The following is a 57,344-nucleotide window of genomic DNA, read 5'->3' on the forward strand; positions in this document are numbered from 1 at the left end:
CCCGAACGGTCAGTGGGCTGCGTTGCTGCGGGCAGCGGCGCAACGGTTTCGCCGTTAATCAGTCGCGCCTGTGCCTGCCAGTCTTGTTCAAAGATAGCGCTAATCTGAGTAACCACGCGGGGATCGTCGATCAATAACCCCGTTTCGTGAATGTGTTCCAACGCCCGCCAGTCAAGATTTTGGCTGCCCATGTAGGCCTGTTTGCCATCAACCAGCAGGTATTTAGCATGCACAATACCGCCGTTCAGACGTTCAAAAGGAATCACGCGCAGTTCCAGATTCGGAATCGTTTTGAGCTGTTCCAGCGTGTCCGGCGTAGAAATTCTTAGCCCTTTTTCTTCAAGCAGCAGGCGGATTCGCACGCCGCGCGCTCCGGCGGCACGCAGGTGCTGTAAGACGTTATCAAAGCGCGTTCCTGCCTGATTGGCGATATAGAACTGGCCCAGTTCAATGGTGTGCTGCGCGTGATCAAACAGCGAGATCCACACCGCGTCGCTGGGGCGTAAATCGGGGGCGGTCAGCGTGGTTTCCACCGGGGCGTCATACACTAATTCATAGCCGGGAGTGCGATCGCGATTCGCGCTGCCGTCAGCATCAGCATGGGCTGATGCACTGACAATAAACAATACGCCTCCTGTTAGCAGCGTGTTGATGCAATGCTTCCAACGTTGCCCCGGAGATGTGAAACCACAACGCTTAAGCATAGCGTTTCTCCGCCATTGCTTTTTCTGTCATGGCACTGTCTGTCATGGAATGGTGCGTCACGACGGGGCCTGCTTTCTGTTGGCGAGTATGCGGCATTCCGGCGCGAATCAGCAGGACTTTCAGCATTTCGTTGATGTGTTCCATCCGGCTTTGCAGAAAATTATTCCCCAGTAGACAAACCAGCGCGATGGCGATCCCCAGTCCGGTGGCGTACAGCGCGGTTCCCATGCCAGCGGAAACCTGGCTCGGGTCGGAAATCCCTGCGGCGGACAGCACTTTGAAGGTTTCGATGATCCCCATGATGGTGCCGAGCAGCCCCAGTAACGGCGCTGCGGTGACGACGGTTTCCAGAATCCATAATCCGCGCGACAGTTGCGGCTTGCTTTGCAGATATTGTGCGTCGATCAGGTCGTTAAGCGCATCGCGATTTTCTGTCTGATGTGACTGCGCCAGAACCGGCATGACTACCGTAATGGGCAGGCTGGGACGTTGCGTCAGCGCATCCGGCAGATCGTGCTCGTGGCGAATCTCTGCCGTGAGGGCGCGATCCAGACGCTTGGCCTGCCGACGCGTATAGGAAAAATAGAGACTGCGTTCGATGATGATCATCAGGGCGATCACCAGCGAGGCGTACATGACGTAGAAAATAATCTCGTGCAGCATATCGGCGTTCATGGCCGGATCCCTCTGTTGCCTTATTAGGCGTTGTTTGTGATTGATGACGACATGCGTCGGGCGGGTGTAATGGGTAGATCGTAAAGACGCTGCAAGTACATCCTTGTAAGCTCGAGCCGCGCCATCCCTGGCGCGGACGCTTTACTCTTCTATCCCATTACCCCCGTTTTGCTCTGTATTTAGACTATTAACAGATTAGAACGTGGCTTCCAGTGAGGCGTTGAAGGTGCGTTCTTCCCCGACGTTGTAGAACGGTGTGCCTGCCGATACGCCGTTATACGATCGTGAGTTGAAGCTCACGGAGCGCGCAGAGTCGAGATACGCTTTGTCGAACAGGTTGCTGACGCCAAAGCGTAGGGTGGCGCTTTTCACGATCTTCTTATCCACTGGCAGATAGACACCGGCGCTGAGATCGAAAACGGTACGTCCGCCGATCTTCTCGTCATTGGTCATGTCGCCGTAGAACGAGCCAACATAGCGGCTGTTCACGCCGGCATAGTAGAGGCCGTCGTCATAACCCAATCCGAGGTTGAGCATATTTTTCGGCGCATTGGCGACCTGCTTGCCCGTGGTGGGGAGCTGGCTGCCGCCGGTGGCGAGATTGTTTTTCTGCTCAGTATCGGTATAGGTGTAAGCCGCGAAGTAGTTGAAGTTGTGTGGCAGCTTGCCGCTCCACTCCAGTTCCAGCCCTTTGTTTTCCACTTTCCCGGCGTTGATCATTTCGTACTCGCCATCGGCGTTACGGCTGGAGATCTGGCGATCGGTAAAGCGGATAAAGAACAGTGAGGCGCTCAGCAACATGTCCTCATCCTGGAAGCGCCAGCCGAGTTCCTGATTCCAGCTCAGCTCAGGCTTGGTATTGATGGAATCGCCAACGTTATACAAGACGTAGTTAGGCGGGGTACGCATGTTACGCGTGATGTTATAGAACACCTGATTTTCGGTATTGATGCGGTAAGCCGCGTTAAAGCTAGGCAGGAATTCGTGGTATTTCTTGTTCTTTTTCTCTGCGACGTTATACAGGCTGCCGAGGTTAGTCCCGTCACGCTCTACGTGCTGATAGGCCAGACCGCCGGTGAACGTCCATTCTGGGGAGAAGAACCAGGTGTCCTGAATCCAGATTTTATGTGCTGGCGTGACGGTAAACTGGTTACGGCCTTGAACCACGTTCCCGTTCGCGTCGGTGACCTGATTCGCATCGCCGGGTTTGCCGGAGATATTAACCGGAGTGCCGTCGCTCTTAATCGGAATGAAAGGCTGCGTTTGGCGCTGGCGGGCACGCTCGAACCAGTAGCCGATATCCAGACTATGCTCGTCGTTAAGATCCCATTTCAGCTTAGTCGTGATACCAGGCCGCCAGGTTTCCGTCCACGATGGGCGGTAGTAAGTGTTGGAGGTCAGATTGCTGAGATCGTAGTTACCCGCGCGATCTGACGTGGCGGATAACACGCTGGCGCTTCCGCTGCCGAAGCTGCCGCCGTTCGTTGAGAAATAGTAGGGTTGTAAGGTCAGTGCCAGGTTATCGCGCAACTGCAATTTCTGGGTGAACGTAACATTCAGCGTTTCGAAGTTATTGCGGTTAATTTTGTAGTATTGAGAAATCTGTCCACGGCTGTTGTAAACCGGCGTCGTGGCGTAATCCATCTTACGCCCGTTTTGCTCAAACTGTCGTTTGCTCAGCGTCGAATAGTTGATGGTATCTTGCTGATTGTATTTCACAATCAGGCTGCTGCTGTGGCCGTTCTCATGTTCATACAGGCCGTTCCACTCGACTTTATCGGCGCGGGAATAGCCTGCCCCGCGCCATTTGTCTGAATCGGTATACGAGTAGGAAAGCCAACTGCTGAAGCCGTTGTGTTTACCGGTTTCCAGACGGGCGAAGGTCTTGCTGAGATTGTTACTGCCGAACGTCTGCTTAACGAAACCACCAAAATCTTTGGCGGGACGGTGGGAAACCAGCCCGATGTTGCCGCCGCTGGCACCAATGTGTGGGCCATCCATTTCTGATGAACCTTGGGTGACAAATATTTGCTCCAGGTTTTCCGGGTCGCCCATGCCGTTCGGGTACACGGCGTAGTCGCCGGAGTCATTAACGGGGATGCCGTCGGATGACAGGCCGACCTGATCCGCACTCATGCCGCGCATGGTATAGCTGACGCCGCTTAAGCCGCTGGCGTCGTTGCTGCTGACGTTCAGTCCCGCCGTGTATTTTAGTTTATCAATGGCGTTGCCTGCGGCGGGCATCTTATCCAGCGCGTCTTTTGTCACGGTCGAGCGCGATTTGGCACTGTCTTCCTGAACCATTAATCCTGCGCCGAGCGGTTGTCCCTGTACGTTGATCGTGCCGACATTTGTCGTTTCCTCCGCCAGCGCGGAGCTTGCCAATAATGCGCCGACGACGGACAAACATACCCCAGAAAGTTTGAACGATTTCATTTAATAATCCTAGTATTATCAGTAGCTTGCTTATCAACGTGTTGTTGACGTTATTTTTGCTGATTTACTCTCTTGCTCAGGCGCGAAATGCTACTGCGCCTGATAATCGAACGTGGCTAAAAAGCGTTTTGTGCTTTGTCCTGCAAAGGCATCGGCAGGGAAGGCCCGAACCTGTTTGATACTCTGTAAGCTGGTCTGCGCCGCGCGGTTAAGCAGCATGCTGGGCGCTTTGTTATTGATCCCTGAGCTGATGACTCGCCCTGTGCGATCCACTTCCAGCCAGACTTCAACGCGACCTTCGGGACGTTCAAGCGATGCCTGTCGCCCTGTTGGGTAGCGTTTGGTTTGTTCAAGCTGCGCGCGTAGCGCCTGCGCATAGCTATTTTCCAACGCGGCGACATTCACCGACGGCGCAGAGGGGAGCGCTTTTACCGGGGCTTCTGGGCGTAGCGCGGTCGATTTGGGCTGTGCGGGCATCGGTTTAGGTTTGGTCTCTGCCCTAGGTTTAACCTCGGGTTTAGGCTTCGGCTTTACTTCCGGTTTGGGGGGCGTAATCGGCGGCGCTTCTACGATCGGATCGGGTTCATTAACCGGAATCGGCTCGGGTTCAGGTTGTGGCACCGATTCTGGTTCTGGCTCAGGGATCGGCTCGGGCTGGGGAATCGCCTCCGGTTCAGCCAGCGTGAGCGCCATGACGGTTTCATCGTATTGCTGCTGAACTTTCAGCGGCGGTTGTTGGCTGGCGAAGAACAGGCAGGCAGCAAACACCGGTAACGGCAACCAACTGATGGCGTGGCGTGAGCGATAGAGCAGATACATGTCACGATTTCCGGGTTGCGATAGAAATGGACGAAAAGCCCCCTTGACGCAGGGTATCCATGACAGCGACCAGGCGCTCAACCTCGACGCTTTTATCGCTGTTTATAATGATGGTGGTTTGCTGATCTTGCTGCTGTTGTTGCAGCGTATTGATGAGTTCGCTCAGTACTATTGGCTGCCCGTCCAGCTCAAGATGGTTCTGTGCGGCAAGCGTGATGATCGCTTTTTTCTGTGGTTTGAGTTGCTGTGCGCTGCCTGCGGTGGGGAGCTGCGTTTTCAGGCCTAGCGCAGGAATAACGTTCATGCTGATCAGGACGAAGAAGACCAACAGGAACATCATTACATCGATCATGGGAACCAAATCGATGTGGGCTTTCTGCTTTTTAGGTTCGTTCCAGTTTCTCATTACTCATTTCCCTACAAGCGCGAATGTTTGAACAGAGCAATTCGCGTGGCGCCGAAACAAAGCAGCCAATATAGGTAGAGTTTGTTTAAGTTTTTTTACATTTATGTGATTAATTTTTCAAAGTGATGCGTATTTATGGTGATTTTTTGTCAAGAAATAAGTTTTTTTGATGTTTTTACCTCATTTTTTGACGACCATGAGTGAACACCCATGAAAGGAAAAATGGATTTGGCGGGATTAACAGCAAAAATGAGTGGCCAGTAGAATGACTGGCCGGATCGTTATCCTTCGGGGGTGAGTTACCCTTTTCCGCGTGGTTTCCTGAAGGTGAAAAAGAGTTGCAGCGTATTACATAACACCAGAAAAGCGGTGACGGCGAACACCCAGCGGAACCCCATCAGGGCGGAGACGCCAGAACCCATCAGTGGCCCCAGCACGTTGCCTAAATACATGAATGACTGGTTATAGCCGAAGATGCGGCCTGTCACCTGCTGGCTGCTGTACTTGACCAGTAGCGCCTGTACGGTTGGCATGAGTGCGCCATCGGCAAAGCCTAGCAGAAAGCGGAGAATGCCAAGCTGTGTCGGGCTTTGTACCATCGCCATAATTAAGAACAGCAGCACGCTGATCGCCAGCGCGGCGATCAGCACGCGGTGTGCGCCGATGCGGTCACCTAAACGACCAAGGCGTGGTGCCGATAGCAGGGCAGACACGCCGGGAATTGCCGCAATCACGCCGCTGATAAACGCAATATTGTCCGTACCGGGAGCCAGATCGCGGATGAATAAGGTGAGAATAGGGCTGATGGAGCCGTTTGCCATCTGGATCATCATCGTTGTAATGAACAGGCAGATGATAAGTGCCGGATAAGGCAGCGAAGCAAAGACGGCTTTCCCGCTTAGCCTGTTTTCTTTGGTGACCTTAACCACGCTCTCTTTGATCGCGAAAAGCGTAATCAGAAAGCTGGTAAACAACAGGCCGCCAGTGATGAAAAAGACGATGCGCAGCCCGATATAGTCGGCCATAAAGCCACCGAATAAGGGACCAAGGATGACGCCGGCGATCTGTCCTGTCGATAGCATCCCCAGCGCCCAGCCGCTTTTTTCACGCGGAACCTGTGAGGCGATCAGTGCCATCGCGTTGGGAATGTAGCCGGAGGTCAGTCCCATTAACGAACGCAGGATGAACAACTGCCACACGTTGGTCGCTAACCCTTGCAGCGACATGACGATCGCCATGCCGAGTGCGGCGCGCAGCAACATGAGCTTTCGCCCTTTGCGGTCGGCGAGGCTTCCCCATAGTGGTGCCACGGCGGCAGAGATGAGAAAAGACGAGCTGAAGATCAAACCAGACCACAGGCTCAGCGACTCGTGTGAATTAACGCCAAGCTGCTCAATGTACAGTGGCAAGAAGGGCAGTATCTGGCTCATAGCCAGCCCGGTGAAAAAGCATCCCAGCCAGGCAGAGAAGAGGTTAAGTTTCCAGGTTTCCATGTGGGCGGAAGGGGCCTTCATCAGCGAATAACCAATGGCGAAACGGTAGCAACCGTGCGTAAAAAGTGGGCTAACTGCTAGCGCTCAATTAATAACGGAAAGTGATTAAAATTTCTTTTTTCATCATGAGCATAGCATAGCCCGCTGCGTATTGGTCACTGAGGGTAATGATTCGCAACAAAAGATAATCAGCATGGGTCGAGAGTGGGTTAGGAGATAGTGCTGGTAAATTTTATTATGTGACTTGCATCACAAAAAAGGTGATTTTGTTCAACGGGAGTTGTACAATTCATCGACATAAAGCAGGGCTTGCCATTAAGACAAGCTATCGCTAAAAAGTCATACCATCGCGTAATTAAAACAACGAGTGAAGTAAAACCAAGATGAAAAAAGTGCGTAACCTCTTTAAAAAAATGCTGACGGCTTACCTGAATACCTATAAAAACGTACCGCCTGGTGCGCTGTTCTAAGAATCTGTGCTATGCATCACATAAAACAGGCCGCCAACATGGCGGCCTGTTTATTTATGGGGAGCCCGATGGGGTTCTGAGCGCATCCCATACCTTTTCGTCGTTATGCTATTTCGTGCTGTAGACTGGGACTGCCGTTACTTCTGGCACGGCGTCGGTCAGGTAAGCACCGGCTGCGCTGCTTCTGACTTCATTCTCATCAATAAAGCCATAGAACACGCCCTGCGACGCGGAAACGCCGCGAATTTCTGCATCTCCACGCATTTGTGCGTTGCCTGACAGCACAATACCGCGTTCATACGCGCCTGGCCCCATAAAGACCGTATGCAGCCGTGCGTTATCACGCACGATGGTATTACCCTGCATTACCGTCAGGCCACTGACAACGGCACGACCTTCCACCGTTCCGTTCAGAATCGTGGCACGATCTTCAATTCTGGCGTTATCCCTTACCGTACCACCGATGACGCGAGCATAAGGCCCGACGTAGGCGGTAGGGGCGACATTCGCGGAGTTAGACACCCAGCCGCCGCCATTTGGATGGCGAGAGCCGTTAGCGGTTGGATTCGGTGCTCCGGGTTGGCTGCCTTCCGGCCAAACGCCAGTGAAATCAGCCATCCACGGATAACGGTAAAGGGAGTAGTAAGCCTGATCCCACTTGATCTTCTGCATTTGCGATGGCGTACCCATGACCACCATGTAAATACCGCGATCGTCCTGACGGATAGTGAAGTTTTTCAACGTGGCGGACGCGCCGCGCTGCAATTCGCTGTAGCGTGAAACGCCGTCCGATCCGATAGCGACAATCCCCCAGCGCCAGTCGGAATTCGGCTGAGGCATGGTTGCCGGATCGTTCTTCAGCCCAGGGAAGCGGGTAATGGCCGATTTGCTCTGTACTATACCACTGAATTTAACGGTGATTTTCGTCGCACCGCTCTCTGGGATCAGTTTGACAATGTTGTAGCCTAACTGCTGCGGAGCCTGATCGAACGGAACGGAGAAGCGCCTAAGGTTGGCGTTGGCACCGACAACCGGCTCAAGCGCGGTGGTTCGCAGCAGGCGGTCAGCGTTACTTTGGTTGGGTTGTACCGCGCCATAGCTGCCGTAGGTTGAACGATAAAAACGACCACGGTCGAAACCGTCTGGATCGATGTAATCCCAGTTGACGTTGTGCATTGCCCAGTCGCCGAAGACATCGTTGAATTCAGACTGGCTCCAGCCCATATTGGTACGCAGAACGGACAGCGGATCGGCGGTAGACTGGCCACTTTCGCCTCCTTTCGGCGCTTTTGACCATATATCATTGATGATGCCATAGCCAAAGCGGTCCTTCAGATATTCCATGAACTGCCAGTTGCAGTAACGGTTACGTGTTGAACCCAGATAAATATGCGAGTAGTTGACCTGCATTTCCGAGCAGTGTGCCGACGTACCGCGGAATTCATCCAGTTGGTGCGTCATCCAGTTCGCGTGGGATTCCCAAATCCAGCCAACGTAGTTATCGCCCGTACTCTGGAAGCCGCCGGTTTGCCCTTGCAGCGCATGGGTAAATTCGTGCGCTAGCCCCCAGTTATCTTTCAGTGAAGCGGAACCGATCCACATTCCCATGCTGCCATCACCCGCAATACCGCCGTTGAGCCCAAAAGTGGGATCGATGTGAATATTGGCTTTATATTTTACGGTTTGCTTGCAGTAAGGCTCGGGGTACTGAATTTGGTTAATGAACTTATCCCAAATTTTTTCCAGTTTCTGCCCAGCGGCAACGGCATCATTACGATTAACGTCGTTATTATTCCAACGGAAGGCAAAGTGCTCTGTCTGGTATTTCACGGAAGGCATATCAGTGATGGAACTATTTACCTGCCAGTTACCTGCGACGCAAGCTTCAGCGGCGTTTGCCGTATTGACCATCAATGCGCTACTTAAAACGAGTAGACAGTTCAGCGGCGTGAGAAGTGTTTTTATTTTTGGCATAAATCCTTTTCCTAGCATGAATATTGCTTATCAGCCTTATTATTTTTCGAGAATTAATTTCTCGTCGATATATAAGACCCTATCCCAAGGCCATCATGGCCTATATCCGTCATCCTTCAAGCTGCTTGTGCGTTGCCCTTAAGGGTCAACGCTTGCGGTTTGTCACGCAACTCAAATTATTTAGGGTATATTTTACTTAAGTGAAAAATATCGGCCTCTATTAAAGAGGCCGATATGGATTATAGATTAATTTTATCGCATAACCTATTTCATTTTAAATTTTTCTTATGATCGAGTTTCTTAAAATAAATAGCGTTATTGGTGTGGCGCTTTATTACCCAATAAATCAGGCTGGCGGCCAGTAGCGAATTAAAGGCAGGAATACCCCACTCAAACGCTAATCCGACGATGGCACCGACAATGCTGGAAATAATAGCCGGCCAGCCAATCAACGGCGTTTGTGCGCTGTCGGGTAGTTGACCTTCGGCACGACTGGTGTCGAGCAGCGTTCTGTGAGTGCGTAAAATATAATAATCAATCAGCATCACGCCGATTATCGGTGGGAATAGCACGCCCAGCAGCGTCAGGAAATCGATAAAGCGGTCCAGAATACCGGCTACGGATAGCGCGGTACCGATGAGGCCAATCACCAGCGTTATTGAGACATAACGTAGTTTTTTTCCCGTGACACCTTCTATCGCGTTGGCGATACCTAAAGAGGAAGAGTAAAGATTGATATCATTCACTCTCAATGTCGAAAATATCACGGCAATCAGCCCGAGCCCACCCGCTGCCTGGGACATGATCGTCACGACGTCTGAGGTATTGAGTGCGCGGGCAATAATGATGGCGAGGCCATTCACCATAAATTCCCCGACGATAATCGATAACATCGTCATCCAGAAAACGTGTTTTCCTTTTTGGGAATAACGTGTCATGTCTGGGGTAATTAAGCTAGCGACAATACAACCGCCTACCACCATCGTCGCGCCAGTGCTAATGGAAATGACTTCGCCATTGGGAGCTGAGGCAAGCAGTTCAGCAATATTGTGGCCGGAGAGCGTCATGATCGAAATATAGCCGACAACAAGAATAAACATCGGTACGGCAATTTTGGCGGTGAAGCGTAATGCTCTGAATCCGAAGGCAACCAGCAGTGTCAGCGCAATGCCGGAAAGGGCAGCAGACCAGCCAAAGCCGAGCTTGTTCTCCATCGCGAAGTTGAGTGCTTTGGCGAATACGGCATTCTGGACACCGAACCAGCCGATGAGGCTAATGGCGATAACCAGCCCAATCAGGACGGAACCAATACGGCCGAAACCGCACCAGCGCGCAAGAAGACTACCGGACATGCCTTCCTTCATTCCCGCGTAGCCTAATCCCACCGTCACTACGCCAAAAATGGTGCTGCCAATAAAGATAGCGATAAATGCCTGGCTTAGCGTCATTGAATGGCCGAGCACTGCGCCTAGCATAAATTGGTCTAGCGCAGTTAACATACCGATATGTACTAACGCTACATTTAAAAAAGGCAGTCGAACATTTAACGGAACGCGACTGACCGGATAATCATCTATTTTTTCCATGTGGATATACTCTCTTATATAAATTGAATGCCTTTTGTGATGAGTGTGCGGGGAACGTAGCCGTCTACGCCAAGATTTCGGCAAAATGCTTCAAATTGCTGTAGAGAGTGCGTGTCAGTTTTTTGGTACATGTTATAGACCCTGTTCTCTATTGTTTTCGGCGTAACGTTCATTTTCTTTGCAATTTCTTTATTTGAAAAACGCTGCAATATCAGAAAGATAATATCTAACTCTGACTGCGTGAAAATACTGGTTGTTAACTCGGTTTGTAACGTGGTCGGCTTCTTTTGGTCTATATAGATGAGCGGAGACCGCGTATCCAGAGGTCTGGCATTCCACATCGTACCAATGCAACGCTTATTTTCATCAAAAATAGGGATCTTTTCACTGACGAAGGGCGTCAGCACTTTCTTTCCATACCAATAGTGTGTTTCGATGACCGTGACTCTCTGCTCACTATTTTCTGTTAGTCTGTCGTGTTCTTTTAAATCGTCAGAAAGCTCCACCCAACTGGCAGGAAATTCATCATCGAGTCGTCCTTCAATATCAAAACTCATTGGCGTATTGGTATAAAGGTAAGCGGCTTTATTCATGTAAACATGGCGTGATGATAAGTCTTTAATACCCCATGGTTCATTTAAACATTCCATCATAATAATCAGATTACGAATATAATCAGTCATGTTTGTTTGTGATGATGGCATCCTGCCCTCCTTAATAAGTTGGGATTAATTCAACGGATCAATTTAGCTAAGTAATGTCGAGTATGCTTGTGCGCATATCCCGGCAGATTTCCATATTCTTTATAGCCCAATTTTTCGTAAAACCCCTTGGCCTGAAAGTCGAATGTATCCACGTAAGCCAGATGACAACCACGCTTTAATGCTTCTTTTTCAGCAGATTGCATGAGTTGGCGGCCAAATCCACTTTTACGATATTTCTCGCTGACCCAAAGGTATTGAACTTCTAATGCACCCCACCAGGTTCTGGCTACCAATCCAGCAATAATCGTGTCTGTTTCATCTTTAACGTTTAAGAATAGCGGACGGATATCGACCGCATCATATTTTTCATTGTGTTTCCAAAGACTTCTAATCACAAAGTCTTCTTCATTTTGATCGGGCGTTTCGGTGATATTCAAATTCATTTTATTATTAGCTACCTTATTATAAGCGTATTGGATTGTTTATCATAAACCTTCACATTTAGCATAAGTATTTTTTTAACGCAAGGGTGTTTTTCACCCATTCTTATACCTGCCCATTGCGCTATTATAACAACATAAAATGACAAAAAAGAATGTCATGATTATGTAATGTAAATGTCGATAAGTTAAGTGAATGATGTCCTTCACCAGGGGGATTTTTTAACGCTAAACTCGTCATGTTTCAAGTGAAATTTTTGTTGGCGGCAATGATGTGACATATAAGAATTTATCCCGACATGGCTATTTTATTTGCCATTTTTGTTGGGCTTTCTGTGTCCAAACTGGCTGCATCAATAATGCTTGCTGGGATGAATTCTACGTCACTAAAAATAGTTTATAAGTGTTTTTTTCTGTATTGAAGAGGGGAGTCACCAATCCCTTTTTTGAATGAACTGATAAAATAAGTACTGTCTGAAAAACCGACCAAAACACCTATCTCATTAATAGATAATTCACTTCTTAATAATAACTCGCATGATTTTCTTAGCCGATAGGTTGTGATGTATTCTGTTATTTTTTCACCGGTTTCAAAGTGAAAACGGCGTGATATGTAGCCTTTCGATTTCTTTAAATCTGAAGCAATGTTGTCCAGGCTAAATTTTTTCATGTAGTTCTCATCCACCCATAACATCACCTGACTGGAAATTCGGTATTCATCTTCTTGAATGCCCTGCTCAGACCCAGGGAGCATACTGAATAGGGAAAGTAATAATGTTGCCACATTCTCCTCATTCAGATCACATCTTTCAGCCAGCGCATAGTAATGCGTAAATAACGTGTCAAGCCAAGTATGTAATTCAATCAGGTCGGCAACAAAGGTTTCACTCCCGCGCGCTGATAGCCGCTGAAGTTGTTGCTGATGGCGTGGAAATGCATCGTATGCATGCAACAACGCTTTCTGATCAACATGAATGATTGTCCGCCGATAAATACTGGCAGCACTTTCTTCCACCATAATTTTGTGCAGAGTAAACGGAGGAAAGATAAAAAATCTGCCGGGACGCATGGTGTAATGTCGATTGTCTGCCATCACCACGCCGTACCCTTCCTCCACGTACAAAATCTCAAGACACTGGTGCCAGTGATGGTAGCGTACCGGATTCGCGTTCAGTCGGTTGAACGAGATGATGCTGTCCTTCAGGGATATCAGTTCAAGCCTATCTGAAATCGTGTTCGGGTTCATTGTGCAATATTCTTAAATTTTAGCGGTCGCTACGCTATTAATAAAACGTTTTTTTAAATTTTCAATACCCCTATTCATTTTCCATGTCGCGGATGTGACATTGATAACATTTTGACTCTTCCTCTCTTCTTATTCTGAGCGCCTCAACGCGTTCTGCCAGTAAATATGATACCGCATCATCTTCTGTATAAGCAGGGCACTGAAAATCAGGGATAACATTATGAGTTATGGGCAAATAAAATTAAATCCGTTGTCTTCCCGACGCGATGTGATTCATATGCTTACTGCCATTCTGGAGCCATTGAACACACATTTTTCACCGGGAGATGCAGGGTTTTCTCTCGGAAACACCTGCGCACATTACGGGGCAGAAATTGCCCGGATGGAGGGCCTGTCGAGGGCATTATGGGGGGTGTTCCCTCTCATGGCTTCAGGTGAGGAAGAGCACTTCAGTGACCGCTATATTGAGGCGATTAAGTTAGGGACGAATCCTGACTCTCCCGCGTATTGGGGGGCTACAGGCTCGTATGACCAGCGACTTGTTGAGATGGCGGTGTACGGTCTGGGGCTTGCCTTGCTTCAGAATCAACTGACAGATAAATTCAGTGAAAAAGAACTGACAAATTTTTATCACTGGTTAAATCAGATTTCTTCGGCCGTAATGCCTGATAGTAACTGGAACTATTTTGCCATCATGGTTCAGTTAGGTTTCAAACGTGCCGGTTTGCCATGGGATGAGAATGTTATCCGTCAACGGTTCGATATGATGGAAGCCTATTATCTGGGGGGAGGATGGTATTCCGATGGCGTGGGGCGTCCACGTGATTATTATATTTCCATGGCATTTCATTTTTATGGATTGGTTTATGCCACGCTTAATGGTGAGGATGACCCACAGCGAGCGGCTGTTTTAAAGGAAAGGGCGCGTCTCTTTGCTCATGACTTTATTTATATGTCTGCCGCAGAAGGGCAATCTATTCCTTTTGGGCGGAGCCTGACTTACCGATTTGCCACTATCGCTTTCTGGTGTGCCGCCGCATTTTCAGACCTTGATGTTTTTTCTCCTGGTCAGATTAAAGGGATTATTTTCAGAAATTTACGATGGTGGCAGAATCAACCTATATTTGATCGTGAGGGAATACTGACTCTCGGTTATGCCTATCCCAATCTTGCATTCTGTGAGGATTACAATTCTCCTGGATCGCCGTACTGGGCTTTAAAGATCTTTCTTATTTTGGCTATTCCAGAAAACCACCCGTTCTGGCAAGCCGCGGAACAACCTCTTCCCAGCCTGGAAGAAAAGCATATTATCCCTGAGGCGTCACAGATCGTGGTTCATCCAGATAACTCTGCGCATATTTATATGCTGACGTCTGGACAACTTGAGCTAAATAACTACGTCAATACCGAAGCAAAATATACAAAATTTGCCTATTCCGGTGAATTTGGTTTCACCATAGAACGAGGACGTTATGGCATTAAACATGCGGCCTGTGATTCGATGCTGCTTTTATGTGATAACGACGAGTACTGGCGTGGGCGGCGTGAATGTGAACACGTATCGATCCAGCCGGATTATATCTGGTCGCGTTGGTCACCGTGGCACGACGTTCATATTGATACATGGCTCATCCCCTGCGGTGAATGGCATATCCGTATACACCGAATTGACAGCAAAAGAGACCTGAAAACGGTGGAAGGGGGTTTTGCTGTCATGAATGAAGTTGCTGTTTTTGTCCCTGAAAATGACAGGGAAAGCCTGCTTCGCGCCAGAAACGGCACGAGCAGTCTCTATGATTTATCTTCGTTTTATCCCAGGGAAACAGGGTATGTCGTCACTCCACCAAATAGCAGCATCATGTTTGCCGAGTGTGCGGCTATCCCTACGTTGTCAGGGACGGTATCGCAGGGAATAAGCTGGTTGTGCTGCGCGGTTGCCGCAGCCAGTGAAACGACGTGGAAGTATTCAGACAAACCACAAGTCAATATTCAGAACGATGCAATTTATATCAGCCATCCTCGTTCTGAAACAGACATTATTATCAGCATCTGATCTTGCAGCGATTTTCTGCATATTATCGAGGCGTTTATGAAAAATATAACATCTGAAAACAGGTATGAATATTATAAAATCAGTTCGTTTATTTTTATGTATTTCTTTACCTGGTCTGCAAGTATCGGACTGTTGGCTATTTGGCTGGGTCAAAAAACACATCTTAGTGGTACTGTTATCGGTACTGTTTTTGCGGTGAATGGTATTTTTTCAGTAATATTGAAGCCTATTTATGGATATATTCTTGATAAATTAGGGATGAATAAATACCTGCTTTATTTTGTTGTCGCGATGTCAGCATTTATGGCTCCGTTCTTTATTTATGTCTATCAGCCATTGCTGCTGACCAACACGATGTTAGGGATTATTGTCGGGGCGATTTATCTTAGTTTTGCCTGGTATGCTGGCGTAGCCGCATGTGAATCGTATACCGATCGCTACAGTCGTCTTAATGGTATGGAATTCGGACAGATTAGGATGTGGGGGTCGTTAGGTTGGGCGGTGGCATCCTCTTTTTCTGGCATTCTGTTCAACTTATCACCGTCATATAATTTTATGCTGGGTAGTATCACGTCAGTGGTGATGCTGATTGTACTGTTCAGCCTTAAGGTAGATACCTCGACTTCACACGCCAGCGACGTTCTTTCGAAAGAAAAAATCCAGCCAGCAGATGTTTACGCGTTGCTGAAAACACGCAAGTTCTGGGCATTCTGTATGTATATCGCCGGTGTAGCCTGGATGATGTTTATTGCAGAACAGCAGTTTTCCCGTTACTTCGTAACCTTCTTTGATGATGTACATCAGGGAAATGCCGTGTTTGGTTACCTCGGCACCGTGCAGTCCGGTATGGAATTCATCATGTATATGATTATTCCTGCTTTCGTTAATTATATTGGCGCTAAAAAAGGTTTGCTGATCGTTGGTTTGGTGGTTGGTGCCCGTCTCATTATTTCCGGATTGTGTGACTCCCATTTGTTGATTTCCGTTCTTAAACCACTCTACGGGCTGGAAATCTGTTTATTGCTGGTTTCGATCTTTAAATATATTGCCGAGCATTTTGACAAGCGAGTCAATGCGACCATGTATTTGCTTGGCTATCAGGCCATGTTGTACGTGGGTAATGTGGTGGTTTCGTCGCCTGCTGGTCTTCTCTACGACAAAATTGGGTTTGAAAATACCTACATCATTATGGGCATCATTGCGCTTGTCTTCACGCTGATATCGTCACTGACACTCTCTGCTTGCCAGAGCGGAAGAGAACGTTTAGCCCGTGTAGAAAGCCAAAATACACCAGAAAAAATTCATCAGTAAATGGGTCACCTGAGACCCGCCAGCTAGCGTTAAAGGAATCGAAGTATGTTAACTAATATCGTAAAAGAACCGTTACGTGATATCGCGGATGAATCCTCGGAAAGCCGCCAGTTTTATGATGAGTTAATCACCGCTCGTTCTCGTGTTCTTGAACTGATTAGCCGTAATTTAACGGATTTTGGTGACCGCTTTCCCGCAGAAACGTGCGTCAATGGTTATTACCCTTTGACGGATAATGTGGAATGGACCTCGAGTTTCTGGACTGGTCAACTGTGGCTTGCCTGGGAAATGAGTGGGGATGAACAATATCGTGCCATGGCAGAAAAACACGTCCGCTCATTCGGTGTTCGTATTGCCAGTCGGCATGATACGAATACGCACGATCTGGGATTTCTGTATACCTTGTCGTGTGTCGCCGCATGGCGGCTTACTGGTGACCGTGAAGCCCGTGGTTTTTCGTTGCAAGCGGCAGAAGCTCTGTTGGAGCGTTTTCATACCAAGGCTCGCATTATTCAGGCCTGGGGCGATCTTTCCGATCCCGAGCAGGCGGGACGGATGATCATTGACTGTAATATGAACTTGCCCCTACTGTATTGGGCCAGTGAGCAGACGGGTGATGCGCGGTTTGCGCAAGCAGCCTATGAACATGTGCAACAGGCGGCGCGCTATCTGATCCGTGAAGATGCGTCGACGTACCACACGTATTACATGGATGTCACTACTGGCGAACCTCGCTACGGCAATACTCAGCAAGGGTATGCTGACGACTCGTGCTGGTCACGTGGTCAAGCCTGGGGAATTTATGGTTTCACACTGAGCTATCTTTATACTGGCGACCCGAAATTACTTGAACTGGCTAAGCGTCTTGCCAATTATTTTCTTAACCGCCTTCCAGAAGATGGTGTCTGCCACTGGGATCTCGCGTTGCTTGGCACCGATGCTCTACGAGACTCCTCTTCTGCGGCTATTGCGGTTTGCGGCCTGTTGGAGCTAAGCAAGCACCTTCCTGTCATTGACCCAGAACGACGCCATTATTTGAATGCCGCCAGACGGATTATGTCTTCTCTGACAAAGGGGTATCTGGCAAATAAAGATGACCCTTGTAATGGTCTATTGCAGCATTCTGTTTATCACCTTGACAGTAATAAAGGTGTGGATGAATGTGCAAGCTGGGGGGATTATTTCTATGTTGAAGCGCTGGTTCGAATGACGCAGAGCTGGAAGCTTTACTGGTAAATGAAGCCCGCTTGAGCGAAGGCATCCTCAGAAAAGGAGGCAGGTATAGGTTTTGCGATCGGCTGATAGTGTTAACACATTCAATAAGATCGCTTCTATGCCTGCCATGTATGCCAAATTTTTTCAACGCGCAGCGTTGCCTTTTTAGGGTTCGGTTTATTTAATTCTGCGCGGTTTAATGACATCCGTTGGTGACGGTATTTCTGCTTCAATTTCCGCGAGGGAAACAATGCGGCGTTCTGCCGCGGCACGCGTTGCGGCTTCTGCCATCATTTGGGCGCGTAGCCCATCATAAACGCCGGGAACGGAAATGGCTTCTGGCGTGCCAGCATGGCGCACAAATACTGTAAAAGCCTGAATCGCAGCAGCATAGCTCGGCGCCATGCGGATCATGGGGTCTTTCGGCAGCCCTTCCGTCAGAACTTTGTCATCAAAAATACGCATGACGCTGCCTTCGGTAATGCGTGATGATTCAGCCAGCCCGCTTGTACCAAACACTTCAATGCGATCGTCATAACCATATACGGCGCGACGGGCGTTATCGATTTGGCAAAGCGCCCCGCTGGCGGTACGCAGCGTTACCATCGCGGTATCGACGTCGTTAGCGTCAAGAAAAAGCGGGTCGGCAATCACCGAACCGAAGGCCGCGATATCCGTGACTTCCTCACCGGTTAACCAGCGTACCAGATCGAAAAAGTGGATCATCTTGTCGTAAAACAGGCCACCGGAAACGCGCAGATATTCCAGAGAGGGAATGCCGTTAGGGCCGCGTGACGTGATTTGCACGGTCTGTACTCGACCCAGACGCCCCTGTGTAATGTCCGTTTGTATGGCGGCGTGGTTACGATCGAAACGGCGATTAAAGCCGACCATCACTTGTTGCTGCTGTTCACCCAGTTCAATCAGCGTGCGGTGGGCTTCTGCCAGCGTTGAGGCCAGCGGCTTTTCGCAATACACCTTTTTTCCTGCTCGCACGGCGGCCAGCATCAGCGGGCAATGCGTTTCCGTTGATGACGCGATGATGACGGCATCAATGTCATGAGCCGCGATGATGGCTTCTGCGTCAGGGAATACACGGGCACCGTGCTCAGCGGCAATCGCGTCTGCCCGTGCCGCGACGGGGTCGGTAACAGCAACCAGGCGTGCGAATGGGTGATTTTTCAGGTGTTGAGCGTGTACCGAGGCAATGCGCCCGGCACCAATAAGTCCGATAGAAATCAAAACGGTTCTCCAGTCATTATTCGGTAATCATGATCTCTCGCAGGCAATCAGCCGACGGTCATGGGGAGATCGTCCGCGTCTGCCCACTCGGACAGCGAGGCATCGTAAAGGGCGACATCAGGATGGCCGAGTAACGTCAGGACAAAAACGTCGGCACTGGCAGCCACGCCGTGTCCGCAATAGGCAATGACTTTTTTATTGTCGAGGTTGAGCGCGGCGGCGGCCTCGCGCAGCCGATCCAGCGGAAGATAGGTTCCGTTATTCGCATCGAACAGGCTGGCGGCAGGCAAATTATGGCTACCGGCGATACGCCCGGCTCGACCGTAATTGTTCCCCTCCGCGCCGGAGAACTGCGCGGGCTGGCGTGCACTAAGGATACAAATATGTTGGTTACCGATGGCGGCCAGCACTTCAGTTTTCTCGGCAATCAGGTGCGGACGCGGCGCGACGATGAACTGACCTGCCGGACGATGGCGGCTCTTACCACTTTCCAGCGGCAACTGCTCACGCCGCCATTTTTGTAATCCGCCATCCAGCACGGCGACGTTATCAAAGCCAAAAACGCGTAACAGCCACCAAACGCGAGTCGCCCACCACGGATCGGCGCTGGAATAAACCACAACGCGTGTGTCGGGACGAACGCCAAAGCGTGTCATGGCAGCCGCGAAGTTCTCTGGCGTGGGGAGCATGTATTTATAGCGGTGGGTGTTATCAGACAGGTCGGTTTGTACATCAATAAACTGCGCGCCGGGGATGTGTCCGGCCTGAAAATCTGCCCGTGCTGGTTCTGCGCGGTAGCGCGTTTTTTCATCAGGGACTAACCGGGTGGTACAGTCAAAAATTAATATATCGGGGTCGGTCAGGTGGGTGGCGAGCCATTCGGTACTCACCAGCCCGTCAGCATGTGACGTCTTCATCGTGTTTTTTCCGTTACTCTCACAGCACCTTGTCCAGAAAGGCTTGTGTCCGAGGGTCTTGTGGATGATCAAAGAATGCCTGCGGTGTGTTGCTTTCGACGATTCTTCCCTTGTCGGTAAAATAAATACTTGCACGCCCTGGTCTTAACCCGCTACGTTGGGGGCGAGCTTACGTATTACCGGACAAGGAATTCGAGCAACTACAGGGGATCACTGAACTGCTCGGCGTCGCGGCCAGCAACCGTGAAGGCGCCCGAATTGAAGTGATGGCCGATCAGGGACCCGATCGTTTCAAATTCGGTTCGCTGTTTGAAAGTTCGATACCGGTAGAGCGCGGCGAACAGGCTCACGTTCGCACGTTTATGAATGAAGAAGACTGCGCCGCGATTCTGAAAAGCGTACGCGATGCGGCAAACCGTTCTGATGTCGCCATCGTCAGCCTTCATACGCATGAAGGAGAAGGCGATGGTTGGTATGCCCCACACCCCCCAGCATTTATCGAAAATTTTGCCCGCCGAGCCATTGATGCGGGAGCATCAGCCGTGGTAGGGCATGGTGCGCATTTCCTGCGTGGAGTGGAAATTTATAATAAACGCCCGATTTTTTACAATCTGGGCAGCCTGCTGATGGAGTTTGAAGCGGGGGAGTCAATTATCGCGCCAGAAATGTATACCGCTTATGGCTACGATCACGATGCGCGTCCTTCCGATTTGCACCGGGCGCGTGCCAAAGATCGGGAGGGGAATTTCATTGGTTTCAATGCCGAATCCCGTTTCTCCAAAAACTGTGCCGCGCTGCTGGATTATGCAGACGGGGCGCTACAGTTCACATTATTGCCTCTCGATCTGGGTATGAACCGTGAACGCCCGCTCGATCGTGGCTTACCTGTTACGGTGTCTGCGGCTCTTGGGCATGAAATCGCGGCCGATCTGACGCGGATGAGCGCACGTTATGGCACGGTATTACGCTATGACGAGGCGCTCGGAACCATTGCGATTGAAGCAGCCTAAACGGCTATTCTCTGTCAGCCTATGCCTCATGGAGGAGGCATAAGTGAATTTCTCCCGCATGTTTTTCCCCTCTGTTTCTCTTTTCTCGCTTTACCGGGCAGTTATAAATTTCTTAAATGTTTCTTTTTTAACAATGCCATGTTAACGGTATGGTGAATTATTCTTTTTTATCTGTTTGTATTCTAACGGGATTAAGCATTTTATTGAAAAGACAATAATAATGCGTATAGTTATCATTTACCTTTCTGTGCAAATGTTGACAAAACACGTCTCAGCATCTCGCCAAAATTACTATCAGTTAACCGAGGATATATCATGTCTTTTGGAGTTACTCGCGCCGGAAAAATGCGCGTTTGTGATTCTTCGCTGGCCGGAGCAAAACCATTCGGAGTCTCTCTTCTCGCCCTGTTGATCTCTGCCTCTTTTTTGCCTGCTCAGGCCGCTGCCGAAGAAAAACCGACGTCCGGTGATACGCTTGTCGTTAGCGCGAATGCTAACGCGAATGCCGAAGCCAGGGACCCGCAGGATTACAGCGTAAAAGTGACTAACGCCGGAACGAAGATGACGCTGACGCCGCGTGATATCCCGCAGTCGGTGAGTGTCATCAGCCAGCAGCGTATCGAAGATCAGAATCTGCAAACGATTGGCGAGGTGATGGCGAACACGACAGGGGTGTCCTCTAAAATTATTGACTCCGAGCGTGTGACGTATTTTGCTCGTGGCTTCCGCATCAATAATTACCTGTTCGATGGGATTCCGACGGTGGTTAACGAAATCTGGGATTTTGGTGATTCAGGCTCAGACACGGCGATTTACGATCGCATCGAGGTGGTGCGCGGGGCGACCGGGCTAATGACCGGAACAGGCAATCCTGCCGCAGCCGTGAACATGGTACGCAAGCACGCGGACAGCCGCGAATTCAAAGGCTCGGTATCTGGTAGCTACGGCTCGTGGGATAAACAACGGATGGTAGCCGATCTGTCTGCGCCGCTGACGGAATCCGGCAATGTGCGTGGGCGTGTGATTACAGGCTATCAGGATAATGACACCTGGCTCGATCGTTACCACAGCCGCAAAAAATTCCTCTACGGCGTGATTGATGCCGATGTTACCGATTCTACTACGTTATCGCTTGGCTATGATTATCAGGAGCACAACACCGATAGCCCAACCTGGGGCGGCTTACCAACATGGTTTACCGATGGCAGCCCGACTAATTTTGGGCACAAATTTAACTCTGCTCCGAACTGGAGTTACTCCGATAAAACGTCGAGAAAAGTCTTTGCCGATCTGACTCAGCGTTTTGATAACGGCTGGCAGGTGCGCATGAACGGCACGCATGGCGAAACCAACTTCGATTCCAAGCTGATGTATGCCAACGGTTTCCTGGATAAAGATACGGGGCTGCTTGTTGATCCGTTCGGCGGTAATGTTGGAGCTTATGGTGGATGGAATAAAGGAACCCGTAAAGTTGATGCGATTGATACTTATGCTTCTGGCCCGTTCGAGTTACTGGGACGCCAGCATGAGTTGGTAATAGGCGGCAGCTACAATCGACAACGTAGCCAGTTCTATAACACGCAATCCACGATCAGCCCGACAGATGTGGGTAATTACTATAACTGGAATGGTAATATTGCCGATCCAGTCTGGGGGGCATGGGCAGATTATGAACACTCAACCACGCGTCAAAAATCGCTCTATACCTCAGCCCGTTTCTCGCTTGCCGATCCGCTGCATTTGATCGCGGGGGCGCGTTATACCGATTGGAGCATCATCGGTTCGACGGGTGACACCAGCAATAATCGCGTTACGCCTTATATCGGCTTGGTGTATGACATCAATGATACGTGGTCGACCTATGCCAGCTACACCGATATCTTCCAGCCGCAAACGCAAAAAGATAGTAATAAAAAATATCTGTCACCGACGACGGGCAAAAACTACGAAGCGGGTGTTAAAGGAGACTGGTATAACAGTCGCCTGACGGCTTCATTATCTGTTTTCCGCATTGAGCAGGATAACCTGGGGCAGTCAACGGGCGTCGCGATCCCCGGCGGCGGTGGCGAATTTGCCTATCGTTCAGTTGATGGTGTCGTCAGCAAAGGGATCGAATTTGAAGTCAACGGCGCGGTGACGGACAACCTGCAAATGACATTTGGTGGTTCGCGCTATGTGGTTGACGATCAGGATGGCAAGTCGGTCAATCCAGAACAGCCACGCACGTCGTTCAAACTGTTTACCCGCTACCAGTTGCCAATGGTGCCGGATTTAACCGTTGGCGGTGGCGTGAACTGGCAAAATGGCATCTGGCAGGAAGGCTCTGGCCCGCAAAACACCACGCTGCGTGCCGAGCAGGGCAGTTACGCGCTGGTTAACCTGTTTGGCCGCTATCAGGTCACTAAACAACTGGCGGTACAGGCGAATATCAATAACCTGTTTGATAAAGAGTATAGCGATTACCTTGCGCCTTATGCTGTGTATGGCACACCGCGCAGTGTCTCGATGACGGTCAATTATGCGTTCTAGTCCGATGATCTAAATTGATGTAAGTGACTTGCCCGATGGCTCGGTGACCTGCTGTCGGGCATCATCGTAGCGCCCGCAGTCTCAATGACACGGGCGCTTTTTCTTTTGCCGCGATGTAGAAATGTTTCCCTTCATCCCCTGAGGTAGGGGCTACCTGAGTAGGTAGTAGAATAGGGATTAACATTGATTCGAGAACCGGGGACAATGATGAATTATATCAAGGCAGGGATGCGTTTTTTCCTTTCGGAACATTTTTATAGGGATTAAAAAATGAAGTGCTTAAACTGCGATAACGAGGCGCAAAAAGAGTCTGGTTTATGTACAGGTTGCGAAGGAAAAGAACAGCAGAAAATTAACGGTATCCTCTACCTTCTGGCGCTGGGAATTATTCTTTCTGCCGTTGTTTTCAGCCTTGTTGTTTGGGTTCCGTATTTCCTGTTCTCAAAAAGAATTCCCCTGGTGTTTAGCCGCTAACAAGTTTAGTCGCTAACAAATAGGTTCAGCCGAGATTGAGTGCCTGTGCAGTCACTGTCTGGTTAGCACGTAGCGATCTGCACTCCCCCGTGGGCGACTATAAATAGCTCAACGTGAAGTTCGCCGTTGCTACAAAATCACCGGATTTAATCAAGTCATCGCGTATCTTTTCGATGCGGGCTGAAAAGGGAATGGCGTTGTCCCCACTTTGCAGCACAATGCTGCCTGTGCTGCTGTTGATGTCGACCCGTTGATTGGCATGATAAATGCCAATCGCGATACCTTTGGCACTGGAGGGCGTATCCAGCGCCAAACGCTTGGGTAATAGCGGCTCTTCTCTCCCTGAAAAACGGACGGTGACGTTTTGGTAGGTATCCAGATTGCAGTCTGTGAGGTTAATCGTGAAGTCATGCCAGTTGCCGTAGCCATGGGTTTTTAAATAACGTTCAGAGACTTCACTCATGTTCACGACAATCGCTTTGCTTTCCGTACTGACATTACAGGCGGCGTTGACGACTAATACGCGGAACGTCACTTCACTATCGCCCAAAAGAGGGGGCTGTTGTGCAAGAGGTGAACTTGATTGTAGTGCCATAATACCGGCCGCTAAAGTAAGCAGGGCACGGCGCGGCGTGATTCTTATTGCTGTGTTGTCATTTTTTATCATCGTTGCTATCTCATGCTGGCGCGCGGATTAGTGATAATTAAATCGCAGAATGATATTTTTTTCGGTATCGCCGATGGTTGCGGGGCCTGCGGCATAGAGCTGGGCTTTATAGCGTCGCTCTACCACGCCGCTTGATGTCGTTAGTCCTTCAACCAGACTAATAAATTGATTAAACGTCACGTTATTACCGCTGCGCATATCTTCGATTTTCAGCGTAGCGCCATTCCCCATATCCATGCCGTCTATCCCAACCAGCGAATTTCCCCGAGAGGTGGCATCAAAGTTGATGTCCAGATCGAATCCCTTACCACAGTCTTCTCCACCATCGGTGGACACATCAATGTTAAATTCCGATTGTGCTAGTGCGCCGGCCTCCGTTCCTGACCACGCCCTGACCGTACCAAAATCGACATAGCTGTCGGGTGAGACGTTGATCTTTGCGGCGCACTGCATAATGTCGATGCCGTGTAGCCCTGACAGGCTCAAGCCATAGTTGCTGTCGGGCTTGTTGTTGACACCCCCTTCACCGTCGATCTGAAAGACGCGCAGCGAATCCACGCCTGCCGCGGCGTCGGTGATATTCCCCGTTTTTTCGAGATAAAGCTGCACCGTGACATTCAGCATGGTCGGGTTGATGGGGGGCGTTGAGCCGCTAGGGCCTGGTGCGATCCACTGTCCCGTGGATACGCGGGATGTGGTGGTGCCGCCATTGGTAATCACACCGAGATCCTGTCCGTTATAGAGGATGCCAATTCCAATGCCCTGACTGATGACCTTGCCTTCGGGGTTAGGATAGAAATAGGACATCTCACCCTGCGGGCGTACGGAGCGATACGCCCAGCAGGCTAGGTTGCGGGTATAGACTTTTGACGTCCAGAGGCGGCTGCCGATAGGCAAGGTCGCCGGGATCTTTAGCGTACCGATATCCTCATAATCGTTTACCGGCCCCGTCACGGTGCCCAGTCGGCACTCCAGCGCACTGGCGTTAAACGCCGTTAAGCCGAAAAAGAGTGAAGCGCAGAGGGCGACATAGTGATGTTGACGAGCAGCTAACCAAGACATGGCAGGTTCCCTGTAGCTTATTTACGGATGGCGGGCTGGCACTGGTTTTGTGCGCAGGTAAAAGGCAACTCCAGATGGCCGCCGTAGTCGTTGACGTAATACAGATAGAAGCGATCGACCGCGCCGTCATTCACCTTAACTGACAGGGTTGAGCGTGGCGCGACCATAAAGGCGTTGTCCTTCAGCAAGCTGGTCGGGTTGGCGCGCGTCGCTTTTGGCTGTTTCAAGATGCCGCTGACCGTGATGTAGTACGGCGTGGGGTTTTCTACCTGAAAGGTGCTTCCCGTTTTTCGGACGATCAGTTTTTCCTGCCAGATTTCGTCTTTGGCTGGCTTTACGCCACGGGGGCGAAAGAACACCTTAATTTCAGACTGAATGGCTATCTGTAATACGTTAGGCTTGTCCGTCTTGGGTGGGATTTCCCGGACGTTAAGATAAAACAGCGATTCGCGATCGGTTGGCAATTGGTTGATTTTATCCGTCTTAACCAGACGGATCAGGCTATATCCTTTCGCTTCGATGCGCTGTAATGGCGGTAACACCATTAACGGACTGATTACTTTATTGCGTCGCTCGTCCGTCAGCCAGGACTGCGCCAGAAACGGATTCTCCGCGTTTTGATTCATCAGCATCACCGTTGCTGACTGTTCATCATCGTTAAAAATAACGCGGGTGCGATCGAGGCTCAGTGCACTATAGGCCGAGGGTATCAAAAGCAGGCCGCTGATAATGATTCCTGCTGTTCGCCGATAAAATGGGTATGTCATACGTACTCTCCGGGGTTTTCTATTTCTTGCCGCTTATTTGCAGGGCAGCAGCAATGTATCAAGATGGTTTAAGATTGCGGGTAGGGTGATGGAACACTGCGCCTTCCCTTCCCAGATGACGGACAGCGTTTCGTCAGGCGACACGCCCGTGATATAGGCCTGTCCATTGTTGGTGATCATGGCAATATCGCGGCCTTTCTTGTTTTTTATCTGAGCCGCGAAGGGAGGATATTTGCCATCGGCCAGCGTGATATATCCCATGATTTTTGCCCCACTGACCACATCAAATTTGCGGTAGCCAATGGCGCCTTCAGTCAGGGTTCCTTGAACCACTGTCGTCATCGCTTCAATATGTTGCGGTAATTTCTGCATATCGATGCGGGTCGATACATCGTAGTAGCTACTGCTGCCAGCAATGACAGCCAAGCCATAGCGGTTAGTCTCAACTTGGCTGCTGGCGAATGCTACGCCTGCCTGATCCGTGTCGACCATAATGCGAGTGCCGCCTTGATTGCCTTTAGGATGTGCTGCGACGCCGTGGCGGGTTGCGGTAATTCCGCCGCGCAACGAACCGTTTAGGTAGGTATAACGATCCTGCTGCCAGGCAACGCCCACAGAGGCATCGGTCATCGGTGCCAGACGGGTATAGTTGCCGCTCAGGTACGTGTTCTCCCTGCTATCGTGTCGAGCACTCAGGTTCCAGGTTCGGTGTGGATCGGCGTTATTGGAATAGGTCAGCGTTTGGTTGCTGCTGTTGTTGTAGTGCCCGATGCTGTAGCTCAGACGATCTTTCTCCCTGAGCGGAATGGAAAAGCTGAGGTACAGACTGTCATCAGTACGTTGGTTGAATTCAGTGCGATAGGCCGATAAATTCGCAGAAATGCCTTTAATTTCGCCGATATCAAAATATTTATTCAGTGATATCCCATAGCGATCCTGCTCGGCTTCATTCCAGTAGGTTTGGCGCGTATAGGTAACGTAAGTCGATAGCCCACTCAACAGTGGAGTCGTCTCTTGTGTCGCGAAATTCTTCGAGAGAGTAATGGTGTAACGTTCTTTTTCATTGCGATAGCGGCTATCAAGATTCAGGGCGTAGAGATACTGCGCCATGCTCATGTAGGTCTTCTCTGAGAAACGATAGCCTGCAAAACTAATCTGGCTATCGATCGAGCTGAAATATTTAGACCAGTTAAGCGAAAAAGCATGTCCCATCTGCGACGAGGCCGGGGTTGGCAGCGTGGTGCGCGACTGCGTGACGTCAGCGGACAGAGCGCCCAGCAGGTAGAGATTTTTCCCAATGCCTGCCGACCAGGACTGATAACGATCGGACAAAATGGTGCCGCCGTACACCGACCACGCGTTAGATAATCCCCATGAGGCTTCGGCAGCAGAAAAGGCGGGGCCTTGCAGACGATGATTGGTATTTGAAGGTTTGCCCGCCGCAAGTTTGTACTGGACGTGTCCTGGCCGTGTCAGATAAGGCAGATTGGCCGACTCAGTTTGGAACGTTGTCACTGTGCCATCTTCTTCTGTTACACGAACATCCAGCGTCCCGCTGACGCCGTTTTTCATATCCTGAATCGCAAAGGGGCCGGCAGGCACGGTGGTTTCATAAATGAGCCTGTCATTTTGCGTGACGGTCACCGTCGCGTTTGATTTGGCAACACCACGAATTTCGGGCGCATAGCCACGCAGAGAAGGGGGAAGCATATTGTCGTTATTGGCTACTGACACACCGGTAAAGCGATAACTATCAAATAGATTACTGCTGAAATACATTTCACCCAGTTTGAGATCGGCTGACAGGGTGGGAAGCGGGCGGTAGGCGTAAAACTGATCCCACGAAAAGCTATCGCGATTCGAATTGCGTGATTTTTGTAGAAAATAGCGATAATCGGCGCGGTAGCGCCAGGCTCCAAGATTGAATCCGGTTGTGCCATAACTACTGAGATAGTGCGATGTTCCTCTGCCGTTAGTATCACGACGCACGTTCCCAACAAGGTTGTAGTCCAGCAGTGCACCGTTGATGCCATGATCCCATTGTTCGGGTGGAATCCAGTTGCGATCGCTGTACATCAACCACGCCTGAGGGATCGTAATATTCAGCGTTCCCATGCCTATTTGATTAGAGACTTTGACGCCAGCAATGGGGGTCAGATCGACGCACTTTCCGTTATTCCATGATTCGATTTTATCGCGTGCTTCTTTTTTTAGTGCCAGTTTATCGACAAGCTCAGGCGGGAGGCAGGCTGTAGGTCGGGGGCTCTTATTGCCTTCTGGCAGATAATTTATTATCTGCTGCTGTATTTCACGTGAGTTTACTTTTAGGGATAAAAGGTAGGCACCTGGTGTGACATATTCGGGATCGGAAAAATGGCTAAGATCAATGTCGTTGCGATCGTCGACATCAAGTACATTGACGTTAAATTCCGTCGCACTGAGCGATGTTGTACCCAAAGAAAAAATAAAAATACTATAGCGAGCTAACATGGTTTTTATTTTTTCTTTGGACGTAATGTTTTTCATTGCCATAGGGAATATATGCTTAAGCAGATGCCGCGTTGTAGGTATCCACGCACGTCAAATGATATGTGGAATTAAGAGGGTATAGGGGAAGAAAACTCCCCCTATACCCATTCAAATCTGCTGTTGATATAGCTATATTTTATTGATAAGAAACAACAAAATTAGCTGTGCTAGAGAAACTACCCGTTGTTACTACTGGAGCTTGACCCGCCTCTGGTGTTGGCAGTTTTTCGACATATGAGGTGAAGGAGAAAATATTATCCCCATTTGCTAACGGTGTGGCCGCTACGGCCAGCGTCGTTCCGTCGAATTTAATTTTTTCACCGACCCGTTCTACGGCAATACCTGCACCGCTCGCACTACCATTTAACGCTAACAACTCATTATTGGTGCCAGATGCTACACCGCCAGAGAAAACGATTTTGGCGCTGGTTGCTGTGTCCAAACTGCAATCTTTTAATGTGATATCAAACGGCTTAATCTCTGAAGTACCACCGTTTTCCAATACCGTTTTGCTGATTTCGCCAAAGTCGATAGTTTGGTGCAGATCTTCGGGAGACACCGAGCAGGGCGTATCAATAATTTTTCCTTTAAATGTCACCGATCCATTGTGTGAGTCTGCGGCCTGTGCACCGACAGAAAATATCACGGAGATGAGTGATGCTAGGGTGAGTTTTGATAATTTCATATGATGCTCTCTCTGTTGATTACTCTATAAAAAGCGTGAATGCGAACCATGAGTACTCGCGACATTCCTACATGATGAGTAGTGCCTTTTCTTCTGTGGTTAGTTAACGGTGTGTAGCCATACTCACGTGGTGAATATATTGGCTGGCTTGTCCCGTTAGCTCCCCTGAAACTGGTGGAATAGTAGTGTTAGGTGATTTTTTGGTCAAATATATTGATTTAATTACATTTATTTAGTTTAAATGTTTTAAATTTATGTTTATTTAGGTTTTTATTCTGATGTGCGCGCGCAGTGGATACTGTTGAATCATGTAATGTAAATATCAGTTATCCGGATAATTCATTTTAATTCAGTGTGTTATTTGTCATTCGCCTTCTTGGCGGATGATAAAGTTGAATATCTATTGATTTATAAAAATAATGAGATATCTTTTTATTTATACAATGATTAAATGAAAGTTAAATAATCTTTGACAATATATAGGTAAGTTTTTATCCTTGCCAAGGATAGCCGTGGTAAGGCTATGTATATAATTGATTTTCCTTTCATAGATGACGTTTTTTGAATGTCGTGATTTTTCAGACTATTCCGTAGGTTTATGCCTATAAAAATCGTATCTATAATCTTACGGTAGCGAATGAATAGTGCCTCTAATCTTGGTGGAAAAAGGTCGAATGGTTTATTTGATTAATGATTTAATCATTTTCAACGAGGGAGAGGGAACGCTGGCATGGATAGAACGTGAAAATGAAGCAACTTCTGTGAGTTTTCCTATTTCACGATTACTCTGCTTGTTAATAGAGAATCAAGGAGTAACGTTAAGCCGTGATTTTTTGTTAAAGGAAGCACTGGAAAAGCATGCGCTTTGTCCTTCTCTCAATAATCTCAACAATTATCTCTCTTTACTAAGGAAGGTATTGCGCGAGTTTGATCTTTCAGACTCGATTGTGACTATCCCCAAACTGGGGGTTGTTTTTAACGCCGCAAGTATTGTTTCCTATCCGACGTCAGAGGGGGGAGAAAAAGAAACGTTAAATCAAAGGGAAGAGGAGAAAATTAAAGAAGACGTTTATGAAGAAGAAAAACCATTTTCTATAAAACATCACGCCATACCTGATCCAGTAAAAAAACAGCAATATGTTCGGTTCCTTCTCATCTGGATAACGATAGTTGGGGTTTTCTTGTTCGTGCTGGAGAACGCAAATCGTTTTTCGTATCGACACCTTGTCGATGTGAAGATGAATGGGAAGTGCGATCTTTTCTATTTATATAACAGCGTGGGTTATCCTCTCCCGACCGACTATAAAAATTTGTGCTCAGATAACTCATTATTCTTCCTATCGAAAAAGATTGTTATATCTGGCGTGCTGGATAAGAAAAGTGAAATCGTTATTTCCTGCAATAAAGATGGGCGTGGATGTATCACTTATGTTAATAATTAAAGTCAGAAAGAAATTTTTTTGCACTATACTGGTGCTTTTTGTTTCATTTTCTCTTGGGATTATTCTTTATTTAACAAGTAATTTATATAGAAAACCACTGATATGTCAGGGTGAAGTAAAGCTCTACGAAGAAGATCAGAAGGTCAGAAAGGAATATGACGTCTATTTTTATTTAAATAAACAAAATAAAGCGCTGGTTTTAGTCAATGGCTTTTACATTGGCGAGGATGGTGTACCGTTGACGATTCGGCGTACGTTCAGCTTTGATTCCGTGTGGGAGGGGAACCGACTGGTGGTGAACAATATCGGGATGAGTAAGAATATCAATGATAATGCACCCGATGAGGCGATTCCTATCCTGGCTGAAAATGATGTTATCCAGTTCGAAATGCTGACGAAGTATGCCTATCTGATTAGCACCGTCCAATCAAAGATGGCATGTAATATCAGGGAGTGATTCCTTGTTGGATGCGTTTATTGCACTTCCCAGCGGTGGCGGAACATTTGAAGAAATATTTGAGCAGTGAACATGGGCGCAGTTGGGTATTCATGAGAAACCCAGTGCTTTTCTCAACATTGCGGGCTATTTTTATCCCTTGCAAGACATGGTTAGCGGCATGGTTGATGCAGGATTCTTACGTCGTGACTATGCGAATATGTTGCTGTTTTCCGACAGCCCTGAAGTGTGATTAACACTCTTTCATGCTTATCAGTCACCAGAAAATAAATGGACGAAAAAGTAAGAACGCTGATTATTGTCTGTGTTGCCTGTATTTTTACTCTCGCCACATAACACCTTCCGGTGTGTAAATAAGAAGCGAGCGATATTTTGCTGCCGGGGAGGTCATACCCGGCAGCAAATAATCATGATCGTTGGGGTGTTTCCTCTCGTGCAAGTAGGGTAATCCCTTTCACTACGCCTGTTCTTTCAATGGCAATGTCGTCATGCAAGTCTGGCTGTCGCTATAGGTCGCAAACGGTGAGCTTGCCGTGCGCCCTTGATAGGTGACATTAATCGTCCCTTCAATATTGCGTGGTAACCATACGCCAACAAAACCGTTCTGGTGGCTGTTTAGGGTTTTCTGCATAATAACGTTACCGGTTTTATCCGTGATTTTTACGTCAAATGCTGTATTGGTGAGCTCGCCCTGACACCCAGACAAACTGTGGTTAAAGCAGGGATGCGTTTGCTGAATATAAGGGGCGAATGAGAGGTAAAATTTATCCCCCAGCGGATAGCTATATTGCTGCTGCCCATCCGATAATTTCAGTTCTTTGCTGGTAATGGACGCGCTGTAGGGCAAAGGCCTCGTTTGTGGCGACCGATCGATAACATCAACGATCTGCTCGACGGTTTTCCCCGCCAGCCCTTGCTTGGCTAGAAAAGCGTTGGCGTCAGTCGTCGCTGCGAAACCTGAACTGCTTAATGTCAGGCCGAATAGTACCGCCATCATCTTTATCTTCATCATTACTTCCCCTCAATAGCGTCATTATCTTGAAATAAGATGTTATGACGTTACACCTTCCCCCTACGGGAAGGTCAAAAGTTTGAGCGTATAGAAAAGTAAATTAATGTATTTACGGGTTTTTTATTGATTTTGATCAATTTTAAACCATGCTAAATAGCAAGCCTCTTTGAGCCGTTATTGATGCGGGTCATGAGCCAGATTTTCTTAATCCGTGCTTACTGACCTGACCAATAAAATTCGATGCGGATTCCACTCGGTTCATGGCACATCATATGCATTGCCGGGCCGTCATTAATCAGGGAAGGTGGGAATTCAATGTTGATGTTATGGGCTGATAATTTCTCAGCGATCTCAAACAGCGCGGCTTTGCTATTAACCTTAATCGCAAGATGGTGCAAGCCGACATTGTTTTTTCGATCGAATGGGACAGGTTCGCTGGTTTGTACTTGCCAAAGCGTGAGCATCACCGTTCCGTCGCTGACAAAAATAGCAGGGTAATCCTCTCTGCGTTTTACCTCCTGCCAACCCAGCAGTTCGGTAAAAAAATGTGCGCTTTCTTCCAATGCTGATACCGTCAAACCAATATGGTGAGCGCCTTGCGTGACCGATGAATTCATGGCTACTTCCTCAATTAAAGACAGCGTTAATGGTGGTGATTTGTTCGTCGGTTCGCGTTGTCGCTGTGCGGCAGGCTCCGGGTTATGACTGGCTAAGAGAAGAATGGGGGAACGCTAGCAGCTTCGCGTGTCGGCGATAAACATCTTCTCCGCTGGCTACACCGATAAATTCTGCTCTCACGATCATTCCTTCAAGAAACGTCATGATCGCTTCGGCTTTATATTCCTTGTCAGTGTTGGGCCGTTTCAGCGATTTTGCAGTAAGCATGATGTCACTTATTTGCACCACACCTTTGCACCATAGAGATAATCACATGGAATAGTTCATCCTTAGCCTGTTGTTCCGTAATAATCCCTTGCACCGCAGCATAAGATAACCCTTCAGCGGAACCGAGCATGGCCCGCAGTGCGGCATCATGAAGTGGTTTCCCTGCACAGAATGGAACAAAAAGAGCGCGGCATTTCTCCGTGAAAATGGCATCGTACTCCTGCCGGATTTGTTCAAGTTCGGGGGTTCCGGTAAGCGCCGCCATCACGTTGGGCATTTCACGTCCCTGGAGCAGTACACAATCGATATAGGATGCGGCAATCACCGTAGCCAGTTTGTCGAGCACGGGTTCTGTTTTACGGATAATGTCATCCATAATCGCCGTCTGGCGGGCATCATATTCCTTATAAAGTGCAGCTAACAGCCCCGAACGGTTAGTAAAGTGATCGTAAACGACCGGCTTTGTTACGCCCGCCCGTTCTGCCAGATGCCCGAGGGTCAGCGCTTCCGTTCCTTCCTCCCGAATAATCTGCCAGGCGGCTTTTATCAGTTGTGCGTAGCGATCTTCTCTTGATAAACGCTGCCGTGCCTGTGGTCTGAACATTGCCGTTGTTGTCCTCTTGACATTCTTATATACCAAAACTAACTTACTCATGGTAGGTTACTACTAGTATATAAGACTATATCTGACGTCGTTTCATGGCAATAGGGAGTACCCAGAATGCATGCACTACTTGTCGTTTCTCATCCTGTTCATACCTCACTAACGCACAGTGTCGCTACCGCGATTGCGGAAGGGATCGCTGGGGCAAACCCAGAAAATACGTTTGAAATCGCAGATCTTACACAGGAAGGCTTTAACCCGGTGTTTTCTGTGCCAGATATAGCGGCTTTTCAGTGTACAGGTGCAACACCACCTGACGTCATTGCTGAGCAATCCCGTATTGATAACGCTGATGCGTTGGTGCTGGTGTTCCCGATTTACTGGTGGTCCATGCCGGGGTTGTTGAAAGGGTGGATCGATCGCGTGTTTTCAAACGGCTGGGCCTATGAAGAAACCGCCGATGGAAATGTGATAAAGAAACTGGGGCATTTACCAGTACACCTTGTGGCGCTGGGAGCAGTCAACCAGAGAACATTTGAAAAGCATGGCTACGCGGACGCCTTTCATGCTCAGATCGCACACGGGATTTTTGACTACTGCGGTGCGCCAGTATTGACGTCTGAAATACTGCTGATGCCGGAACTGGAAACGCCAGAGGCGTATATCGACACCGCTCGCCATATTGGTGGACGCGTTTTCCGGTAATCATTATTTTAAGCCATAGATAACAAATCCTATTTTTAAAATAATAGCGTCTTTAAATTATGACGTTTTAATCCCTTATTTATTCTGGCCGGATGGTCGATGGTTGATTACCGTTCGGCCAAACGGATGATATGTTTTTATCCTCATTTCAGCATGTTTTTCGTATCGCTATAAATGACGAGCTAGATCGTAAAATCATCCGCCCTATGAAATCAGAGAATAAAGGGAGAAATATAAATTCCGCTGAGCATATTAGAAGTATTTAAGAAATCATGATGATGCCTTTGACTGCAAAGGCCTTTTTCCTCATGCTGACCTAATGACTACTGTTATTAAAATCATGTTATTAAAAACAGTATTGACACTGTTTTTAAAATCCGTAGATTGGTTACTAACAGCAGAGAAGTTTCAGCCTGCTGTGATGTTAAAGACAGTGAATATGCTCTTTAACACGTATTTTGCGATACAGGTCACGAAGTATTGTTGTATGGGTAATCGATGTTGAGAAATATTCATATCCTCACTCGATGATGCTTTAAGGCCACGTAGTCAGTACCAACAATCGCAAAAAGGGGATGAAAGCGCGATGATGTAAGGCCATGATTTTGTTTTTATTGGTTGCGATTAAGTGTTGGTTTAGTGATGTGAAAAATATCGCAACGGAAGTAAGGCCACGCATCAAAGAGTCTATATCGCGACGGGGGATGTACTTGTTAACCTACCATATTGTTGAATGGCGATAAGGTTGGCAGAGTGTTTAAATCAGTAAGTATAGGGGAGGTTTAGCTAATTTTAGTACCCAATATTATCTGCTATAAACGTGTACATTTGAAGCCGTACCAATAGTAGTAAAATGTTATTAAGTCAATGAATGTTAAATCTTAAATCTGCAGTACCTTAAAAGCCCTGGCTAACATAGTCAGGGCTTTTATCATTTTGAACCGTTGCAGCATCAAGCTGTTATTTCAGGTGTTTCTGCAACTCGGTGCCTGCCTGCTCTAACGCGGTGATGACTGTCGGTTCCTCGCTTAGCGGATTCAGCAGGCCGTAGTCATGGATCATGCCGTTATAGCGAGTCACGGTCACGGGAACGCTGGCCGCATCCAGCTTACGTCCGAACGCTTCGCCTTCATCACGTAGTACGTCCAGCTCTGCCGTCTGAATCAATGTTGGCGGGAAGCCCTTCAATTGTTCAGTACTAGCACGAAGCGGGGAGGCAAGAATATTGTTACGGTCAGCCGCGCGGGTCGTGTAGTTATCCCAGAACCACTTCATCATATTTTTCGTCAGGAAATAGCCCTTTTCATACTGGTTGTAGGACGCGTTATCGAAGTTCGCATCCGTTACAGGCCACAACATGACGTTATAACGAATTTTCGGCCCGCCGAACTGCTTAGCCTGTAAGGCAACAGAAGCGACCATATTGCCGCCGACACTGTTGCCGACCAGCGCCAGACGGCTACCGTCCACACCAATTTCCTGACCATGCTCGGCCACCCACTGCGTCGCTTCATAAGACTGATTGATCGCTACAGGGAAGCGTGCTTCAGGGGACGGAGTGTAATCCACGTACACCGCTGCGGCACCCGACGCCTTGACCAGATCGCGGATTAAACGTTCGTGGGTCGGGAAATCACCGAGCACCCAGCCGCCGCCATGGAAAAACATGAACACGGGCAGCGTACCGGATGCATTTTCCGGCTTCACGATTTTCAGCTTAATAGCCTGACCGTTCACCTGGATGGTTTTTTCAGACACTTGTGCGGCTGGCAGCTTCACGCCCTGTTGTGCGCCGATCAGAACCTGGCGTGCTTCCTGCGGGGTCATCTGTTCTATCGGTTTGCCCTTACCGGAATTCAGGACATCAAGAAAGGCCTGTACGCCTGCGGTCGGTGCAGGGGCATTGATCGGCTGGGCTGAAGCGACGGATGTCATAGAAGCGAATACGGCAGATGTCAGGATGGTGGAGATGGTTTTCATGATATTGGCCTTTTTTAAAATCGTGCGGTTGATAGGTTCACAAGGGTGATTTTAAATACAATGCGATTTAATCGTGAGATAAATATTTGTATGCAAGTTTCTTTTGGTCAAACATTATTTATAATTTTTTTAAGCTTATGAGTAACGGAGTATTTAAAATGAAAGAAAACAGTACCCTGGGTGAACTATTGTGCTTCTCTCTGTATTCGGTCGCCAATGCACTGATCCGTCAGTATCGGCCGCTGTTGAAAGAATTCGATCTGACCTACCCGCAGTTTGTCGTACTTCTATCCTTGTACGATCAGGACAATATCCTGCTCAAGGAACTGAGTGAGAAAACGCTGTTTGATTCAGGCACGCTGACGCCGCTTGTCCAGAAGCTGGAAGCCAAGGAATTTTTAAATCGGGTTGCGGTTGCGGGTGATGAGCGGATGAAAAAAGTGGTACTGACTGACAAGGCGCTTGCGTTAAAAGAACGGATCGTCGACCTGCCAAATCAAATGCGTTGCTCTATGCGTATGAAGGATGAGGATCTGAATATGCTGCGACAGCTTTCCAAAAATCTGCTGGAAGATTTATAGCCGAGTGGGGGAACGTTCGGTTTCCCATGCTGGATGCCACACCCGCGCTCGGGTGTGGCATGCCGTTTTATTGTGCGCGAACTCGCACGCCTGCAAAAACAATCACCATTGCCGATATCAGCAATAATCCGCTGCCAGCAAACACACCGCTGGCCCCGTTGAGGTCAAATATCACCCCGCCACCCGCAGCACCAGCCCCGATGGCAAATTGGATCGATGCTACCAGTAAACCGCCCGCGCTTTCTGCTTCGTCCGGTACGGTTGTCGCAAGCCAGGTTGACCAGCCTACGGGAACCAGACCAAACGCAAACCCCCACATCGCCACCAGCAGACCGTCCAGTATTGCCAGATGTCCAAAGGCCACCATGGTTAGCGCCAGAATGCCCATCACAAAGGGCACCAGTGCCAGCGTCAGGCGTAAGTTGCGCGCCAGTAGGTAACCGGCAATCGAGGTACCGACAAAATTGGCGAGGCCAAAGCCGAGTAAAATCAGGGAAATACTTTCGACGCTTGCTTGCCCGACGGTTTCCAGGAACGGGCGAAGGTAGGTAAAGAAGGCGAAATGTCCACTAAAAATCAGCACGGTTGCCAACAACCCGCCGATCATGCCCGGACGACGCAGCACGCGAAACAGTGTTCCCAGGCTACCGCTGCTTTCTGGCTTCATTGATGGCAACACCCAGAGCTGCCACAACAGCGCCAGAATGCTCGGCAAAATGCAGAGGATAAAGACGTTTCGCCAGCCAATCAAACTCCCCAAATAGCTGCCAAGCGGCGCGGCAACGACAGTGGCAATCGACACGCTGGAGAAGATCACCGCCAGCGCTTTAGGCACTTTATCTTTAGGCACAAGGCGCATCGCCGTAGCGGTGGACATGGCCCAGAACCCACCAATCGCAATCCCTAGCAGTAAACGCCCCAATAGCAGCACGTTCAGATCGGGAGCAAACGCTACCAGCAGGCTGGAGATGATTTGCAGCACTGAGAAAAACATCAATACCCAACGACGGTCGATGCTTTTGGTTGCCGATGTGATGAGCAATCCGGTCACCAGCGCGACTAGCGCCGTCGCGGTCACCGCCTGACCTGCCATTCCCTCAGTGATGCCTAAACTGGCCGCCATCGGCGTTAATAAACTGGCTGGTAAAAACTCAGCCGTAATCAGACCAAACACTCCCAGTCCCAGTGAATAGACGGCTCGCCAGGCGGGTTTGGTGGGCGCGATGGCCTCACTCGCCGCGATACATGAATTCATCTGTTGCTCTCTCGTTAGAAAAATGTGACGACTGTCACGAAGCATAGGATTTTCCTCATGGACGATCTATGACATATAATCCTTAAATATTGATTATTCGTCCGGAGTTGCCGTCATGACCGTTCAGTCACCCGATTTGATCAGCGAGCTTCTGCGTGGGATGCGTCTTTCCGGGGTGAAATATCGCCGAATTGAAACCTATGCCCCCTTTGGTGTGGCGTTCGACTACGTGCCCGGCAAGGCGCAGTTTCATTTTGTCAGCCAAGGCACGGCGCTGCTGCGCATGGAGAGTGGCGCGACGTGTGTGCTAAAAAGTGGGGACGCGCTGTTTATCCCCAACGGAAATTCGCATGCTCTGCTCTCTGATGAAAAGGCTGACATCACACCGGTGTCTGCGTTTCCCAGCGAAGCGATTTGCAATTCGGTGTGTGCGATCGACTGCGAACCGTGCCCCGATACCGAGAACACGGTGATCTTCAGCGGATGCATGGATTTTGAGCTGGGCGGAATGCAGCCGCTGATCAAAGCGATGCCGGAAGTCATGATGGTGAGCCGCCTGATGTCGACCTGGCCGGAAATCCATCCGCTGCTTGCGGCGATGGAACGTGAGTCGATGACGCGTCAGGTGGGGTTTGCCGGCATTCTGGCGCGGCTGGCCGATGTCGTCGCGGCGCTTATCGTGCGTGGATGGGTCGAAGCTGGCTGTGGTAAAGCAACGGGCTGGGTGCAGGTACTGCGCGACCCGCGGCTAAGCCGGGCGATTTATGCGATGCACCAGAATCCGGGCGTCAACTGGAGCGTCGCGGAACTGGCAAAAGAGGCGGGCACCTCCCGTTCCGTGTTTGCCGAACGCTTTCTCTCCGCAACTGGTACGACACCCGCGAAATACCTCAGCGAGTTACGCATGCGTCTGGCTGTCCAGTACATCCGTCATGAACATCAAGCGATTGAAACGGTGGCGCTGCGTCTGGGTTACGGATCGCTGGCAGCGTTCAGCCGGGCATTTAAACGCATCGTGGGCCACGCACCGGGAGCGCTGCGGGAAATCAGCCAGATTTCTGAGGAGGTTTGATGGGGAGCGTACAAAGCGTGAACCCGAATCATGGTGAAGGGGAGGCGGGATAATATACTCGTAGAAAATCGAATGTGGTTCAAATCTCCCAAAAACAAAACCCAACCGTTAGGCTGGTTTCTTTGAATAAGTGGTGCAGAATCAGGAATATTCAGCTTTTTTGGCAGAGTAAAATGTGACGCAGCATGTACTAATAAGCAGACTTATCCCTTCTGAGAGATTTTACACTCTACTAATCTAGCCTTGCGCGTAGCGATTTCCTCATGGGGACATGGTCAGTATGCTGGAAGATCTCTAAAAGTGAATGGTTCTGTTTATCGCGATAATTACATAGGCATATAATCTCACACATAAATTTTTTAAATAATCCCTTTCATTAATTAATTTTAAGTATTAAATTGTATTTCTCAATGTTACAGTTTTAGATTATAAGAGCTTAATGTGGAAAAAAATATCAAGTATTTCTTAGTTCTACCTATGAAGATCTGCAACTCGAGCGTGAACAAGCTATAAAGCTGTTTTAGATCTCGGCCACATTCCGGTCGGAATGGAGATGTTCAGTGCAGCTGATGAGCATCAATGGGAGCTAATAAAAAGACAAATTGAGCAAAGTGATTATTATATTTTAATTCTTGCACATCGTTATGGTTCCGAAACGCCTGAAAAAATAAGTTATACTGAAAAAGAATTTGATTATGCTATAGAAAAAGGAGTTCCTATTTTAAATTTTATTATTGATAATTCAGCTCCATGGCCCAATGACTTTGTTGAAGCTAACGTAGCAAAGAAAAAGAAATTAGATAAATTTAAAGATAAAGTAAAGAATAAACTGGTTCAATTTTGGGTTAATAAAGAAGACCTGCATAGTAAAATTACTATTTCATTTGTGAAAGCAATGAGTAGAAATCCTAGAGTTGGATGGGTTCGCAGCAATGAAGTAATTAATAATCCTGATGTGACAAATGAACTCTCTCGCCTTAGCAATGAGAACTCTTCTTTGAGAAAAAAAATTGAAGAGTTAAGTCGACTTTCTCATGAGAATGTTGATGAGGTCGAAAAGACTGTTGAGATTATGAGCTATAACGAACGAGTAATAAGAATTAGGTCTACTTCAAAATGGGATGAAGCGAAAAGGTATAGCACTAACCTTCTGGAAATATTCCTTTCTATTGGCCCTAACCTCATTGTTGAAAACTCATCTCAAGCAATATCAAATAATATTGCCTTGAGCTTCATTGGAACTGGTTACTATAAAACTTGGCCTGTAGGTTCGAATATTATTACAAAATATTTGGCCGATTTTGTGGCTTTAGATCTTGTTGAACCATCTAAGAAAAAACATTCAGTTAGCGATAATAATTTGTATTGGAGTTTAACAAAATTAGGTAAGTCAGTTTTAAAAAGAGCCCATAGAATACAACTTGAAAAAGGATTAATAAAAGATACTGGTGATGAAAAGGAATCTGAGAAATAAAATATTATCTTTCTTATAAATAATTTGTTAAAACCATAGGTGAAATAATATTCTGTGGTTTTTATTCTTATCTTATTTATTTAAATATTTACTTGAAATAAATTATCTGTATCAGTCCTTATCAATGTGCAGCATTTTGTCGATTGCTACTGATTGATGTTCAAATCCCCCAAAACATAAGATTGATAGCATCCTTAATCTCATCGGCATACTTGCCAAGATCCGCGATAGTCTCACCAATCACCTCAACCGGAATGCAAGATAGTTCAGTCGTCATCAGCCGATAGTCTTCGCCGTCGATGCAGATCTGCGGGAACAGCGTTTTATTCACTTTCTCAGACAGGTGATGTGATTCGATAAGCGGAATGACCATGCGCCGTCAATATCACTTTGTACGTCAACAAGCATTTTGTAATGAATGGTGTATTTGGTTTAATAAACAAAGAATTATAAGATCACCAGTTCCTGTTTTCATCAGCAAAGGAACTATTCTGCGCGATAAATCGGGCGATTTCTTCCATTTCTTCGCGATTTTCCTTCTTCCACATCTTAGTTTTGATGCGGTGGGCTTCTTCGCCTATGACGTCATTCACTAGACCAGAAATAGGTATCCCGGCAGCATTGGGAATCTGGTTATCGTCTTTGTCCACGGCAATGATAATCCGGCTTTTCATTGCCGTGTTCCTCTTTAACTAAGCGATTTATATTTTGCAGGGATCTTAGCAATAATGCTGGTGGGGTCTAGAGAAAGTAAGCGGGCGATATGGATAAATTCTACGATGTCTAACCTTCTTTCTCCGTTCTCAACCTTGGCGATAAACGATTGTGGACGCTCTAGCGCAAGCGCCAGATTTCCCTGCGTGATCCCTTTGGCAATGCGTGCTTCACGTAATGCCTTGATAACGATTTGATATTCATCAGAGTAAACAGAAGCCATCGATTCAACCCCATAAAATTTGGGATCAAATATCAGTCGCTCGCTGCTTTATCCCAAAACGGGATAAGTGGTTTTTTGTGTTGATTACTTAATGCTATCTATCTGTATTTTATTCGCTATTCTTTCTAAAACACTGGAAGCATCTACAGATAGCAGGTGAGCGATGTGGACAAATTCAACAATATCTAACCCACGTTCCCCATTCTCAATTTTGGCTACAAAAGACTGAGGTCGACCTAAAGCGTTCGCCAAATTTTCTTGGGTTATGCCTTTTTCGATTCTGGCCTCTCGCAGTATTTTTATAACTGATTGATATTCATTTGAATAAATCGATGCCATTTTGGTGATCTTGATAAATATCCCAAAATGGGATCATTGAATTAATTCATCACAGGGAGAGGTTAGAGAATTGGATAAGCACGATTGGCATCCGGCAGACATTATTGCTGGCTTAAGAAAGAAAGGAACAACGTTGGCGGCGGTATCAAGGGCGTCTGGATTAGCGTCTTCAACACTCGCTAACGCACTAACAATACATTGGCCCAAAGGTGAGAGATTAATTGCCTGAGCATTAGGAAAGCAGCCGGAGGATATCTGGCCGTCACGGTATCAAGGCACGAACATGAATCATGGGGAAGGGGAGGTGGGATAACACTCTTGTAGAGAATCGAACCCTATTCAGAACCCATTCCCCAAAAGCAAAAAACCAGCCGTTAGGCTGGTTTCTTTAAAATAGTGGTGCCCGGACTCGGAATCGAACCAAGGACACGAGGATTTTCAATCCTCTGCTCTACCGACTGAGCTATCCGGGCAACGGGGCGCATTAAACCGTATTGGCCGCACGGCGTCAACGGGTTTCTGTCACAAAGCTGAGCGCCTGCGCTATTTTCAGGCAATTGTATTATTTGCTAGCCAGTTTCTGGCGATCCTTTCAGCATGCTTAGCGTGGTAATGTTTCTTCCCGATACGCGCAGCATGTTTCGTTGCACTTTTTACCGTGTTGAGTGCGGGCTGGATTGTTGAATTTGATGGAGAATAATGCCACTATTGCGCGGTTTTTTAACGTCTCGTTCACCTGAACGCCCCTTTAAGCGTAGTTAGCGTGTAGCTAAAGAGGATCGCCGATATGTCAGATTCATTGCTCATGGTGCAGCACGCTCGCGCCAGCTCGTTGATGACGTCACTGCGTGTATCTTCTTATCACCCCTGCGCGGTTTACTTTTCTTCCCGTCGATTATCCCCCTTCACCATGCGGTGAGGCGTTCGTTCGCTCACTGTTAGGCATGAGTAAAAATAGAGTACGGCTCTGCTTTTACTGATGTCTATCGGATGGTGCTGGCTCCAGTTTTTCCATTCTTAGCCTACAGTTTACCTGTAGGGATCATACGCTTGTCGTTATTGATTGGCATTGTGATTGGTCGGGATTGTTATCCCTGAACGGTGTCTTCTAGGCACGTACACTTACCCTTAACCGTTTGGGTTTGGTTACATGAAACAGTTAAAAATTGCGGCGAATGCAGCGGTTGCCACCCGTTTAATCACAACGCGCGAGATTGTCGCGTTGAGTCAGACCGACTTCACTGATGTGGCGGCGGTCGTGGTTTCTATTGGAGAAGCCCGTAGCGGTATTCTGTCGATATTGCAGCACACCGGCTTTAGCATTCCGGCGTTTGTCGAAGAGCCTGATGAAGATAAAGAGTTAGATGTTCTGCCTGCGGGCAGCGAATGGCTGATTCTCGATGACGAAGGCGAGCACGCGAACGTGCTGGAACGTGCAGCGAAAGCCTATCAGGATGCGCTACTGCCGCCGTTTTTCGATACGTTGACCAAGTACGTCAACATGAAAAATACGACGTTTGCCTGCCCGGGGCATCAGGGCGGTCAGTTCTTCCGCAAGCACCCAGCGGGGCGTCAGTTTTTTGAGTTTTACGGTGAGAATGTTTTTCGTTCGGACATCTGTAATGCCGACGTCAAACTGGGTGATTTGCTGATCCACGAAGGCGCGGCGAAGAAGGCGCAGAAGCACGCTGCGCGCGTGTTTAACGCCGATAAAACCTATTTCGTGTTGAATGGCACCTCTTCTGCGAACAAAGTGGTGACAAACGCGCTGCTGGCACGTGGCGATCTGGTGCTGTTTGACCGTAACAACCATAAATCCAACCATCACGGTGCACTGATTCAGGCCGGTGCGACGCCGGTCTATCTGGAAACCGTGCGTAATCCGTTCGGCTTTATCGGCGGCGTGGATGCGCACTGTTTTGATGAAACCTATCTGCGCAAGCTGATTGCGGAAGTCGCGCCGGAACGCGCCAACGAGCCGCGCCCGTTCCGTCTTGCCGTCATCCAGCTCGGCACCTATGACGGCACGATTTATAACGCGCGTCAGGTGGTCGATAGCATCGGGCACCTGTGTGACTACATTCTGTTTGACTCCGCCTGGGTCGGCTACGAGCAGTTTATCCCGATGATGGAGCAGTGCTCGCCGCTGTTGTTGGATCTGAATGAGAACGATCCGGGCATTTTTGTGACTCAGTCGGTGCATAAGCAGCAGGCGGGTTTCTCCCAGACCTCGCAGATCCACAAAAAAGATACGCACATCAAAGGCCAGCGTCGCTTCTGCAATCATAAGCAGTTGAATAACGCCTTTATGCTGCATGCCTCGACGAGCCCGTTTTATCCGCTGTTCGCCGCGCTAGACGTCAATGCCAAAATGCACGAAGGGGCAAGTGGACGTCGTATGTGGATGGACTGCGTGAAGCTGGGCATTGAGGCTCGTAAGCAACTGCTGACGCGCTGTTCGCTCATCAAACCGTTCGTACCCGTGACGGTGGGCGGCGCGCTTTGGCAAGATCACGATACGGAGACGATCGCGCAGGACGTGCGCTTCTTCAACTTTGAGCCGGGCGAGAAATGGCATGCGTTTGAAGGGTACGCGGAGGATCAGTATTTTATCGATCCCTGCAAGTTACTGCTGACGACGCCGGGTATTGATGCGATCAGCGGCGATTACACTGAATTCGGTATTCCGGCGACGATCCTTGCCAACTATCTGCGCGAGCACGGCATCATCCCTGAAAAATGCGACATGAACTCGATTCTGTTCCTGTTAACGCCTGCGGAAGACGGCGCAAAAATGCAGGAGCTGGTGAATGCGTTGGTGCATTTCGAAACGCTGATCGCCCGTGATGCGCCACTGAGCGAAGTGCTACCCAGCCTATATCAGAAATACAAAGAGCGCTATCGTGGCTACCGACTGCGTCGGCTGTGTCAGGAAATGCATGATTTTTACGCTCAGCACAACGTGAAAGATCTGCAAAAAGCGATGTTCCGCAAAACCGAGTTCCCTTCCGTGGTGATGCTGCCACAAGATGCTAATAGAGAATTTGTGCGCGGAAATATCGAACTGATTCCTATCGACGAAGCGGAAGGGCGTATCGCGGCGGAAGGCGCATTGCCATACCCACCAGGTGTGCTGTGTGTGGTGCCGGGTGAAACCTGGGGCGGGGCGGTACAGCGCTATTTTCTGGCGCTGGAGGCGGGAATTAACCTGCTGCCCGGCTTCTCCCCAGAATTGCAGGGTGTCTATAGCGTCGCGGAAGAAGATGGCAGCAAGCGTCTGTACGGTTACGTAGTAGAAGCGTAACTGTGGTTAAAAGATTCAGGCTCAGAAACGAGCCTGAATTTTCTCTTTGTGCGCCGGGCATGGCGCGTAGCGCCTTGACGGGCGCTGTCCGTTGACTGTAGTGGTCAAGGGGCGACTTGGCGGTGAAAGTCCTCTACACACCCGGCAAGGGGAAGTGTTAGCCGAACGGCAAGGGTGCCCACCGCGAGGTGGGATCTGAAGGAAGCTGAAGGCAAAATGCTGGCCTGACGAACAGGAAGCAGTTTAGGCGGCACAGCGGGGTAAGGTGGCAAATATCATCAAAGCCCAATACTTGCACAGAACGCTGTGACGTAAAGCTGACAGGCATAAGCAGGAAGGTCGCGCGAATTACCCCGGGAGGGCTGCACGTTTGCTTCAGGGCTACCGAGCGTCGAGAGGCGACGGGATGAACGTGCAGCAGTCAGCCGAAGCCGTAGTAGTGCTGCATAACTGGCAGCATGAAGGGCTGAACATGATTAACCGTGATTAGGACACCGATACTCGATGGGAATTAATGAGGCACAAGCGCAGAGCACTGCGGCCAGCGGCAGAGGAGACGGACAGTATCCGTCAGTGCTGCATGAGGGTGCTGAAATCCCCACGGCGGTCGGTGGGCAAACGAAAGCGGAAATGCCGTTGACGATGGAAACGGTGATAACGAGAGAGAACCTGATGCTGGCCTATCAGCGCGTGGTGGAAAACAACGGCGCGGCAGGGGTAGATAACCTGAAAGTGACGGAGTTGAAGCCGTGGCTGAAACAGAACTGGGCGAGTATCAGGCAGGCATTGATTACGGGCGCCTACCAGCCGCAGGCGATACGCAGAGTGGATATCCCAAAGCCGGACGGCGGCGTGAGAACCCTGGGTATCCCGACGGTAGTGGACAGGCTTATCCAGCAGGCGATAGCACAACAACTCAGTCCGGTCGTGGAGCCGCACTTCTGCGAATCGAGTTACGGGTTCAGAAGTAACCGCAATGCGTGGCAGGCAGTGCAACAGGCACAGCGCTACATACAAAGCGGGAAACGCTGGGTGGTCGATCTGGATCTGGAAAAGTTCTTTGACCGGGTGGATCATGACATTTTGATGTCACGTCTGGCGAGGCTGTCAGGGATAAACGGCTGTTGAAACTGATACGTCGCTACCTTGAAGCGGAAATGACGAACGGGTGCGAGACAGAGAAGCGAGGTAAGGGAATGCCGCAGGGCGGACCGTTGTCGCCGCTACTGTCGAACATTCTGCTGGATGAACTGGATAAAGAACTGGAGCGTCGAGGTCACAGCTTCTGTCGCTATGCGGATGACTGCAACATTTACGTGAGCAGTCGCAAAGCAGGCGAGCATATCTTTAGGGCAATCAGGGTGTACCTGAGAGACATACTGAAGCTAAAGGTCAATGAGCAGAAGAGTGCGGTGGCGCGACCGTGGGAGCGTAAGTTCCTGGGATACAGCGTGACACGGCACAAACAGACCCGACTGAAGATCGCAGGGAGCAGTGTCGAGAGGCTGAAGGAGAAGATCCGTAGCCTGACGACAGGGCACGCGACGAAATCAGTGAAAGGCGTAATCAATGAACTCACACCGATACTGCGAGGCTGGATGAGCTACTTCAGATACACGGAAGTAAAAGGAGTTCTGGAGAAGATTGACGGCTGGGTCAGGCGTAAACTGCGCAGTCTACTGTGGCGGCAATGGAAACGAACGTATACGCGAGCCCGAATGCTAATGCGAGCGGGCTTGTGTGAAAAGCGAGCGTGGAGGTCGGCGAGTAACCAGCGAGGAGCGTGGTGGAACGCGGGGTCGAGTCACATGAATGATGCGATAAAGACGGCGCAGTTCAGACGACTCGGCTTGATATCACTAGTGGAGCAGCAACGGCAGTTCCAGAGTTAACATGAACCGCCGTATGCGGAACCGCACGTACGGTGGTGTGAGAGGACGGCGGGAGTAATCTCGCCTCCTACTCGATCTTAACGCAAATCAGATTCCTGCTGATTGGCGAGTTTCACCGCTTCACGCTGCTTTTTCAGCCCGCGCCAGCCGATAATCAACATGATCGCCAACACTGGAACCGTCGCAATCGTCCAGGTGCCATTCGGGTAATCAAACGCCATTAGCCCCAATACGCTCACCAGAAAAGCCAGCGTTAGCCATGATGTCACGGGCGCACCGGGCATTCTGAACGCTACCGGTTTGGCTTTCCCTTGACGGATCGCTTTACGCAACTGCATCTGACACAGAATGATGAATGCCCAAGAGCAGATAATGCCGAGCGAGGCGATATTCAGGACGATCTCAAACACTTGTGATGGCACCACGTAGTTCAGTACCACGCCGATAATGTGGATGCCGACTGTCACTAAAATACCGGTATAGGGTACGGACTGACCGCTCATTTTTGACAGGAAGGCAGGAGCCGAACCACCCAGCGACAGCGAACGCAGAATACGCCCCGTCGAATACAGACCGGAATTCAGGCTGGACAGCGCGGCAGACAGCACCACGATATTCATGATCGTCCCGATATAGGGAACACCCAGCTTGCTGAAGAAGGTCACGAACGGGCTTTGTCCGGCCTGATAGGCGTTCCACGGCAACAGGCAGACCAACAGCACAACAGAACCGACGTAGAACAGGCCGATACGCCAGATGACGCTGTTGACCGCTTTCGGCAGCACCTGCTCTGGGTTTTTACATTCGCCTGCCGTGGTGCCGATGATCTCAATACCGGCAAAGGCAAATATCACCCCTTGAACCAGCACTAGCGCGGGCAGAATGCCGTGCGGGAACAGGCCGCCGTTATCGGTAATCAGATGCAGGCCGGGTGTGTTGCCATCCAGCGGGCTGCCCGTGCCGAGATAGACCGTGCCGACCACCAGAAAAATGGTGATGGCCGCGACCTTAATCAGTGCGAACCAGAACTCCATTTCAGCAAACCACTTCACGCCGATCAGGTTCATCAGCGTGACGATGGACAGCGCACCCAGCGCAAACAGCCACTGGGGTACATCGGCAAAGGTGCCCCAGTAGTGCATGTAGAGCGCGACGGCGGTGATGTCGACAATCCCAGTCATCGCCCAGTTGAGGAAGTACATCCAGCCTGCGACGTAGGAGGCTTTTTCACCCAGAAACTCACGCGAGTACGACACGAAGCTACCACTGGTAGGGCGATGAACGATCAGCTCGCCCAGCGCGCGCAGGATGAAAAAAGAGAAGATGCCGCAAACCAGATAGACCAGTGCCAGCGCTGGTCCTGCCATTTGCAGACGAGCCCCCGCGCCAAGAAACAGTCCGGTGCCGATGGAACCGCCAATTGCGATCATCTGTACGTGGCGGTTGCCGAGACTTTGGTGATAACCCTTTTCGTGGAGACGCTGCTGAGCAGCATGATGCTCGCTATTGGTTGAGGAATGTTGTGTCATTTACTCGGTGTTTTCCTGTCTGTCACGCATCTCTTGGCGATACGTTTGATATTATTAATTAACATTCAAATGGTTATGTTTTTTATAGTGCGTAGCAACGCGGTAAGCCGCATAGCAGAAAACAACGGCAGCGATGCTACCTTTTCCTGCGTTCCGTGGCAAAAAATGGATAGCAGGAAAGAGTGTCAGAGAATGATGGTGTCTGTATGGGAGTACGGTGTATTAGACGGGAAACGAGCTTCTCCGCCCCGGCGCTATGATGGGTAGCCGAGGCGAGGTATTACATGACTGCGTTCGTTAGGTTTTTTGTGAATCTTCCTGCGCGGCGTCTTCTTCCGCCTGCCGTAAAATAGCTTTGGCGACCCACTGCGTGACATCCTGAATGCCGTCTTCTTCCAGGTGCCAGATATCTTTTAGCACCAGGAAAACTTCGGAACCGTAAATGAGCGATAGGGCATAAATCACCCGTTGTTGCGCTTCAGACGTGATTTGTCCTTCGAGTGGTTCGGTAGCCATTTTGAGCAGGCGTTTGCGGTTGCCGCGTGTCAGCGTATCGGTGTGCTGTCGATTAGAACGGCGATCGGCCCATTGCTGAAGCGAAAGATGCAAGGCTGCTCGCAGCGCACCTTCATGCTCCAGCATCCTTGGATAAGCAAAACGTAGCAATTCGGCAACGCGTTCGCTGGCATCTGGCTGTGTTGGGCGCCACGCCAGAATCGGGCCAAGACTTTCGCCGACAACGGCAGAAACTAACGCACTTTGCGTCGGAAAATAGCGGTAGGCCGTCGCGCGTGAAAGCTGAGCCGCAGCGGCAACATCGGTAATGGAAGGGAATATGCCTTGGTCGAACATATTCATGGCGGTATCGATCAGTAAACGACGGGTTTTCGCCCGTGTTGATGTCAGTTTTTCATCCCGTTCAATCACATAGACCTCATTGAATTTTCGGGCCGGACGCTATCGGGCAGCACGGCGTTATCGTCTGAACTATAGCAAATTGAGTGATTCTTGTGCCACGTCAAGCTTTCTTACTGTTAGTTTAATGTCATACATAACATTTTGAGACTTTCATCTCATTTAGGTATTTAATGATTTGTCTTTCTGATACTCAAGTCTCAATATGGTGATAAATTAATCTCATCTGTTTTTGTTTTATTGTAATTGTTATTTATATCAATCTGTTAATTGTTTCTCTAACGGTGGGAGGGATACCAAGTGGGAAGTGAGGTTGGCAGCGTTTATATTGCAAGTACAGCGGATACTAAAGGGAAAGAACAGATTTATGTCCGCGATCTGATTGTTGAGACGGGCTTGAAAACCGTCACGGTCGATCTCTCAACGCATTCGCGCATGTCGAATGCCACAGATATCAGCGCAGAAACGGTGGCATCTTACCATCCGCAGGGCGCATCGGCGGTGTTTTGCCATGACAGAGGACAAGCGATTAGCGCCATGGCCGTTGCATTTGAACACTTCATGCTGTCCCGCGAGGATATTGGTGGTGTGCTTGGTCTTGGCGGTTCCGGTGGAACCGCGTTAATCACTCCCGCTATGCAGGCTTTACCGATAGGGATGCCGAAACTGATGGTCTCGACCATGGCTTCCGGCGATATTTCCGGCTACATCGGTGCCAGCGATATCAGCATGATGTATTCCGTTACTGATGTGGCGGGTCTGAACCGCATTTCCCGTCAGGTTCTTGGTAACGCTGCGCACCAGATCGCGGGGGCGGTGAAGTTTCATATTCAGGAACATCGTGAAGATAAGCCTGCGATTGGCCTGACCATGTTTGGTGTTACGACGCCCTGCATTCAGGAAGCCAGTAAGTTGCTGGAGACGGCGTTTGACTGTCTGGTCTTTCATGCGACGGGCAGCGGCGGTAAAGCGATGGAAAAGCTGGTGGACAGCCGTTTGCTCACTGGCGTACTCGATCTCACGACGACGGAAGTGTGTGATTTCCTGTTTGATGGCGTGCTGGCTTGCGGGTCGGAACGGTTCGATGCGATAGCGAAAACGCAGGTGCCTTACGTGGTGTCCTGTGGTGCGCTGGACATGGTGAATTTTGGCGCTCCCGCTAGCGTGCCGGAGAAATACGCGCATCGTTTGTTCTACAACCACAATGCACAGGTCACTCTGATGCGTACCACGATAGACGAAAATATTGCCATGGCGCGCTGGATTGGAGAGAAGCTCAATCGCTGTGAGGGCGAAGTGCGTTTCCTGATCCCTGAAGGGGGTTTTTCCGCGCTGGATGCGCCAGATCAAGCATTTTGGCACCCAGAAGCACGTGACGCGTTTATCAATACGCTGGAGAGCGTCGTTCAGCAAACGGCAAGACGACAGATTATTCGTCTGCCTTTCCATATTAACGATCCTTTATTTGCCCACGCGGCTGTCGATGCGTTCCGGGCATTAGTGAAGTAAAAAGGGAAAAGCATGATGTCAGGTATAACGCGTCAGGAACTGCTAGCAAAATTCCGCGCAATGATTGCCCGCCGTGAGCCGATTATCGGCGGTGGTGCGGGAACGGGGCTTTCCGCAAAATGTGAAGAAGCGGGTGGTATCGATCTGATCGTGATCTACAACTCCGGTCGCTATCGCATGGCGGGGAGGGGGTCGTTGGCTGGCCTGTTGGCATACGGCAACGCGAATGAAATCGTCGTGGATATGGCGAAAGAAGTGCTGCCTGTCGTGAAGCATACGCCAGTATTAGCGGGGGTGAACGGCACTGATCCTTTTTGCCAGTTCGATAAGTTTCTGGATGACTTGAAGGCGCTGGGTTTCTCTGGCGTGCAAAACTTCCCAACGGTGGGGCTGATTGACGGTAATTTCCGCGCCAACCTGGAAGAAACCGGTATGGGATATGCGCTGGAGGTGGACATGATTCGTCTGGCGCACGAAAAAGACATGCTGACCACACCTTATGTGTTTAGCGCAGAAGATGCGGTCGCGATGACGAAAGCGGGCGCGGACATTATTGTCCCGCACATGGGGTTAACCACTGGCGGCAATATTGGCGCGGAAACTTCGCTGAATCTGGCGGATTGCGTTCCGTTGATTAATCACTGGGCGGATGCGGCAAAGGCCGTGCGTAAGGATGTGATTGTGCTGTGCCACGGCGGGCCGATTTCAACGCCGCAGGATGCACAGTTCATTATGGATCACTGCCCGCAGTGTGATGGGTTTTACGGTGCCAGCTCGATGGAGCGGCTGCCGACAGAAACAGCGTTAAAGGCTACGACACAGCAATTCAAAAAAATTAAGCGTTAACAGACTTTTTTGGCTCTATATCCGCCGATGTCCTAAAGCAGGAAGAAGGCAGGTAAATTTTGCGCCAATATCAGGGAATGCGGCCAGCACATGCTGGCCGTAGTTTTATGCGAACGAAGGTTAGAACATGCCTTCAAACGGGTTCCAGCTTTTGCTGTCCTGGGTTTCTTTCAGGTAGTAGGCATAGTTAGCCGTTGATGCCCACATTAAACTGAGACCGAATCTGACAGCGTTGTCCGTATATTCGGGAAGTGGGATGTTGGCAAATACCTCAAGACACGCAAAAACCGCACCAACGGCAACGGAGATGCCAAATAACGTCAGGTTTTTACGCCAGAGTCCCAGCACAAAGAAATAAATGATGCTGAAAAAGAACGCGATGAAGTTGAAGTTCAGCAGCATTTTTGTTCCAAATGTTGCATTTTTAAATCCATCCTTGAAGGCTGGCGACTTAGGTCCACCAAACTCATTATAAAACGAGAAGCGCGTTTGCCATTTTTTTGAGTATTGCTTCCCTACGGTGTTTTCCATAACCGATCCCTTATTTAGTATTGTGAATAATATTGCTGTAAATAATTTCGGTAGCGATTTTACTGGCTGAGGTTCTTTATCGCCACTATGGGTTTTTTTTGTAATGCTTTCCTTTAATGCTTTTTTTATACCGTATTGTGGTAGTTTAATTTTATTATTAATAGCTCCCTAATTTTTTGTCGTTACTGCCATATTCATCGCATCAGTAGTAGAGCTAATCGGCGATGTGGTTAGTTTTACGCATTGTTGTGAATACATTTCAACAATCAATTATTCTTATTATTTTAATTAATTCGGGATAAATTATCGTATTAAGTAAAATTTAATATTGCGCTTAACACCCCCTTTCACTCGCTTTATTCATGTAATAGTAAAAAATAGGCATGTTTATTAGCGTTAATCGAGCGTTTATTATCGATTTTGATTCCTCTATCGAGCTGATCTGTTGATGTGCAAGTGGAAAAAAGAGGGACTAAATAGCGTTTTAGGTCGCATAGGGAAGAAAGTCATTGTTATAACTGCTATTTTTCACAGTACAGAAACTTCGGAGAAATAGGTATGACATGGCGCATCACGATAGGATTGATAACGAATTTACTACTCAGCTTTGCCGTTATGGCGGATGTTGGCATTGGGTTTCAACAAATAACGCTGGCTGATGAGGCCAATAATAGGCCGCTAGAAGCTGCCGTATTTTATCCGGTTTCATCATCACAACAGACTGCGATAATCGGTGAGAATCCTGCATTTCCCGGTATCGCCGTAAGTAAAAATGCGCTGCCTGAATCCGGTGAATATCCCTTGATTGTGGTTTCACACGGTTATGGTGGGAGTTGGTTTAATCAACTCTGGTTGGCACAGGCGTTGGTCAAGCAAGGCTATATTGTTGCCGCGCCTAATCACCCAGGAACGACCACTAAAGATATGCGGGTTGAGAAGGCTCAGGAATTATGGCTACGACCCAACGATATTAGCCGCGTTATTACCGCTTTACTCGCTGCTCCAGAAAAAACGGGGCGTGTTGATGCGCAGCGTATTGCCGCTGTTGGTCATTCGCTGGGGGGATGGACGGTATTGGAGCTAGCGGGCGGGCGTTTTAGCACGCAGCAATTTGAGCGTGATTGTCTGACGCATGTTGGGCTGGCGTCCTGCAAAGCCTATGAAAAGATGCAGATCGCAAAGAATGCGTCGTTACGTGCGCAGCTTGATAAGCCATTGGCGGATCCGCGTATCAGTGCGGTGGTATCGCTGGATATGGGGCTGGCGCGAGGGTTTACCGCGGAGAGTCTTGCGGCAATACACATTCCCGTTTTGATCGTTGCGGCTGGGTATCCTAATGAGGAACTGCCTGCCGAGCTGGAATCTCACGATTTGGCACAAAAGCTGCCACCAGCGCATTCAGCCTATAAGGAAATTGCCGATGCGACGCATTTTAGCTTCATGCAGATTTGTAAGCCGGGTGCCATTGAGATCATTAATGCCGAGAACCCAGGAGATGGCATGATTTGTCTCGATGGCGGCGCACGTTCGCGTGAGCAGATTCAGCAGGGCGTTGTGAAGGATATTAGCGATTTTCTTCAGGCGGCGTGGCGGAAGCCGTAGTCTGTGCCCGAAGTGGGTGCTGACTACGCCAGACGCTGGGGCTCATCCCCGTGAGTCGCAAAAACTCGCGGTTGAAGTTTGATTTAGTCTGAAACCCGCTGTCCAGCATGATATCCGTGATTCGTGCATCCGTTTGGCTGAGGAGGCGCTTAGCCTCCTCGATGCGGTATTCGTTCATCACCTGAGAGAAATTACGCCCGTGCACGCGGTTGATGGTTTCTGACAGACGCCTGAGCGGTATTCCCATACGTCTGCTTAGACGCTGAAGCGTCATGCTCGGATCGGTATATAACGCATGAGTGAGGATGAAATCATCTAACACTTTCGCAAGCTGGTGCTCATTGTCGGTAGCGGGTGGTGCTTCAGGTTTCTGGTCAGGTGGCGCGGCAACGCCTGTTTGCGGTGCTGTGCGATGCGTGACGATAAGCAGGGTCAATATTGCCAGCATGATGATGTGGAATACGCTGATGATGGTTGCCGCGCTATTGCCGCTGTAGAAAGCGATATCCAGTGCGATGACGATATCGATAGCGCCGGAGATAAGCACATACAGCCCGGCAATAAACGGTGCGTTTTTCCACCCAGGCAATGACATTCGCAGACGATGAGCGGTGTAAATCAGCATTGCCCCATAGCCGAAGTAAACACTTACCAGCATTATGTCGATGAGTGGAACGGTTGTTCTGCTTTGGACGGCACTTGCGCCAAGGATGAGTAAGGGCGGTAACAGATGCCGGAGAGATCGTCGACGGTTGCGGTTTAAGGCATCAGAGACCTTTTCTCCATAGGGGAACAGGCAAAGCCATAACAGCGGCGGAATGAATGCGGCAATGGCAGGTTGGATAAATGAGGGTAAGGCAACATGGCCGCCCCAGCGTAACGCTACCACTGTCAGAGCAAGACAGCTTACGCCGATGAGTATCGCCTCTGCTTTGGTATTGCGCTTTTTAGTCTCTTTATTTTGAATAGCCAGAAACTGGATACGAAAAAACAAAATAACCAGCAGAAGTGCGGTAATAAACGGTAAGGGAATCGCGGTCATCGTGTTTATCAACAACGTTATTGTAGATATCTGGCCTGATGAAACCGCGCTACCGGAATAAACCCGGTAGCGCGGCGTTCTGTGGATCTCGTGAATTAGCGGCGATAATTTTTCTGCGCCGTGTTCACTTTGTTCAGGTAGTTACGTGATTCACCTGACGGGTGCTTCGTTGTCAGCGTTTGGTAGACATCGCCCGGAGACATATTGTTGATAATGCCCACGGCGCGATCGCGATCGCTGGAGAAGACGCGCAACACGCTGCCTGCGCCACCGTTATACGCGGTGATGATGGCATAGCGTTTCGATGTCGGGTTTTCAATACCGGCCAGGTAGCTGTTCTTCAGAATCGACAAATAGGCGGTGCCTGCATCGATATTTTGTTCAGGATCGAACAGATAGCTGCGACTCGGTTGTCCCCATTTCCCTTTCATTTTGAAGACGTCGCGTCCTGCGCTGTGTTGTACCACCTGCATCAGGCCCAATGCGTCGGAACGGCTGACGGCGTAAGGGTTAAAGCTGGACTCAGTCTGCATAATCGCCAAAATCAGCGACTCTTCAATACCGTAACGCTCAGAGGCTTTACGCACCAGCGGCAGGTATTTATGTGCACGCTTGTCCAAATGATTAGGGACGAGCTGGATAGTGACCGACCAGATAACGTGCAGGCCAGAGGTGCGTTTTTGCAAACGGTTCTGGAGCAGATAATCCGCGAAGCTGGCAGCACGGCCTTCCCAGCGGATCGCTTGTCCGGTGTTATCCAGCACCTGCCCGTACAGCAGCGGTTCGCGGCTGATTTGGATATCGTTCGCATCGGAATACAAGTCGGTATTACTGGCGTCATCGCCCATCAGCAGGGTGGTGATAATTGCCTGACGCAGGCTGGCGACGGAGTTGGTCGCTGAAAGGGTTTCAATCGTAATCGAACCAGCATCAAAGTTGATGTGGCTACGCGTCTGATATTGATCGGTGTATTTAACGTAGTCTTTCGGACCGGCGATCAGGACTTCATTCATCCCCCAGATATTTTCGATGTTGTTGGCAAATTGCCCCATCAAAATATCGAAGGCGTTGGTATCCTTGAGAAACTCTTCGTCGTTGGTATTCCCTTTGTTCCCGGAACAGGAAACCAACAGTGGTGCAATCACTAGCAGCGCTAATATTTTCTTCATATAACAAGCCGTGTCGGAATTGGGACGTAAGCGGGCTCGAAAGCCCGCAATCTCAGTGGCTCTGAGGCGTATAGCCTTCGATGTGAACGTCCTTCCCTTCAAACAGGAATTTGATCATTTCCTGTTCCAGTAGCTTACGGTCGTCAACATTCATCATGCTGAGCTTTTTCTCGTTAATCAGCATGGTTTGCTTGGTTTGCCACTGCGCCCAGGCTTCTTTAGAAATGTCGTTATAGATGCGCTTGCCCAGATCGCCGGGATAGAGTTGGAAGTCCTGTCCTTCGGCATCGCGTTGTAAAAAAGTACAAAAAATCGTTCTGCTCATGCTTCTTCCTCATCAATTGCGCAGGCATTCAAATGTGTTGACTGCGGGTGAGCCAGCTCCCTCAGTAGGCGTTCTACCGGGGCGGCCAGTCCGACAGACGGCGGCTGCGCTAAGTTATACCAGAGACCTGCACCATCATCCATGCAAGACCTGTTTTGTGAACGATCGTTCTGCGATACGTTCAGCCAGAGCGGAACGATATCCAGATGAAAATGGCTGAATGTGTGGCGGAACGCGACAAGCTGTTGCAATCCATCAGGATTCAGACCTCGTTGTTGCAGCCAGAGTTCCAATTCCTGGCGATCGCTGAACTGCGGGAAGCAAAATAACCCGCCCCACAGACCTACGGCTGGGCGCTGTTGCAACCAGACCTGAGAGCCTTGTTGCATCAGCAGGAACCAGCCCGTTTTTTCCGGTAGTGTCTGCTTCGGTTTCTTGCCGGGGTATTGCGCCCAACTGTGGTTGGCGTAGGCAACGCAACCCGTGTTCAGCGGGCACAGTTCGCACTTGGGGCGGCTGCGG

Annotated in this window: 54 protein-coding genes, 1 tRNA gene and 3 pseudogenes (2 of these 58 cut by a window edge); 22 read left to right on the top strand and 36 right to left on the bottom strand. The window is 49.2% G+C overall.

Going from position 1 to position 57,344, the window contains the following annotated elements; genetic code table 11:
* The 6 genes from AACH44_RS04165 to AACH44_RS04190 all read right to left on the bottom strand — a co-directional run.
* Positions 1-704: the 5' portion of a phospholipase D-like domain-containing protein gene (locus AACH44_RS04165; RefSeq protein ID WP_261847283.1), read on the bottom strand. 613 nt of this gene lie to the left of the window's left edge; 704 of the gene's 1,317 nt are visible here — the first part of the coding sequence; its start codon is at positions 702-704; its stop codon lies off the left edge, out of view.
* Positions 697-1,380, bottom strand: coding sequence for a MotA/TolQ/ExbB proton channel family protein (locus AACH44_RS04170; RefSeq protein WP_261847284.1), 684 nt, complete (start codon positions 1,378-1,380; stop codon positions 697-699). Before AACH44_RS04170 ends, AACH44_RS04165 begins: the two co-directional genes overlap by 8 nt.
* A 195-nt stretch (positions 1,381-1,575) precedes the next feature.
* Positions 1,576-3,816 carry a TonB-dependent receptor family protein gene (locus AACH44_RS04175; protein ID WP_261847285.1) on the bottom strand — a complete coding sequence of 747 codons (2,241 nt, stop codon included), beginning with the start codon at positions 3,814-3,816 and terminating at the stop codon, positions 1,576-1,578.
* 90 nt (positions 3,817-3,906) lie between these two features.
* A complete protein-coding gene (locus tag AACH44_RS04180; protein WP_261847286.1) occupies positions 3,907-4,635 on the bottom strand; it encodes an energy transducer TonB in 729 nt (242 codons plus the stop codon).
* 1 nt (position 4,636) lies between these two features.
* Positions 4,637-5,041: an ExbD/TolR family protein gene (locus tag AACH44_RS04185; protein ID WP_261847287.1), complete on the bottom strand. Its 405-nt coding sequence runs from the start codon at positions 5,039-5,041 to the stop codon at positions 4,637-4,639.
* A gap of 299 nt (positions 5,042-5,340) precedes the next feature.
* Positions 5,341-6,534, bottom strand: coding sequence for a multidrug efflux MFS transporter (locus AACH44_RS04190; protein WP_261847326.1), 1,194 nt, complete (start codon positions 6,532-6,534; stop codon positions 5,341-5,343).
* Between the two features lie 413 nt (positions 6,535-6,947).
* On the opposite strand from AACH44_RS04190, the gene azuC reads away from it, so the two are divergent.
* The gene (azuC, locus tag AACH44_RS21170; protein ID WP_425606645.1) at positions 6,948-7,004 is read left to right on the top strand and encodes a stress response protein AzuC; all 57 of its coding nucleotides are present in this window, start codon (positions 6,948-6,950) and stop codon (positions 7,002-7,004) included.
* A 108-nt stretch (positions 7,005-7,112) separates the two neighbouring features.
* On the opposite strand, the gene AACH44_RS04195 is transcribed toward azuC, so the two are convergent.
* The 5 genes from AACH44_RS04195 to AACH44_RS04215 form a co-directional block, all read right to left on the bottom strand.
* Complete coding sequence (locus AACH44_RS04195) at positions 7,113-8,978, bottom strand: Svx/AvrXca family virulence/avirulence protein (protein WP_261847288.1); 1,866 nt, start codon at positions 8,976-8,978, stop codon at positions 7,113-7,115.
* A gap of 269 nt (positions 8,979-9,247) precedes the next feature.
* Positions 9,248-10,564: a purine-cytosine permease family protein gene (locus AACH44_RS04200; RefSeq protein ID WP_261847289.1), complete on the bottom strand. Its 1,317-nt coding sequence runs from the start codon at positions 10,562-10,564 to the stop codon at positions 9,248-9,250.
* A 14-nt stretch (positions 10,565-10,578) separates the two neighbouring features.
* Entirely contained in the window at positions 10,579-11,268 is a 690-nt protein-coding gene (locus tag AACH44_RS04205; RefSeq protein WP_261847290.1) for a helix-turn-helix transcriptional regulator, read from the bottom strand.
* A 29-nt stretch (positions 11,269-11,297) separates the two neighbouring features.
* Entirely contained in the window at positions 11,298-11,711 is a 414-nt protein-coding gene (locus AACH44_RS04210) for a GNAT family N-acetyltransferase (protein ID WP_261847291.1), read from the bottom strand.
* 394 nt (positions 11,712-12,105) lie between these two features.
* Positions 12,106-12,954: an AraC family transcriptional regulator gene (locus tag AACH44_RS04215; RefSeq protein ID WP_261847292.1), complete on the bottom strand. Its 849-nt coding sequence runs from the start codon at positions 12,952-12,954 to the stop codon at positions 12,106-12,108.
* 217 nt (positions 12,955-13,171) lie between these two features.
* On the opposite strand from AACH44_RS04215, the gene AACH44_RS04220 reads away from it, so the two are divergent.
* The 3 genes from AACH44_RS04220 to AACH44_RS04230 are packed head-to-tail and all read left to right on the top strand — an operon-like array spanning position 13,172 to position 17,554.
* On the top strand, positions 13,172-15,007 hold the full coding sequence (locus AACH44_RS04220; RefSeq protein WP_261847327.1) for a DUF2264 domain-containing protein: 1,836 nt from the start codon (positions 13,172-13,174) through the stop codon (positions 15,005-15,007).
* A gap of 36 nt (positions 15,008-15,043) precedes the next feature.
* On the top strand, positions 15,044-16,318 hold the full coding sequence (locus tag AACH44_RS04225; protein WP_261847293.1) for an oligosaccharide MFS transporter: 1,275 nt from the start codon (positions 15,044-15,046) through the stop codon (positions 16,316-16,318).
* Between the two features lie 45 nt (positions 16,319-16,363).
* Entirely contained in the window at positions 16,364-17,554 is a 1,191-nt protein-coding gene (locus AACH44_RS04230) for a glycoside hydrolase family 88 protein (RefSeq protein WP_261847294.1), read from the top strand.
* 156 nt (positions 17,555-17,710) lie between these two features.
* Here the strand turns inward: AACH44_RS04230 and AACH44_RS04235 are convergent, their stop codons facing one another.
* Both AACH44_RS04235 and AACH44_RS04240 read right to left on the bottom strand, forming a co-directional pair.
* Positions 17,711-18,775, bottom strand: coding sequence for a Gfo/Idh/MocA family oxidoreductase (locus AACH44_RS04235; protein ID WP_261847295.1), 1,065 nt, complete (start codon positions 18,773-18,775; stop codon positions 17,711-17,713).
* Between the two features lie 47 nt (positions 18,776-18,822).
* Complete coding sequence (locus AACH44_RS04240; RefSeq protein WP_261847296.1) at positions 18,823-19,692, bottom strand: sulfurtransferase; 870 nt, start codon at positions 19,690-19,692, stop codon at positions 18,823-18,825.
* Positions 19,693-19,958: 266 nt separating this feature from the next.
* On the opposite strand from AACH44_RS04240, the gene AACH44_RS04245 reads away from it, so the two are divergent.
* From AACH44_RS04245 to AACH44_RS04255, 3 genes are all read left to right on the top strand, one after another.
* Complete coding sequence (locus tag AACH44_RS04245; RefSeq protein ID WP_261847297.1) at positions 19,959-20,702, top strand: CapA family protein; 744 nt, start codon at positions 19,959-19,961, stop codon at positions 20,700-20,702.
* A gap of 315 nt (positions 20,703-21,017) precedes the next feature.
* Positions 21,018-23,231 carry a ferric-rhodotorulic acid/ferric-coprogen receptor FhuE gene (fhuE, locus tag AACH44_RS04250; protein WP_261847298.1) on the top strand — a complete coding sequence of 738 codons (2,214 nt, stop codon included), beginning with the start codon at positions 21,018-21,020 and terminating at the stop codon, positions 23,229-23,231.
* 270 nt (positions 23,232-23,501) lie between these two features.
* Positions 23,502-23,705 carry a DUF2569 domain-containing protein gene (locus AACH44_RS04255; protein ID WP_261847299.1) on the top strand — a complete coding sequence of 68 codons (204 nt, stop codon included), beginning with the start codon at positions 23,502-23,504 and terminating at the stop codon, positions 23,703-23,705.
* Between the two features lie 97 nt (positions 23,706-23,802).
* Here AACH44_RS04255 and AACH44_RS04260 read toward each other — a convergent pair whose 3' ends face one another.
* From AACH44_RS04260 to AACH44_RS04280, 5 genes are all read right to left on the bottom strand, one after another.
* The gene (locus AACH44_RS04260; protein WP_261847300.1) at positions 23,803-24,300 is read right to left on the bottom strand and encodes a fimbrial protein; all 498 of its coding nucleotides are present in this window, start codon (positions 24,298-24,300) and stop codon (positions 23,803-23,805) included.
* Positions 24,301-24,399: 99 nt separating this feature from the next.
* The gene (locus AACH44_RS04265; RefSeq protein WP_261847301.1) at positions 24,400-25,434 is read right to left on the bottom strand and encodes a hypothetical protein; all 1,035 of its coding nucleotides are present in this window, start codon (positions 25,432-25,434) and stop codon (positions 24,400-24,402) included.
* Between the two features lie 17 nt (positions 25,435-25,451).
* On the bottom strand, positions 25,452-26,201 hold the full coding sequence (locus AACH44_RS04270; protein ID WP_261847302.1) for a fimbrial biogenesis chaperone: 750 nt from the start codon (positions 26,199-26,201) through the stop codon (positions 25,452-25,454).
* A gap of 33 nt (positions 26,202-26,234) precedes the next feature.
* A complete protein-coding gene (locus AACH44_RS04275; protein ID WP_261847303.1) occupies positions 26,235-28,691 on the bottom strand; it encodes a fimbria/pilus outer membrane usher protein in 2,457 nt (818 codons plus the stop codon).
* 175 nt (positions 28,692-28,866) lie between these two features.
* The gene (locus AACH44_RS04280; RefSeq protein WP_261847304.1) at positions 28,867-29,415 is read right to left on the bottom strand and encodes a fimbrial protein; all 549 of its coding nucleotides are present in this window, start codon (positions 29,413-29,415) and stop codon (positions 28,867-28,869) included.
* A 674-nt stretch (positions 29,416-30,089) separates the two neighbouring features.
* Between AACH44_RS04280 and AACH44_RS04285 the strand changes: the two genes are divergently transcribed.
* The 3 genes and pseudogenes from AACH44_RS04285 to AACH44_RS04295 all read left to right on the top strand — a co-directional run.
* Positions 30,090-30,857: a winged helix-turn-helix domain-containing protein gene (locus AACH44_RS04285; protein ID WP_261847305.1), complete on the top strand. Its 768-nt coding sequence runs from the start codon at positions 30,090-30,092 to the stop codon at positions 30,855-30,857.
* The gene (locus AACH44_RS04290; protein WP_261847306.1) at positions 30,844-31,314 is read left to right on the top strand and encodes a FidL; all 471 of its coding nucleotides are present in this window, start codon (positions 30,844-30,846) and stop codon (positions 31,312-31,314) included. The genes AACH44_RS04285 and AACH44_RS04290 overlap by 14 nt, the downstream gene beginning before the upstream one ends.
* A gap of 1 nt (position 31,315) precedes the next feature.
* A pseudogene (locus AACH44_RS04295) lies at positions 31,316-31,546 on the top strand (LOG family protein); the annotation flags it as partial.
* A 225-nt stretch (positions 31,547-31,771) separates the two neighbouring features.
* Here AACH44_RS04295 and cueP read toward each other — a convergent pair.
* The 4 genes from cueP to AACH44_RS04315 form a co-directional block, all read right to left on the bottom strand.
* Entirely contained in the window at positions 31,772-32,326 is a 555-nt protein-coding gene (gene cueP / locus AACH44_RS04300) for a copper-binding periplasmic metallochaperone CueP (protein WP_261847307.1), read from the bottom strand.
* A 215-nt stretch (positions 32,327-32,541) separates the two neighbouring features.
* Complete coding sequence (locus AACH44_RS04305) at positions 32,542-32,943, bottom strand: VOC family protein (RefSeq protein ID WP_261847308.1); 402 nt, start codon at positions 32,941-32,943, stop codon at positions 32,542-32,544.
* Positions 32,944-33,025: 82 nt separating this feature from the next.
* Positions 33,026-33,211: a hypothetical protein gene (locus AACH44_RS04310; protein ID WP_261847309.1), complete on the bottom strand. Its 186-nt coding sequence runs from the start codon at positions 33,209-33,211 to the stop codon at positions 33,026-33,028.
* Positions 33,212-33,215: 4 nt separating this feature from the next.
* A complete protein-coding gene (locus AACH44_RS04315; RefSeq protein ID WP_261847310.1) occupies positions 33,216-33,815 on the bottom strand; it encodes a TetR/AcrR family transcriptional regulator in 600 nt (199 codons plus the stop codon).
* Positions 33,816-33,932: 117 nt separating this feature from the next.
* Between AACH44_RS04315 and AACH44_RS04320 the strand changes: the two genes are divergently transcribed.
* Complete coding sequence (locus AACH44_RS04320; protein WP_261847311.1) at positions 33,933-34,520, top strand: NAD(P)H-dependent oxidoreductase; 588 nt, start codon at positions 33,933-33,935, stop codon at positions 34,518-34,520.
* Between the two features lie 960 nt (positions 34,521-35,480).
* On the opposite strand, the gene AACH44_RS04325 is transcribed toward AACH44_RS04320, so the two are convergent.
* Positions 35,481-36,500 carry an alpha/beta hydrolase gene (locus tag AACH44_RS04325; RefSeq protein ID WP_261847312.1) on the bottom strand — a complete coding sequence of 340 codons (1,020 nt, stop codon included), beginning with the start codon at positions 36,498-36,500 and terminating at the stop codon, positions 35,481-35,483.
* A gap of 158 nt (positions 36,501-36,658) precedes the next feature.
* Between AACH44_RS04325 and AACH44_RS04330 the strand changes: the two genes are divergently transcribed.
* Complete coding sequence (locus tag AACH44_RS04330; RefSeq protein ID WP_010303416.1) at positions 36,659-37,081, top strand: MarR family winged helix-turn-helix transcriptional regulator; 423 nt, start codon at positions 36,659-36,661, stop codon at positions 37,079-37,081.
* A 67-nt stretch (positions 37,082-37,148) separates the two neighbouring features.
* On the opposite strand, the gene AACH44_RS04335 is transcribed toward AACH44_RS04330, so the two are convergent.
* Positions 37,149-38,336 carry an MFS transporter gene (locus tag AACH44_RS04335; RefSeq protein WP_261847313.1) on the bottom strand — a complete coding sequence of 396 codons (1,188 nt, stop codon included), beginning with the start codon at positions 38,334-38,336 and terminating at the stop codon, positions 37,149-37,151.
* A 115-nt stretch (positions 38,337-38,451) separates the two neighbouring features.
* Between AACH44_RS04335 and AACH44_RS04340 the strand changes: the two genes are divergently transcribed.
* Together AACH44_RS04340 and AACH44_RS04345 are read left to right on the top strand one after the other, a co-directional pair.
* On the top strand, positions 38,452-39,408 hold the full coding sequence (locus AACH44_RS04340; RefSeq protein WP_103861252.1) for an AraC family transcriptional regulator: 957 nt from the start codon (positions 38,452-38,454) through the stop codon (positions 39,406-39,408).
* A 553-nt stretch (positions 39,409-39,961) separates the two neighbouring features.
* Entirely contained in the window at positions 39,962-40,882 is a 921-nt protein-coding gene (locus AACH44_RS04345; RefSeq protein WP_338659511.1) for a DUF4062 domain-containing protein, read from the top strand.
* A 160-nt stretch (positions 40,883-41,042) separates the two neighbouring features.
* On the opposite strand, the pseudogene AACH44_RS04350 reads toward AACH44_RS04345, so the two are convergent.
* From AACH44_RS04350 to AACH44_RS04365, 4 genes and pseudogenes are all read right to left on the bottom strand, one after another.
* Positions 41,043-41,290 (bottom strand): annotated as a pseudogene (locus tag AACH44_RS04350) (CcdB family protein).
* A 47-nt stretch (positions 41,291-41,337) separates the two neighbouring features.
* Positions 41,338-41,556, bottom strand: coding sequence for a type II toxin-antitoxin system antitoxin CcdA (gene ccdA, locus AACH44_RS04355; protein WP_261847314.1), 219 nt, complete (start codon positions 41,554-41,556; stop codon positions 41,338-41,340).
* A gap of 14 nt (positions 41,557-41,570) precedes the next feature.
* Positions 41,571-41,819, bottom strand: coding sequence for a helix-turn-helix domain-containing protein (locus AACH44_RS04360; protein ID WP_261847315.1), 249 nt, complete (start codon positions 41,817-41,819; stop codon positions 41,571-41,573).
* Positions 41,820-41,903: 84 nt separating this feature from the next.
* Positions 41,904-42,158: a helix-turn-helix domain-containing protein gene (locus AACH44_RS04365; protein WP_261847316.1), complete on the bottom strand. Its 255-nt coding sequence runs from the start codon at positions 42,156-42,158 to the stop codon at positions 41,904-41,906.
* A 70-nt stretch (positions 42,159-42,228) separates the two neighbouring features.
* Here AACH44_RS04365 and AACH44_RS21175 point away from each other — a divergent pair.
* A pseudogene (locus AACH44_RS21175) lies at positions 42,229-42,471 on the top strand (helix-turn-helix domain-containing protein).
* 84 nt (positions 42,472-42,555) lie between these two features.
* On the opposite strand, the gene AACH44_RS04375 reads toward AACH44_RS21175, so the two are convergent.
* Positions 42,556-42,631 (bottom strand) — tRNA-Phe (locus tag AACH44_RS04375).
* A gap of 314 nt (positions 42,632-42,945) precedes the next feature.
* Between AACH44_RS04375 and AACH44_RS04380 the strand changes: the two genes are divergently transcribed.
* The 4 genes from AACH44_RS04380 to AACH44_RS04395 all read left to right on the top strand — a co-directional run bounded on the left by AACH44_RS04380 (position 42,946) and on the right by AACH44_RS04395 (position 47,354).
* Positions 42,946-43,077, top strand: a complete 132-nt coding sequence (locus AACH44_RS04380; protein WP_261847317.1) for a hypothetical protein — start codon at positions 42,946-42,948, stop codon at positions 43,075-43,077.
* A 231-nt stretch (positions 43,078-43,308) separates the two neighbouring features.
* A complete protein-coding gene (locus tag AACH44_RS04385; RefSeq protein WP_261847318.1) occupies positions 43,309-45,462 on the top strand; it encodes an ornithine decarboxylase in 2,154 nt (717 codons plus the stop codon).
* Positions 45,463-45,966: 504 nt separating this feature from the next.
* A complete protein-coding gene (locus AACH44_RS04390; RefSeq protein WP_338659246.1) occupies positions 45,967-46,590 on the top strand; it encodes a reverse transcriptase domain-containing protein in 624 nt (207 codons plus the stop codon).
* Entirely contained in the window at positions 46,587-47,354 is a 768-nt protein-coding gene (locus AACH44_RS04395) for a group II intron maturase-specific domain-containing protein (protein ID WP_338659245.1), read from the top strand. Before AACH44_RS04390 ends, AACH44_RS04395 begins: the two co-directional genes overlap by 4 nt.
* A 77-nt stretch (positions 47,355-47,431) precedes the next feature.
* Here AACH44_RS04395 and ansP read toward each other — a convergent pair whose 3' ends face one another.
* A complete protein-coding gene (gene ansP / locus AACH44_RS04400; protein ID WP_261848226.1) occupies positions 47,432-48,883 on the bottom strand; it encodes an L-asparagine permease in 1,452 nt (483 codons plus the stop codon).
* A gap of 297 nt (positions 48,884-49,180) precedes the next feature.
* Complete coding sequence (locus tag AACH44_RS04405) at positions 49,181-49,810, bottom strand: TetR/AcrR family transcriptional regulator (protein WP_261848227.1); 630 nt, start codon at positions 49,808-49,810, stop codon at positions 49,181-49,183.
* Positions 49,811-50,098: 288 nt separating this feature from the next.
* On the opposite strand from AACH44_RS04405, the gene AACH44_RS04410 reads away from it, so the two are divergent.
* Positions 50,099-51,307, top strand: coding sequence for a Tm-1-like ATP-binding domain-containing protein (locus AACH44_RS04410; protein ID WP_261848228.1), 1,209 nt, complete (start codon positions 50,099-50,101; stop codon positions 51,305-51,307).
* Between the two features lie 12 nt (positions 51,308-51,319).
* Positions 51,320-52,153, top strand: a complete 834-nt coding sequence (locus AACH44_RS04415; RefSeq protein ID WP_261848229.1) for a phosphoenolpyruvate hydrolase family protein — start codon at positions 51,320-51,322, stop codon at positions 52,151-52,153.
* Positions 52,154-52,273: 120 nt separating this feature from the next.
* Here AACH44_RS04415 and AACH44_RS04420 read toward each other — a convergent pair whose 3' ends face one another.
* Positions 52,274-52,684 (bottom strand): DUF2628 domain-containing protein, encoded by a 411-nt coding sequence (locus AACH44_RS04420; RefSeq protein ID WP_137739248.1) that lies wholly within the window; start codon positions 52,682-52,684, stop codon positions 52,274-52,276.
* Positions 52,685-53,242: 558 nt separating this feature from the next.
* Here AACH44_RS04420 and AACH44_RS04425 point away from each other — a divergent pair.
* Positions 53,243-54,286 (top strand): alpha/beta hydrolase family protein, encoded by a 1,044-nt coding sequence (locus tag AACH44_RS04425; protein WP_261848230.1) that lies wholly within the window; start codon positions 53,243-53,245, stop codon positions 54,284-54,286.
* On the opposite strand, the gene AACH44_RS04430 is transcribed toward AACH44_RS04425, so the two are convergent.
* The 4 genes from AACH44_RS04430 to mutY form a co-directional block, all read right to left on the bottom strand.
* Positions 54,249-55,328: a helix-turn-helix domain-containing protein gene (locus tag AACH44_RS04430; protein ID WP_261848231.1), complete on the bottom strand. Its 1,080-nt coding sequence runs from the start codon at positions 55,326-55,328 to the stop codon at positions 54,249-54,251. The genes AACH44_RS04425 and AACH44_RS04430 overlap by 38 nt on opposite strands.
* A gap of 95 nt (positions 55,329-55,423) precedes the next feature.
* The gene (gene mltC / locus AACH44_RS04435) at positions 55,424-56,497 is read right to left on the bottom strand and encodes a membrane-bound lytic murein transglycosylase MltC (RefSeq protein WP_261848232.1); all 1,074 of its coding nucleotides are present in this window, start codon (positions 56,495-56,497) and stop codon (positions 55,424-55,426) included.
* Positions 56,498-56,549: 52 nt separating this feature from the next.
* Positions 56,550-56,822 carry an oxidative damage protection protein gene (locus AACH44_RS04440; protein WP_261848233.1) on the bottom strand — a complete coding sequence of 91 codons (273 nt, stop codon included), beginning with the start codon at positions 56,820-56,822 and terminating at the stop codon, positions 56,550-56,552.
* Positions 56,819-57,344 carry the 3' portion of an A/G-specific adenine glycosylase gene (gene mutY / locus AACH44_RS04445; protein ID WP_261848234.1) on the bottom strand. The gene runs 581 nt beyond the window's last position, so only the last 526 of its 1,107 coding nucleotides appear in the window; its start codon lies beyond the right edge, outside the window; the stop codon is at positions 56,819-56,821. Before mutY ends, AACH44_RS04440 begins: the two co-directional genes overlap by 4 nt.

Source organism: Pectobacterium araliae (genome assembly GCF_037076465.1).
In the GTDB taxonomy this organism is placed as follows: Bacteria; Pseudomonadota; Gammaproteobacteria; order Enterobacterales; family Enterobacteriaceae; genus Pectobacterium; species Pectobacterium araliae.

What these genes read in the sequence shown, in the direction of transcription:
- AACH44_RS04170 (WP_261847284.1), bottom strand. Translation starts at nt 1,380, where the DNA reads ATGAACGCCGATATGCTGCACGAGATTATTTTCTACGTCATGTACGCC.
- AACH44_RS04175 (WP_261847285.1), bottom strand. Translation starts at nt 3,816, where the DNA reads ATGAAATCGTTCAAACTTTCTGGGGTATGTTTGTCCGTCGTCGGCGCA.
- AACH44_RS04180 (WP_261847286.1), bottom strand. Translation starts at nt 4,635, where the DNA reads ATGTATCTGCTCTATCGCTCACGCCACGCCATCAGTTGGTTGCCGTTA.
- AACH44_RS04185 (WP_261847287.1), bottom strand. Translation starts at nt 5,041, where the DNA reads ATGAGAAACTGGAACGAACCTAAAAAGCAGAAAGCCCACATCGATTTG.
- AACH44_RS04190 (WP_261847326.1), bottom strand. Translation starts at nt 6,534, where the DNA reads ATGGAAACCTGGAAACTTAACCTCTTCTCTGCCTGGCTGGGATGCTTT.
- AACH44_RS04195 (WP_261847288.1), bottom strand. Translation starts at nt 8,978, where the DNA reads ATGCCAAAAATAAAAACACTTCTCACGCCGCTGAACTGTCTACTCGTT.
- AACH44_RS04200 (WP_261847289.1), bottom strand. Translation starts at nt 10,564, where the DNA reads ATGGAAAAAATAGATGATTATCCGGTCAGTCGCGTTCCGTTAAATGTT.
- AACH44_RS04205 (WP_261847290.1), bottom strand. Translation starts at nt 11,268, where the DNA reads ATGCCATCATCACAAACAAACATGACTGATTATATTCGTAATCTGATT.
- AACH44_RS04210 (WP_261847291.1), bottom strand. Translation starts at nt 11,711, where the DNA reads ATGAATTTGAATATCACCGAAACGCCCGATCAAAATGAAGAAGACTTT.
- AACH44_RS04215 (WP_261847292.1), bottom strand. Translation starts at nt 12,954, where the DNA reads ATGAACCCGAACACGATTTCAGATAGGCTTGAACTGATATCCCTGAAG.
- AACH44_RS04225 (WP_261847293.1), top strand. Translation starts at nt 15,044, where the DNA reads ATGAAAAATATAACATCTGAAAACAGGTATGAATATTATAAAATCAGT.
- AACH44_RS04230 (WP_261847294.1), top strand. Translation starts at nt 16,364, where the DNA reads ATGTTAACTAATATCGTAAAAGAACCGTTACGTGATATCGCGGATGAA.
- AACH44_RS04240 (WP_261847296.1), bottom strand. Translation starts at nt 19,692, where the DNA reads ATGAAGACGTCACATGCTGACGGGCTGGTGAGTACCGAATGGCTCGCC.
- AACH44_RS04245 (WP_261847297.1), top strand. Translation starts at nt 19,959, where the DNA reads ATGGCCGATCAGGGACCCGATCGTTTCAAATTCGGTTCGCTGTTTGAA.
- fhuE (WP_261847298.1), top strand. Translation starts at nt 21,018, where the DNA reads ATGTCTTTTGGAGTTACTCGCGCCGGAAAAATGCGCGTTTGTGATTCT.
- AACH44_RS04255 (WP_261847299.1), top strand. Translation starts at nt 23,502, where the DNA reads ATGAAGTGCTTAAACTGCGATAACGAGGCGCAAAAAGAGTCTGGTTTA.
- AACH44_RS04260 (WP_261847300.1), bottom strand. Translation starts at nt 24,300, where the DNA reads ATGGCACTACAATCAAGTTCACCTCTTGCACAACAGCCCCCTCTTTTG.
- AACH44_RS04265 (WP_261847301.1), bottom strand. Translation starts at nt 25,434, where the DNA reads ATGTCTTGGTTAGCTGCTCGTCAACATCACTATGTCGCCCTCTGCGCT.
- AACH44_RS04270 (WP_261847302.1), bottom strand. Translation starts at nt 26,201, where the DNA reads ATGACATACCCATTTTATCGGCGAACAGCAGGAATCATTATCAGCGGC.
- AACH44_RS04275 (WP_261847303.1), bottom strand. Translation starts at nt 28,691, where the DNA reads ATGTTAGCTCGCTATAGTATTTTTATTTTTTCTTTGGGTACAACATCG.
- AACH44_RS04280 (WP_261847304.1), bottom strand. Translation starts at nt 29,415, where the DNA reads ATGAAATTATCAAAACTCACCCTAGCATCACTCATCTCCGTGATATTT.
- AACH44_RS04285 (WP_261847305.1), top strand. Translation starts at nt 30,090, where the DNA reads ATGGTTTATTTGATTAATGATTTAATCATTTTCAACGAGGGAGAGGGA.
- AACH44_RS04290 (WP_261847306.1), top strand. Translation starts at nt 30,844, where the DNA reads ATGTTAATAATTAAAGTCAGAAAGAAATTTTTTTGCACTATACTGGTG.
- cueP (WP_261847307.1), bottom strand. Translation starts at nt 32,326, where the DNA reads ATGATGAAGATAAAGATGATGGCGGTACTATTCGGCCTGACATTAAGC.
- AACH44_RS04305 (WP_261847308.1), bottom strand. Translation starts at nt 32,943, where the DNA reads ATGAATTCATCGGTCACGCAAGGCGCTCACCATATTGGTTTGACGGTA.
- AACH44_RS04310 (WP_261847309.1), bottom strand. Translation starts at nt 33,211, where the DNA reads ATGCTTACTGCAAAATCGCTGAAACGGCCCAACACTGACAAGGAATAT.
- AACH44_RS04315 (WP_261847310.1), bottom strand. Translation starts at nt 33,815, where the DNA reads ATGTTCAGACCACAGGCACGGCAGCGTTTATCAAGAGAAGATCGCTAC.
- AACH44_RS04320 (WP_261847311.1), top strand. Translation starts at nt 33,933, where the DNA reads ATGCATGCACTACTTGTCGTTTCTCATCCTGTTCATACCTCACTAACG.
- AACH44_RS04325 (WP_261847312.1), bottom strand. Translation starts at nt 36,500, where the DNA reads ATGAAAACCATCTCCACCATCCTGACATCTGCCGTATTCGCTTCTATG.
- AACH44_RS04330 (WP_010303416.1), top strand. Translation starts at nt 36,659, where the DNA reads ATGAAAGAAAACAGTACCCTGGGTGAACTATTGTGCTTCTCTCTGTAT.
- AACH44_RS04335 (WP_261847313.1), bottom strand. Translation starts at nt 38,336, where the DNA reads ATGAATTCATGTATCGCGGCGAGTGAGGCCATCGCGCCCACCAAACCC.
- AACH44_RS04340 (WP_103861252.1), top strand. Translation starts at nt 38,452, where the DNA reads ATGACCGTTCAGTCACCCGATTTGATCAGCGAGCTTCTGCGTGGGATG.
- AACH44_RS04345 (WP_338659511.1), top strand. Translation starts at nt 39,962, where the DNA reads ATGTTCAGTGCAGCTGATGAGCATCAATGGGAGCTAATAAAAAGACAA.
- ccdA (WP_261847314.1), bottom strand. Translation starts at nt 41,556, where the DNA reads ATGAAAAGCCGGATTATCATTGCCGTGGACAAAGACGATAACCAGATT.
- AACH44_RS04360 (WP_261847315.1), bottom strand. Translation starts at nt 41,819, where the DNA reads ATGGCTTCTGTTTACTCTGATGAATATCAAATCGTTATCAAGGCATTA.
- AACH44_RS04365 (WP_261847316.1), bottom strand. Translation starts at nt 42,158, where the DNA reads ATGGCATCGATTTATTCAAATGAATATCAATCAGTTATAAAAATACTG.
- AACH44_RS04380 (WP_261847317.1), top strand. Translation starts at nt 42,946, where the DNA reads ATGTCAGATTCATTGCTCATGGTGCAGCACGCTCGCGCCAGCTCGTTG.
- AACH44_RS04385 (WP_261847318.1), top strand. Translation starts at nt 43,309, where the DNA reads ATGAAACAGTTAAAAATTGCGGCGAATGCAGCGGTTGCCACCCGTTTA.
- AACH44_RS04390 (WP_338659246.1), top strand. Translation starts at nt 45,967, where the DNA reads ATGGGAATTAATGAGGCACAAGCGCAGAGCACTGCGGCCAGCGGCAGA.
- ansP (WP_261848226.1), bottom strand. Translation starts at nt 48,883, where the DNA reads ATGACACAACATTCCTCAACCAATAGCGAGCATCATGCTGCTCAGCAG.
- AACH44_RS04415 (WP_261848229.1), top strand. Translation starts at nt 51,320, where the DNA reads ATGATGTCAGGTATAACGCGTCAGGAACTGCTAGCAAAATTCCGCGCA.
- AACH44_RS04420 (WP_137739248.1), bottom strand. Translation starts at nt 52,684, where the DNA reads ATGGAAAACACCGTAGGGAAGCAATACTCAAAAAAATGGCAAACGCGC.
- AACH44_RS04425 (WP_261848230.1), top strand. Translation starts at nt 53,243, where the DNA reads ATGACATGGCGCATCACGATAGGATTGATAACGAATTTACTACTCAGC.
- AACH44_RS04430 (WP_261848231.1), bottom strand. Translation starts at nt 55,328, where the DNA reads ATGACCGCGATTCCCTTACCGTTTATTACCGCACTTCTGCTGGTTATT.
- mltC (WP_261848232.1), bottom strand. Translation starts at nt 56,497, where the DNA reads ATGAAGAAAATATTAGCGCTGCTAGTGATTGCACCACTGTTGGTTTCC.
- AACH44_RS04440 (WP_261848233.1), bottom strand. Translation starts at nt 56,822, where the DNA reads ATGAGCAGAACGATTTTTTGTACTTTTTTACAACGCGATGCCGAAGGA.